This is a genomic window from Streptomyces sp. NPDC059443, from assembly GCF_042750105.1.
GTDB lineage: Bacteria > Actinomycetota > Actinomycetes > Streptomycetales > Streptomycetaceae > Streptomyces.
The window spans coordinates 197,561-253,992 of the sequence record NZ_JBHYVM010000004.1 but is presented as its reverse complement, the minus strand read 5'-3'; the positions used below and the strand labels follow the sequence as shown (position 1 = coordinate 253,992).

Genomic DNA, 56,432 nt, shown 5'->3' with positions numbered 1-56,432 from the left:
TGATCGTGCGGAAGCTCGCGATGGTGCTGGCGGCCGCCGGCGACACCGTCTTCGCCAATCTGCCGCTGCTCTTCGCCGTCGGTGTGGCCATCGGCTTCGCCAAGAAGTCCGACGGCTCCACCGCCCTGTCGGCCGTGGTCGGCTACCTGGTCTTCAAGGCCGTACTCGCCAGCCCCGCCTTCCCGATGGGCGTGGACGGCAAGCCGCTCGACGCCAAGGTCCTCGGCGGCATCGTGATGGGCCTGGTCGCGGCCCTCCTCTACCAGCGCTTCAGCCGCACCAAGCTGCCCGAGTGGCTCGGCTTCTTCGGCGGCCGGCGACTCGTGCCCATCCTGAGCGCCTTCGCGGGCGTCGGCATCGGAGTGGTATTCGGAGTGGTCTGGCCGACGGTCGGCGGCTGGTTCTTCCACTTCGGCGAGTGGCTCGTGGGCACCGGCGCCTGGGGCGCGGGCCTCTTCGGCCTCGTCGTCCGGGCCCTCATCCCGATCGGGATGCACCACTTCTTCTCGGTCTTTCCCTGGTTCGAGGCGGGCAGCTTCGTCAACCCGGCCACGGGCGCCGAGGTGCACGGAGACATCGCCCGATTCCTCGCCGGCGACCCGACCGCGGGCCAGTTCATGACCGGCGGCTTCCCGATCTACATGTTCGCGCTCCCGGCCGCCGCCATGGCCATCGCGCACACCGCCCGCCCCGAGAACCGGACCATGGTCAAGGGCATGATGATCTCCGTCGCCCTGACCTCCTTCGTCACCGGCGTGACCGAGCCCATCGAATTCGCCTTCATGTTCGTGGCCCCGGTCCTCTACGCGATCCACGCCTTCCTCTTCGGCGTCTCGATGGCCGTCTGCTACGCCCTCGGCATCCGCGACGGCTTCGGCTTCTCCTCCGGCGCCATCGACTACATCGTCAACTACGGCATCGCCACCAAGCCCTGGATGCTCATCCCGATCGGCCTGGCCTTCGCCGCCGTCTACTACGTGCTCTTCCGCTGGGCGATCGTGAAGTTCGACCTCCCGACCCCGGGCCGCGAACGCGAAGAAGAGCCCCAGCCGGACGCCAGGGCCGACGCCTCCGCCTGATCCCGCCCGCCCAGCCCGCACAGACTTCCGCAAACCCCTAAGGACCCCCCACCATGTCCGGATCCCGCATCACCTTCCTCGAAGGCCAGGCCTGCCAGGGCGCAGCCCTCGCCCGGATCGCCGACCGCGTCCGCACCCAGCTCGCCTCCCCGGAGCTGGCCGGGCTGGGCGCCGCCGAACGCCCCCTCTTCACCGGCATCGGCGCCTCCTACGCCGCCCTCGCCGTCCCCGTACAGCAGCTGCGCGAGGCCGGGATCGTCACCCAGCGCGTCCTGTCCAGCGAGATCGAGACCGGCACCGCAGGCTTCGACACCGACTGCCTGATCGCCGTCTCCCAGGGCGGCCGAAGCTCCGAGACCATCGCCGCCTTCGAGTGCGCCGCCCCGGACATCACGAAGACCGCGCTGCTCAACGTCGTCCCGTCCCCCCTCGGCGACCTCGCCGACCTGACGGTGGACCTCGGCAACGAGCCCGACTCGTACGCCTCGACCATCGGCTACACCGGTACCGTCGTCGCCCTCGACCTGATCGCGGGCGCCGTGGCGGGACGCGAAGGCGACCCGTGGGGAGACATCGCCGAGCAGACCACCGCGGTCCACCGGCAGGCCACCGAGATCGTGGCCGCGCTCCGGGAGCGCGGCGCCCGCTGCATCGCCTCCGACGGCGTGGCGGCCGGTACCTCCCGGGCCTCCGCCGAAGAGGGCGCGCTGCTGCTGCGCGAGGTGGTGCGGATGACCGCGGCCGCCTCGGCGACCCGCAACTACCTGCACGGCGAGATGGAGTCGGCGGGCAACACCCTCCACCTCGTCTACGGCGACGGCCGCGAGATCGAGCTCGCCCGCTCGCTGGCAGCCGCCGGCCACCTCACCCTGCTGATCACCACGGCCGGGACCGACCCGGCGGACAACCTCTCGGTCGTCCGGCTCCCCGAGGTCGCCGACGCGGTCCGGGTGGTCCTGGAGACGGTGGTCCTCCAGGAGCTGGTCGCCCAGCTCAGCGCCGAGCGGAACGTCCCGATCGAGTCCTTCGTCTTCGCCAACGACGACACCAAGCAGGGCGGCCTGGACATGTCCGACTTCGAGGTCGCGGCCTTCACCCAGGCCTAGGCCGGGCCGTGGCGCGTTCCGCTTCAGTCGATCGGTTTGCCGTCGTACTTGCCGTCAACACAGATCCACGAACCTTTGGCGGACTCGTACTCCACGGTTCCCTTGCCGTCCATACATGTCTGCCCGTCGATGGTAGGCGCGGCAGCGTGTGCAACCGGGGCCACGGCACCAAGAGCCGCCAACATCATGGCGGCGATGAAGCTGAGAAGTCGTGTACGCATCAGAACCTCCGACAAGGATGAGCGACACAGTCGTCACCAGCTTCACCCCGCACTGTGTCGAGTCGCGCACCCTGTTACTCCATTCGGGTGACAGCTGCGCCCCTGTCATTGCACGGGAGACGCCCCCGGGGCGTGCGCTCCAGGGGCGTTCTCCCAAGTGCGGGGGCAGGCTGATGTCATGGAGAACAAGGCCGCCGTAGTCGTGGGGCCGCCGGATGACATCGGCTTGCGGAAAGTCGTGATCGACGGCAAGTCCGAAGGCAAGGTGTGGTGCCCCCACGAACTGCAGAAAGTCCTGCATCGTGCCGGCGTGGCACCCGAGGCCGACATTGAATGGCGCGGCGGAAACGGCACCGTCTGGCCGGCATGCAAGTGGGGGCGACGCATTGTCGGCACCATCATGGCGGTTGGCTTCCTGGTGACCGCGGGCATGTGCACCTGGATAGGTGTGCATGACTCCTTCGACGCCCTCACCTTCGCGGGTCGGGTCACCGGATTCCTTTTCCTGTTCATGGCCATCGTGGAAGTCATCGCCTTCGCGGCCGTTTTCGACTATTGGCGTAAGCGGCGAATAAGTTACTCGGGTCCGGCTCTTCTGCTCGGATCCGTGGTCGAACTCCTCGTCGGGTCGGTACTGCTCCTGATGTACGTCGCCAACAGGGAAAGGCCATCCTACGCATCCTCCTTGCTGCTCTGGATAGCCCTCGTGCTCTGCTCTTCATGGGCCTTGTGGATGCTCCACCGCCGCCAGGTGTGGAAGACGCTCCGCTATCCCGGCCGCATCGCGGTCGGGGCGATAGCCTCCACCCTCCTCGTCATCACCAACCTGGCGTATACGCAGGTCTACCTTCCCTCCATGTCGCGTCCGCTGGTCCAGGGTTCAGCCGAAATCGGAGAGCCGAGCCTGAGCAAGGACGGGACGAAGATGTACCTGCGGGTCCGTCTGCACCTCAAGAACTCCGGCCAGGTTCCGGTCCACATCATCGGCAGTATCTACTGGATCCAGGCCAAGCTCGCGAGTTACCCCAAGGACAAGTTCAAGCTGCTCAAACCTGGTGAACTGGTCCAGCCCCCAGGCCGGGAGTTGGATCCGGAGGAGGAAATTTCGGAGGATGTAGTCGTTGAGATCAAAGACCCCGAGAAGCTTGACTATGAAGCACTCACTGCCCAGGTCGAGGCTTACGCGTTCCGGCAGGACAGGATGTCAATAGATGCTAGTTATGGGAAGTCTGGGGAGTGGCGGGGAAAGCTCAAGAAGGAAGGAAAGGACGACGACCCACCGGGGCCCCCGCCGGCCAACAAGGAGTACTTCAGATATCAGTCCAGAATCTCCCAGAGCAGTGAGCTCCTGAATGTGACCAGAGGCCGGGAGCGTGTGACGGTCTGGTGGCTGTACCGCCGTCTGCCGGTCGTCTATGTGGATGTCTCAAGTCCGCACGAAAAGAAGGTCTTCAACCTCAAGGATCCCGCAGGGCAGAGGCGGGCCGTCGACCGTTACGGTCTGGCATTCGTGCGCGGCTCAATGGCCCAGACCCCGTACGCGCAACTCCTGAAGGAGGCGCAGGGCCTGCGCCCGCACTGACTTCGCCCGCGGCCCGCAACCCCCATCGCTTCGGGCCCCCGTTTCGCCATGGCTCAGACTGTAGGCGGCACGCACGCGCAGGTCTGAGTAGACGGATCGGGGGTCTGAGGTGGACGAGGTACTGCGGCAACTGCGCTCCGTCGGGCCGTTCTTCACCGTGGCGTACGGGAAAGAGTCGCCGGGGCCCGGCTTCCGCCCGCTCACCGAGCTCTACGGGCGCCAGCTCGCGGCCTACGTGGACGAGGTCGGGCGGCGGATCGGGACCGGCCCCGGGCGGGTGGCCGCTTCGACCGCGCAGTTCGGGATCGCCTCCCGGCTCTGGTCGATCGGGCTCGGCTGCGCGGCCCTGTCGGGCCGGGTGCCGGACCTGGGGCCCGACCGCGCGTGGTGGCGGCTCCCCGAAGCGGGGTCGCTGGAACTGTGGCTGCCCGAACCCGCCGAAGCGCCCGGCAAGGCGTTGACGGAGTCGCTGGCGGACACCGTGCTCACGGGCAACCTCGCCGTGCTCGACGCGGAGCTGCGCGCGCGGTTCGGCGTCTCGCCGCAGGTGCTGCGCGGGAACGCCGCCTCCGGGTTGGTGGGCGCGGTGCGGGTGCTGGGCGACCGGCTGCCGGGGGAGACGGCGGCGGACCTCGCGGCCGCGCTGCTCGCCGACGGCGGGCCGCTCGGCGGAACCGGCACCTTCGTCCACGAGCCCGGCCTCGGGGTGGCCTTCGTACGCCGCAGCTGCTGCCTGTACTACAAGGTGCCCGGCGGCGGCCTCTGCGGGGACTGCGTGCTGCGGACCAGGTAGGGCCGCCCACGGGGCCGTTCGGAGCTGTGCAGGGCGTGGCGGACGGGAACTCGCCCGGCGCCGCTCCTACCTTCCCTGCCATGACCCAAGCTCACGCATCGCACGGAGACAGGTCCGGATTTTCCCGCCGGGCCGCCCTGACCGGGCTGGCAGCCGGGGCCGGTACCCTCGCCGTCGGTGCGACGGCCGCGGGGACGGCGGCCGCGGGGACGGCGGCCGCCGCGGCCGGTCCCGGCAGCATCGCTTCCACGGCGGCCCCCGCCCCCGCACCCGGAGCCATGCGGCTCTTCGACGACCCGGGGTTCAACTTCGCCGGTCTCTTCGCCCTCGGCGCCGCCGGCATGCGGGCCTCCGAGGTGGGCGAGGTCCTCACCGCCGTCGACGCGATCAACGCCGCCGGACCGTCCGAGCAGACCTTCACCGACACCTTCCGCGGCTGGGGCGACCGCCTCGCCGCGCCCCCGGCCGCCGGCCGGCACGGCCGCGAAGCCCCCTCGCAGACCCGCCGCTTCCGCGCGCTGCGGGCCGCGCAGTACTACGCGCAGGCACTGTTCTACGTACTGGGCACCGAGCGGCCCGGCGACGAGAAGGAGCTGTACCTCGCCGGGCGCCGCGCCTGGGACACCTTCACCCAGCTCTGCTCCCCGGCGGCGGTCCGCGCGCAGGTCCCGTACGGCGGGACGCACCTGCCGGTGTGGTTCTTCCGCCCCGACGGCGCGGACCCGTCCGAGCCGCGTCCCACCGTCATCCTCACCAACGGCAGCGACGGCCAGAACGTCGACATGTGGACCTACGGGGTGTCCGCCGCCCTCGACCGGGGCTGGAACGCCCTCGCCTACGACGGCCCAGGCCAGGGCCAGTTGCTGTTCGTCGACGAGGTTCCGTTCACCAACCGCTGGGAGAGGGCCGTAGGGCCGCTGATCGACTGGCTGGACGACCGCAAGGACGTGGACAGCGCCCGGATCGCGCTCACCGGCCTCAGCATGGGCGGCAACCTCGTCGCGCGCGCCGCAGCCTTCGAACCCCGGATCGCTGCCGTCGTCTGTCAGCCGGGCTGTCTCAGTCCCTGGCTGGGCTTCCCCAAGGAGCTCCGCGAGGTCGTCACCGCGGACAAGGCGAAGACCAACCGGGTGTGGAACGACGAGGTGGTCCCCGAACTCACCCCGCAACTCGCCTTCACGGTCAAGAAGCGGTTCGAGATCTTCTCCGAGGAGGCCCTGCGGGAGGCGCGCGCGGGCCGGGTCCTCACCGACCTGTGGACCCCCGCCCAGCTGGCCGCCGGCCTCGACGTCACGGCCGTGGTGCCGAAGATCAAGGCCCCCACCCTCGTGCTCGACTACGACTTCGAGCAGTTCTACCCCGGCCAGCCGAAGCAGATGTACGACCTGCTCCGCTCGCGCCGCGAGTACGTGAAACTGACGGAGGCCACCGGGGCGCAGTTGCACTGCTCCCCGATGGCCCCGCGACAGCACTGCGACGTCGTCTTCGACTGGCTGGCCGACGTACTGCACCGCTGAAGGAACGAACCGGCTACTAGAAGGTCAGGTTCCAGGCGTCGATCTTGCCGGTGTCCTGGTTGGCGTTGTCGTTCACACGGAGGATCCAGACGCCGTTGGCGACCTCGGAGGAGGCGTCGACGGTGAAGGTCTGGATGATGTTGTCCGTGCTGCCGCCGGCCCGGTTGCTCAGGGTGTAGACCGAGCCGTCCGGAGCCACGAGGTCGACCTTGAGGTCACCGATGTAGGTGTGCTTGATGTCCACGCCCACCTTGAGGGTGGCCGGCGCGTTGCCGGTCACTCCGCTGACGGTGATCGGGCTGTCGACGGTCGCGTTGTCGTTGATCGCGAAGTCGGTGAGGTTCTCGAAGTACTTCCCGGGCGGCGGGGTGGTACCGACCGCCTTCAGCGCGTCGACCTGGCCCTCGCCGAAGAACGAGTTGTTGGCGGTGGTTCCGGTGCAGCGGTTGTCCGACGGGCAGGCCGTGTCGTTGGCCTGGGCGGCCAGCTTGTCGCGGATCTGCGCCGGGGTGATGCCCGGGTTGGCGCTGGCGATGAGCGCCGCGACGCCCACGACGTGCGGGGTGGCCATCGAGGTGCCGCTCTTGGTGCTGTACCCGCCGCCGGGGGCGGTGGAGTACACGTTGCTGCCCGGGGCCGCGACGTCGATGACGCCCTGGCCGAAGTTGGAGAACGAGGCCTTCGTGGTGCCCGTGCCGTTGGCCGCGACCGTGACCACGCCCGGGAGCTCGGTCGGGATGTCGAGGCAGGCGTTGGTGATGGTGCGGGTGGTCGGCGTGGAGTCGTTGGGGCTCGCCGAGTCGGTGGTCTTGTGGGCGAGGTCGTAGTTCTCGTTGCCAGCCGCGGCGACCTGGAGGGAGCCCTTGCCCTCCGCGTACTCCTGGGCGCGCTTGACGCCCTCGATGATGGCTGCCTGGTCGATGTTGTCCGGGCAGTTGAACTGCCACGGGTCCGTGTAATAGCTGTTGTTGGTGACCTTGAAGCCGTGGTCGCCGGACCAGACGAAGGCGCAGATGGTGTTCTCGGCGAAGAAGAAGGAGTTGCCCGGCTCGGCCACGCGGACCGAAGCGATCTTCACGCCCGGGGCCACGCCGACGACGCCCTTGCCGTTCTTGGCGGCGGCGATGGTGCCCGCGACGTGGGTTCCGTGGGTGTCCACGTCACGCCAGGCGCCGACCCGGGTGTCCGGCTTGCCGTAGGCGCAGGAGGCGGAGTCGGCGGCGTTGAAGTTCGGCGCCAGGTCCTGGTGCTGGTCGTCCACACCGGTGTCCAGGATGCCGACCTTGACCGAGGGGGAGCCGGGGTTCACGGCCCAGGCCTGGTCGGCCTTGATCTGGCTCATGTCGGCCCGTACGGGTTCGCCCGCCGGGGTCGCCGCCTGCGCCGGGTTGGCCGGCAGCGCCGGGTTGTAGGCGTCGGCGGGGACGTCCGAGGTGCGCGTGGCGCCGACCTGCTGGACTCCGCTGACCCCGCGCATGGTGGCGGCGAAGGTCGCGGAGGTCGAGTGGGCGACGATCACGCCGATGGAGTCGAAGGAGGAGAAGACGGTGCCGCCGTTGGCCGCGATGGCGGAGCGGACCGCCGAGCTGTCACCGGGGGCGGTGATCACCAGGTAGGCGCGGGTGCCGGCAACCCAGGTCGCACTCTGGGAAGCCGGCGCCGCGGCCAGGGCCTTGGCGGGTGCGGAGGCGACGGGGGTGCCCGCCGGGGAGACGGGCTGGGTGCCGGCCAGTGCGGCCGGGGTCCCGAAGGCCAGCGCGGCGCCGAGGGCGGCGGCGAGCACGAGGGTACGGCGAGGTCGGCTGGATATGTGGGGTATCAATGCGTCCTCCGAAGACGGCCCGTGGTGCGGGTGGCACCTACCGGTCCGTACGAAACGAGTGGTGGACGCAAGATGTCAGACGTCTGCACCGATATGGAAGTACCTTTTACCGCAGGACGGTTGGTCCGAACTTGGCTGAATATCGATGCCTGGAGAGGTGTCGGAACCGGCCGGGCTGGGCACCGTGGGGGCGAGCCCTGCCCGGCCGGTCCATCGGGGCGCACCCGCTAGGCGGGTACGCCGTCCTTGGCGCCGCCCGGCTGGGCGGGGACGGCGACGGTGGGGCCGTGGCCGTCGTCGGTGAGCGTGGTCTCGTCGAACGGCAGCCGGCCCGCGAGGACTTCGCTGGCGCGGGCCCGGTCGAACTCCTTGGTCCAGGTTCCGATCAGCACGGTCGCGATCGCGTTGCCCGCGAAGTTCGTCAGTGCCCGCGCCTCGCTCATGAACCGGTCGATGCCCACGATCAGGCCGACGCCGTCGACCAGTTCAGGCCGGTGCGACTGGAGTCCGCCGGCGAGGGTGGCGAGACCCGCGCCCGTCACCCCGGCCGCGCCCTTCGAGGCCACGATCATGAACAGCAGGAGCGAGATCTGCTCGCCCAGCGCGAGCGGCTTGTCCATGGCCTCCGCCACGAAGAGCGAGGACATCGTGAGGTAGATCGCGGTCCCGTCCAGGTTGAAGGAGTACCCCGTCGGAACCGTGATGCCGACCACCGACCGCGACACCCCGACGTGCTCCATCTTGGCGATCAGTCGGGGCAGCGCCGACTCGGAGGAGGAGGTGGACAGGATCAGCAGGAACTCCCGGCCCAGATAGCGCAGCAGGGCGAAGACGCTGATCCCCGTACACACCCGCAACAGGGTGCCCAGGACCACGATCACGAAGAGCAGGCAGGTCACGTAGAAGCCGATCATGATGACGGCCAAGGACTTCAGCGCGTCCATCCCGGTGGCTCCGACCACCGCCGCGATCGCGCCGAACGCGCCGACCGGCGCCGCCCACATGATCATCGCGAGCACCCGGAACACCAGCTTCTGCACGTGCCCGATCCCGCGCAGTACCGGTTCGCCCGCCGGGCCCATCGCCTGGAGCGCGAACCCGCACAGCAGCGCCACCAGCAGGGTCTGGAGGACCTGGCCGCCGGTGAAGGCGGACACCAGTGTGGTCGGGATGATCCCCAGCAGGAACTCCGGGGTGCTCTGCGCCCCGCCCGCCTTGGCCTGGGCCTCGCCGGCGTGCCGGACGGCCTCGGTCAGGTGCAGTCCGCTGCCCGGCTCCAGGAGGTTTCCGACCAGCAGGCCGATGGCCAGCGCCACCGTGGACATGACCATGAAATAGCCGAGCGCCAGTCCGCCCACCGCGCCGACCTTGGCGGCCTTGCGCACCGAGCCGATGCCCAGCACGATCGTGCAGAAGATCACCGGCGAGATCATCATCTTGATGAGGTTGACGAAGCCGGTGCCCAGCGGTTTGAGTTCCACGGCCACGCCGGGCGCCGCGAAGCCGACGGCGATGCCGAGCAGTACGGCGCCGATCACCGCGATGTACAGATAATGCGTCTTGTCGCGCCTGGCGGCCACGCTGCCTCCTGGTTGTGCCTTGCCTCCTGGTGGTGAAGGCGTCCCGGGAGACCATCGCCCGCCGCTGTGACCCCGGTCACCCTTGCGTTCATAGAGTTCACGGCCGGGTGCACACTGAGCGCCATGTTCCGCTTCCCCCGGCCGCCGCGCAGCCTCGCCGGCCAGCTCTTCGCCATGCAGGTGGTGCTGGTCGCCGTGGTCGTCGCCGGATGCGCCGTCTTCGCCTACGCGACCGCCCGCGGCCAGGCCGAAGAGGCCGCCCGGCGCCAGGCCGGAGCCGTGGCCCGCGCGGTGGCGGACTCACCGTCGGTGCGCGAAGCGGTACGGAACGCGGCGCGGGCGGCGGCGGGGAGCGCGGTGCGGGAAGGGGTACGGGGGGACGTGCCCGGGAGCGGTTCCGGAGCCGGGCCCTCCGCGGCGCTTCAGCCCTACGCGGAGCAGGTCCGCGCCGACGCGGGCGTGGACTTCGTGACGATCATGGCCCCGGACGGGCGGCGCTGGACCCATCCCGACCCGCGCCGCATCGGCGAGCCCTTCCTCGGCAACACCGCGCCCGCGCTGCGCGGGGAGACCTTCAGCGAGACCTACACCGGCACCCTCGGCCCCTCCATCCGCGTGGTCACCCCGCTCATGGACGGCGGCCGGGTCGTCGGCATGGTCGCCGCCGGGATCACCGTCCGCGCGGTCAGCGCCCGGCTCGCCGCGCAGCTCTCCGCCCTCGCCTGGGTGGCCGGCGGGGCCCTCGCCCTCGGCGGAGCGGGCACGTACGTGGTCAACGCCCGGCTGCGCCGCCACACCCACGGGATGAACGCCGGCGAGCTGAGCCGGATGTACGACTACCACCAGGCCGCCCTGCACGGGGTCCGCGAAGGACTCCTCATGCTCGACGGACAGCGCAGGATCACCCTGGTAAACGACGCCGGGCGCGAACTCCTCGGTCTGCGCGGGGAGGTCAAGGGGACCGCGGTCGCCGACCTCGGGCTGCCCGCCCCGCTCACCGGGGCCCTGCTGGCCGACCGGCCCAGGGTGGACGAGGTGCACCTGACCGCCGACCGGGTGCTGGTGGTCAACAGCGCGCCGGTGGCGGGAGGCGGCCGCCGCGGCACCGTGGTCACTCTGCGCGACCACACCGAACTCCAGTCCCTGACCGGCGAGTTGGACCACGAACGCGGATTCACCCAGGCGCTGCGCTCCCAGGCCCACGAGGCGGCCAACCGGCTCCACACCGTGGTCTCCCTCATCGAACTCGGCCGCGTCGGGGAGGCGGTGGACTTCGCCACCGCCGAACTGACCCTGGCCCAGGCCCTCACGGACGAGGTGATGGCCGCGGTGGGCGAGCCGGTGCTCGTGGCCCTGCTGCTCGGCAAGGCCGCCCAGGCCCACGAGCGGGGCATCGAGCTGGTGGTCACCCCGGACAGCGGGGCCATCGGCTCCGGGCCCGGCGGGCCCTGCGCCCGGGACCTCGTCACCGTCCTCGGCAACCTCGTGGACAATGCCGTCGACGCCCTGACCGGGGTCCCCGGCGGCCGGATAGCCGTCACGGTCCGCCCCGACGGCCCGGGTCAGGGGATCCTGCTCAGCGTGGCCGACAACGGCCCCGGGCTCCCCGAAGGGGCCGACGTGTTCCGGCGCGGCTGGTCCGGCAAGGGGGAGGGGCGCGGCCTCGGCCTCGCGCTGGTCCGCCAAGTGGCACACCGGCACGGCGGCAGCGCCGATGCCGACCAACTGCCCGGGGGAGGCGCGCGGTTCACCGTAAGACTGCCGGCGCGCGCAGAAGTCGGCGCAGGCGTCGGCGGAGAGACGCGCGCAGAAGTGAGCGGAGAGACGCGGGGAGAGACGCGCGGAGAGGTGAGCGGATGAACACGCCCGAGGTGCGGGTCCTGGTCGTCGAGGACGACCCGGTCGCCGCCGCCGCGCACGCGCTGTACGTGGGCCGGGTGCCCGGTTTCACGGCCGTCGCGGCCGTCCACTCGCTGGCCGAGGCCACCCGGGCCCTGGAGCGGACCCGGATCGACCTGCTGCTGCTCGACCTCACCCTGCCCGACGGCCACGGGCTGCGCTTCGCGCGCGGCCTGCGGGCCGCCGGGCACCCCGCCGACGTGATCGTGGTGACCTCGGCGCGGGACCTGGGCGTGGTCCGCGAGAGCGTCGCGCTCGGCGTGGTGCAGTACGTACTGAAGCCCTTCGCCTTCCCGACGCTGCGCGAACGGCTCCTGCGCTACGCCGAGTTCCGCGCGAGTGCGGCCGGCGAGGCGGCCGGCCAGGACGATGTGGACCGGGCCATGGCGGCCCTGCGCGCGCCCCGTCCGGCCGAACTGCCCAAGGGGATCGGCGCGCCGACCCTGGACCGGGTCGCCGCGCTGCTGCGGTCGGCCCCCGAGGGGCTGACCGCGGCGGGGACGGCCGAGGCGGCCGGGATCTCCCGGATCACCGCCCGCCGGTACCTGGAGCACCTGGTGGACACCGGTCGCGCGGACCGCAGCCCCCGGTACGGCCAGGTCGGCCGCCCCGAACTGCACTACCGCTGGCTGGCGGCGGCTCCGGCCGGGACCGGGGCCGGCTCGGTGTCGAAGGTGTAGAACTTCCGGTGGTCGAGCATGTCGGCCGGGGTCACGTCGTTCCACGGCCGCATCGTGTCGTGCAGGTCCACGACGTTCGGCGTGCCGCCGGCGGGCAGGTACGCCGACTGCGGGTGCAGCGCCTGCCATTCGGTCCACAGCTTGTCGACGAAGGCGTGGTGCATCCAGAACACCGGGTCGTTGGGCGAGACGCCGGTGGCCATCTGGCCGCCCACCCACACGTGCACCCGGTTGTGCAGGTTGACCCCGCGCCAGCCCTCCAGGTTGTTGCGGAATCCGTTGGAGGAGCTGTTCCAGGGGGCGGCGTCGTACACCGGCATCGCGAGGACGGAGTCCACCTCGGCCCGGGTCGGGAGCTGCGCCACACCGGTGCCGAGCGCGCGCCGGAGATAGGAGCGCCCGTCCACCCGTACGGCTATCTCCCACTTGCCCGCCGCGTACGCGAACGGTCCGTCGAGCACCTGCCCGTCGCGGGCCCGTCCGGTGCCGCCGAGGAAGTCGGCGGCCCAGAGCGAGGAGCGGGCGGTCCGGTCCGCGGTCCAGTCCCAGTACGGGAGGGCCACCGTCGCGTCCACCGCCTGCAGAGCCGCCTCGAACTCCAGCAGAAACCGGCGGTGCCAGGGCAGGAAGGAGGGGGAGCGGTGGCCCACCCGGTCGCCCGAGTCGGTGTCGCCCATGATGAAGCCGTTGTGGGTGGTGACGAACCGGTCGTAGCGGCCGGTGCGCTTCAGCTCCAGCAGGGCGTTGGTGAAGGCCCGCTTCTCCTCGGCGGTGAGGGAGGCCTGGTTCTTGCGGACGGTCATCACATGCCACCCATCGGGACGAGGGCGGCGCCCTGGAGCTCGCGCACGGCGGCGCGGGCGACGGAGAGGGTGTCGGCGTAGGTCTCGTAGTGGTTGACCACGCTGATCCAGGTGCCGTCGGCGTTCTGCATGACGTGCAGTTCGCGGCCGTCTATGAGGACGGTCGGCAAACCGGGGGAGTGGTGGCCGCCGTGGTGGCCGCCCCCGCCCGCGGCGGGGGTTATTCGGATGCGACGGCCCTGGTAGACCTCGTCGACCGTTCCCGTGGGGGTGGCGGGTGCGGCGGGACGGGAGTCGGTGACGGCCGCGTGCGCGGTGGCGCCGGCGAGGCCGAGGGCGCTGAGCGCGCCGGCGGTGGCGGTTAACGCCTGCCGGCGGGTGATCTTGTTCATGGCCCGAGAGGTATCAGGGCGCGGAGAACCGTAGGCCGTTATCCGGACATGCGCGGATAAGTTGCCTGTCGAACAACTTGGATGATCTTCCCGTCCGGACCGGCTCCAGTGGCCCGAACGGGAAGACCTATGGAAAAAAGCTTAGCTGACGGAAAATCCTGCGGTCGCACCGGGAGGGTATGGAGGGGGTCACACCGTGGACTCGGCCGGAAGGTGTAGTGGGAACCGATCTCCGGGCGACCCTCTTCGCGATGATCTGTCCTTTATAGTCCCGTTATGGCCCTGCATGAGACGAAGGACGCACGTGCCCGCGACGCCGAGACGGACGTGTTCGCGTCCGCCCTCAGCGGCGAGATCCTCCCCAAGTACCGGATGCCTGACGACCACTCACCCTCCGAGGTGGTCTACCAGCTCCTCCACAACGAGCTGCTCCTCGACGGCAACGCCGCCCAGAACCTGGCCACCTTCTGCACCACCTGGTCGGACGACGGGGTCCACCGGCTGATGAACGAGTGCCTCGACAAGAACATGATCGACAAGGACGAGTACCCGCAGACCGCCGAGATCGAGGCCCGCTGCGTCAACATCCTGGCCGACCTGTGGAACGCACCGGCCGGCACCACCGGCACCGGCTGCTCCACCACCGGCTCCAGCGAGGCCGCCATGCTCGGCGGCCTCGCCCTCAAGTGGCGCTGGCGCGAACGCCGCCGTGCAGCCGGACTGCCCGCCGACAGGCCGAACCTGGTGTGCGGGCCGGTGCAGATCTGCTGGGAGAAGTTCGCCCGCTACTTCGACGTCGAGCTCCGCCAGGTCCCGCTGGAACCCGGCGCGACGGGCCTGCGCGCGGAGCAGCTCGCCGCCCATGTGGACGAGAACACCATCGGCGTCGTCGCCATCCTCGGCGTCACCTACACCTGCGTCTACGAGCCCGTCGCCGAGATCGCCGCCGAACTCGACCGGATCCAGGCCGAGCACGGCTGGGACGTACCGATCCACGTGGACGCGGCCAGCGGCGGTTTCGTCGCCCCCTTCCTCCACCCCGACGTGGTCTGGGACTTCCGCCTGCCGCGCGTGGCCTCCGTCAACACCTCCGGGCACAAGTACGGCCTCGCCCCGCTCGGCGTCGGCTGGATCGTCTGGCGCACCGCCGAACTACTCCCGGCCGACCTGGTCTTCTCCGTGGACTACCTCGGCGGGGACATGCCGACCTTCGCGCTCAACTTCTCCCGCCCCGGCGGCGAGATCATCGCCCAGTACTACCTCTTCCTGCGCCTGGGCAGGGGCGGCTACCGCCGGGTCCAGCAGGCCTGCGCCGACACCGCCCGGTACCTGGCCCGCGAGATCGAGACGATGGGCCCCTTCACCCTCCTCTACGACGGCCAGGGCGCGCTCCCCGCCGTCTCCTACCGGCTCACCGACCCGCAGGCCGCGGGCTTCAGCCTCTACGACCTCTCCGACCGGCTGCGGATGCGGGGCTGGCAGGTGCCCTCGTACCCCTTGCCGGCCGACCGCGAGGACACCGTCATCCAGCGCGTCCTGATCCGCCACGGGGTGACCCGGGACCAGGTCGCCCTGCTCGTCTCCGACCTGCGCCGGTCCGTTGAACACCTGGCAGCGACCCCCCAGCCGGTGCGGTCGACCGCCCCCCGGTCGGGCTTCCACCACTGACGGGCCGGGGGGCTCCCAGCAGTACTAGGAGCCCGCCCAGCGCATGTCCAGGGCCGTGAGGGCGGCCGTGCGTTCCGGGGTGAGGGCGGCGGCGCGGGAGCGCTGGTTGGCGATCCAGGCGCCGAGGCGGAGCTCCCGTTCGCCGACGCGCTCCACGTGCGTGCGGGGCACCCGCAGGTGCCGCTCGCGCTCGTGGAACTGCCGGGCCGCCTCCAGATGAGCCGCCCACGCCTGGGCGTGGGGGACCCGGGCCCGCGGCCGGTCCGCCCCCACGGCCGGGGTCACGCCGAGGGTGTGCTCCAGGAGCCAGCGCTGGGCCCAGGACAGCCGCTCCCAGGAGTTGCGCTGCCCCCGCAGCCACACCCCGAGGTCCTCGCCCTGTACGACGGCCTCGCCGGGCCCCGCCGGGAGCCGGCCGCCCGCGTCCAGATGGACCCGGGTCAGGTGGAAGGCCCGTTGCCAGGAGATCTCCCAGGCCGGACACCAGGAGGCGTCGATGGCCTCCAGGGCCTCCCGGCGCTCCTCCGTCAGCGCGCCGCTCCCCTCGCGGCGCGCCGCCGCCCGCTGGTTCTTGACCCACACCCCGACCGGGGCGCCGCGCCAGCTCGCGTCCGCCGGAGGCAGCAGGTGCCCGTGCTCCTGTGCCCAGCCCCGGGCCGCCGCGAGCCCCTCCTCGAAAGCCACGTCGAAGTGGCTCCACACCATGCCCAGTTCATCGAGCTGCGCCACCCGTTCCCGGCCCAGCGCGCCACGGCGGTGGGCGCGGCGCGCGTCCGCGATCCACTGGCCGAGCGGGAACCGGGCGAGCCCCGGCGGCCACTCCGAGCTCGCCGCAACCGTTCCGGGTGCTCCGGTTTCCGCGCCCTCCGCGGTTTCTCCGGCCTCCGTGGCTGCTCCGGCCGTGCCGGTCGCGAAGGGGGTTCCCGTCTTGCCGTCCCCCGGCACCTTGAACGCGAACGGGACCTTCAGGTCCCCGGCCGCCACGGCGTACAGCCGGGCCGCCTCCACGCCCCGCCGCCAGTGCTCGTGCTCCGGGTGCAGCACGCGCAGCCGGATGAAGGCCGCCAGCAGGGCCGGGTCGCGCGGGGTGGAGAAGCTCAGCAGGGCCTCCGCGCCGCTGCGCAGGCCGGAGGTGCCCAGGTTCGACGTGGCGCTGCCGGGCTCGGGGGCACGGCGGCTCGGAGCCTGGGGCTGGGCCAGGGACTCGACGAGCCGGGTGTCGTGCGCCCGCAGCGCCTCCAGCAGCCGCGCGAGGTCCCCGTACGCCCGTGAGGACAGCATCGTCTCGGGGGACTCGCCCGGTCCCAGGAGCACCGGAACCACCAGGGAGGCGACCTTGCCCTCCCCGGGCCGGATGCGCAGCGCGCGGCCGACCGCCTGGACCAGGTCGGGCATGGAACCCCGTACGTCCGCCCAGAAGACCGAGTCGCACTCCTTGGTGTCCACGCCCTCGCCCAGCACCCGGACGCTGCCGAGGAACGCCTTGTCGGCGCGCCGGTCGTCCGCGAAGGCGCCCAGGACCCGGCGCCGCTGCGCCGCCGTGTGCTGCCCGCACAGCCAGTCCGCCCAGACGGTACGCGGGTACACCGGCCGGGGGGCCCAGCTCGCGGCCCGCAGCCGCGCGGCCACCGCGGGGAGCCCGGCCGCGAAGGCCTCGGCCTCCTTGGTCAGGTGGTGGAAGACCAGGGTGCGCCGGAACCCCTGTTCCACGGCGGCCTTCACCAGCGCCGTCTGGAGCGCCGCGAGGCGGACCCCGCGCACCGCGTCGGAGCGCCCGTCCGGTCCGAGCAGGACGGCCGCCTGGAACTCCGGATCGCTGACGTCCACGCAGACCACCCGGTACGGGGCGCAGATGCCCCGGTCGATGGCCTCGGACAGGGTGAGGGTGTGGCAGCGCGCGCCGAACGGGCCGTCCGGATCGTCCTCCATGGAGGCCACCAGGTCACCCCGGCCGCGCAACCTGCCCTCGGCGCCGCCCGTGCCTTCGGTGTCCGTGCCTTCGCCGCCCGGGCCTTCGGTGTCGGCGTCGGCGTTCTCGCCGTCCTGCCAGACCCGGGGCGTGGCCGTCATGTAGAGCCTGCGGACGGCCGGGATCCGGGTGTTGTCGTGCACCACGGCCCACGGTTTGCCGATCCGCCCGGAGGTCCGGTGCGCCTCGTCGACCACGATCAGGTCCCAGCCCGGCAGCCCCTCCAGGTGCGCGCGCTCGATGGTGCCGAGGCCCAGCGAGGCGTACGTGGCGAACACGGTCACCCGGTCCACCGGGAGGCCCGCCCAGTCGGCCAGTTCCGCCGGGTCGGTGGTGGTGGGCACCCCGGCGTCCTCGCCGCGCAGCGAGCACACGGCGAAGGCCCGCCCGGTCCGGCCGCCCGCGCGCCAGGCCGCCGCCGTCTGGACCAGCAGATCGAGGGAGGGCACCAGCACCAGTACCCGCCCGGCCCGCAGCTCCTCGGCGGCGTGCACCGCGACCAGCGTCTTGCCGGAACCGGTCGCCATGATGACCTGGGTCCGGAGCCCCGCCTGGGGGACCCGGCGGCCGGCGGGCAGCTCCAGCGCCCGCACCACGGCGTCGACGGCCTCACGCTGGTGCGGACGGAGCTTCTTCCTGGCCATGCGGGTCACCTCCCCCGTGATCTGCCCGTTCGCTTCCAGCCCCTATCTTGCCCCCCATTTTGAATCAGCGTGGGGGGATCCGGTGCGTGGCGTACGGGCGGATGTGCCAGGGCTACATGCGGGCCCCGAAGTTCTGCGTCCACCAGGGTCCGCCGGCGCCCTGGTGGACGCCCACGCCGATGTCCTTGAAGGAGCAGTTGAGGATGTTCGCGCGGTGTCCCGGGCTCTTCATCCAGGCGTCCATGACCTGCGCCGGGGTCTGCTGCCCCATCGCGATGTTCTCCCCGTACGTGGACCAGCGGTACCCGGCGGCCGTCGTCCGCTGCCCCGGGTCGCCGCCGTCGGGATCGGTGTGCGAGAAGTAGTCCCGCTGCGCCATGTCGTCGGAGTGCCCCTGCGCGGCCGTACGCAGCTGCGCGTCATCCTTGAGCGGACCGCAGCCGGCCGCCGCGCGCTCGGAGTTGACCAGCGCGATCACCTGGGCCGCGGGACCGCCGCCCGCCGGGGCGGGAGCGGGGGGCTTCGCCGGGGAGGACTTCGGGCTCGGCTTGGCACTGGGAGTGGGGGTCGGCGTGGGGGACGGGCTCGGGCTCTCGCTCGCGCTCGGGCTCGGGCTCGGCGAAGCGGAGTCCGACGGGCTCGGCGCGGGCGACGGGGACTGCGGGGGCACCGCGACACCGGACTCGGGAGCCAGCATCGAGGCGGCCGGGCTCTCGGGGGCGGCGGTACCGGGCCGCGTGGTGAGGTAGGTCAGCCCGCCGCCCACGACGCAGGCGGCGAGCACCGCACCGCCGACCACCCGGCGGCGGCTGCGGGTACGGCGGCGCTTGCGCAGCGAGGCGCGGCCCGCGCCCGCGTCGGCGGTGTCAGCGGCGAGGGTGGCGGTGTGGGCGCCGGTGTGGGCGCCCCCGTCGGTGTGGAACGGCGCGAGGGGGTCGCCCGCCAGGCCCGCGGCGTCCGCCGGACCCGGGGCTCCGGTCGCCAGGCCCACGGGGACGATGCCGGACGCGGCGGCCGACCGGACGCCCGCGAGCAGCGCCACCGAGACCGGTACCAGCGCCAGCCCGGCCAGCAGCCCTTCGGCCGGCACCAGGCCGTTCCACAGCCCGGAGCACCGTAGGCACTCACGGGCGTGCCGGGCTATTCGCTTGCGCCACAGCACCGAGGGCAACCCGTCCCAGCCCGCCGCCACCGTCCGCAGCCCCTCGCAGGGCGGCTGCGCGCCGAGCGCCCGCTCCACCACCCGGGCCGACTCCAGCTGCGCCTTCATCCGCTGCACCCGTACCGCGGTGTGCTGCGGGGACAGCTCCAGCGCCGCGGCCATCTCCGTGCGCGTCAGCTCCCCGGCGCACTCCAGCCACCACAGCGACAGCAGCGCCCGGTCGTCGGGCTCCAGCCAGCGCGTGGCGCGGGCCGTCTCGCGCCGCTGACCGTCCAGCTGGAGCCTCAGGACGGTCAGGTCCACGAAGTCGGCGCCCGGATCGGCCAGTTCCCAGGCGGCCTCCAGGCCGCTCTCGCCGGGGGCGCTGCGGCGGGCCTGCCAGTGGGCGCGCACGCGGTTCATGGCGATCGCCACCAGCCAGGAGCGGAAGCTGTCGTCGTCGCGCAGGCCGCCCAGGCCGTCGAGTGCGCGCAGCATGGTGTCCTGGACCACGTCGTCCACGTCGACGGACCCGTTCAGGGCCCGCCCGACGATGTTGTAGACGAGCGGCAGATAGGCGCTGACCAGGTCGTCCTGGGCGCGCGGATCGCCCGCGCGGGCCGCGGCGACCAGTGCTGCCGTGTGCTGAGTGCTCATGATGCGAATCCCTGTCCGTACCGACGGTCGATGATGCCCAATACCTGGGAGACCGTCGAGGTGGGCCCGGATAACACTTATCCGGAGTACGAATCCGGAGCCAGTCGGGCGGCCAGGGCGTCGAGGTCGGGCAGGAACCAGATGTGGCGCCCCTGGTTCGATTCGCGGACGAGGTCGGTCAGGGCGGAGCTGGCCCGCAGGTGGTGCGAGATGTCTCCGAGGACCACCAGCCGGAGATGGTAGTTCACGAACTTCTGCATGATCGCCCCGGCGAGGCCGCCGCTCAGGTCGAAGAACCCTTCGTCGAGCCGCCGGGCCGGGACGGCGACCACCTCGGCCCGGTAGAAGGCCGCGCCGATCAACTGGTCGAGGGCGTCCTGCTCGGAGGCGACGGGCGGGCCGTCCGCGGCGCAGACGAGCACCGGAACGCCGTGGTGCTCCACGACGTGGTCGGTCCCGGCGTGGTCGGTTCCGAGGCCGTCGGTCCCGAGGCCGTCGATCCCGAGGTGATCAGTCACGGTGGGTCACCCCCATGCCGTTGCCCGGTCCGAGTGCCCCGTCGAGCAGGTGCAGCAGATCGGCGGTGGTGGCCGGATCGCCGAGGATCACGATCTTCATGCGGGCCCGCTCCTTGTCGTAGACCGTCTGGACGCGCAACGGGTCCGGGGTGTCCCGGGGGGACTGCGCGGTCGCGGTGAGGAGGGTGGCGAGCCGGCTCGCGGCGTCCGGGCCGATCGCGTCGATCTGCACGATGCTCGACACCTCCACGTGCCCGCGCGGCCGGTCCGGTTCCGCCGGAGGGACGTCCGCGTCCCCGGCCGGGGCCGGCAGGCTGGTCAGCGCCTCGAAGTCCTCGCGGCTGATCCGGTACTGCTTGCCGATCCGCACCGCCTTCAGCCGCCCGTCGCGCACGTAGTTCCGTACGGTCCGCACGTGCAGCCCCAGCCGCTCGGCGACCTCGCCGACCGAGTACAGCTCGCGCTCCTCATTCTCCATAGTGCCGAACCTTACCGTAAGGAGTGCAGAATGCGGAGTGATAGGGAAGGTTAGGGAATCTCCGCCGGGGATAAATCTCTTCGGTGGTGGTCCCCCGTCTCCTAGGCTCCTGGCATGACCGCTCCCCGCTACCCCGTCAAGCCCCGCCCCGGAGACCAGGTCGCGGTGCTCTCCGCTTCGTCCGGTCTGCCCGGACTCTTCCCGCAGCCCTACGAGCTCGGACTGCGCAGGCTCCGGGAGGATTTCGGGCTGAAGCCGGTGGAGTACCCGACGACCCGGAAGATGGGCGCGAGCGCCGAGGAGCGGGCGGCGGACATCCACGCGGCCTTCGCGGATCCCGCGATCAAGGCCGTGATCGCCAGCATCGGCGGCGACGACCAGATCACCGTCCTGCCTCACCTCGACGCCGAGCTGCTCCGGGCCAACCCCAAGCCGTTCTTCGGCTACAGCGACAACACCAACCTGCTGCTGTTCCTGCGGGACCTGGGGATCGTCGGCTATCACGGCGGCTCGGTGATGGTCGAGCTCGGGCGGCCCGGAGCGATGCATCCGCTGACCGAGGGCTCCCTCCGCGCGGCGCTGTTCGCCCCGGGCGAGTACGAGCTCACCCCGGCCGCCGCCAGCGGGGACGTCAACGGCCCCTGGGACGACCCGCACACCTTCGACTCCGAACCCGAACTGGAGCCCGCCGCCGGCTGGTTCTGGCACCACGGCGACCGGGTGGTCGAAGGGACCGGCTGGGGCGGCTGCCTGGAGGTCCTGTTCCGGCTGCTGACGGCCGACCGGGTGGGGCGACCCGTCGACTCCCACGCCGGCCAGGTGCTCTTCCTGGAGACCTCGGAGGGGATGCCGCGAGCCCAGGAGGTCTACGGAATCCTCCGGAACATGGGCGAGCGCGGACTGCTGAGGCAGTTCCCGGCGCTGCTGATGGGCCGGGCGAAGAGCTGGTCGTTCGAGAACCGGCTCGGCCCCGAGGCGCGGGAGCGCTTCCGCCGGGAACAGCGCGAGGCCGTCCTGCGGGCGCTGCACGAGTACGCTCCCGACACCATGGCCGTCTTCGACGTCGACCTCGGCCACACCGACCCGCAGCTCGTGATCCCCGTAGGGGGCCGCATCCGGGTGGACGGCCCTGCCCGCCGGATCCTCGTCACCTACTGAGGCCTAGGGCGGCGGGGATGCGCCAACTCCTCGTACGAGTCCGGCCGCAGGGGTTTGCCCGAGCCCCCACCGGGTGACAATGAGGGCTCCCACGGGACGTGTTGGGGGCGGCATGTCGGCGTTGCTCTTACGGGGATCCGGCCGGGCGCGGGCCTGGGCCGGGTACCTCGGTGCGGTCGGGCCAAGCGGTCTCGGGGAAGTGAGGCACGCCTCCGCGCCGCCCGGCACGGCGCCTCGCCGCACTGCCGCATCACCCGAGTACGTCCAGTACGCGGGAGATGCGGCAGCACGCCGAGACACCGCACCGGACGACGCGGAAACGCACCCCACTTCCCCGAGACCGCTTGCGGGGGCGCGGTCGCCCTGGCGGCGGTCTGGACCTCGGGACCCTGGGCCGCCGGGATCGGCGCGGCCGTCACCACGCTGGCCGGGCTGGCGGCCGAGCTGATGCGGCCCGAGGAGACGGCCGCCCCCGTCGGCGCCGCAGGAGAAGTGCTGCGCACCCCTGGCGGCCGAATTCCGCTGCTGCGCCAGGTGGACCGGCCCGAGCTGGCCGGAGCCCACCCGGCGGAGGCGCCGGGCGCCGCACCCGCGTACATCGAGCGCGACGCCGAGCCGGGGCTCCGCGCCGCCCTGGAGCGGGCCCGCTTCGTGCTCGTGGTGGGGGAGTCCACGGCCGGCAAGACCCGGCTCGCCTACGAAGTGGCCCGCACCCGCTACCCCCGGCACGCCTTCGTCCGCCCGCTCTCCCGCGCCGCGCTGCCCGAGGCCGTACGGATCGCCGCGCGCCGCCGGCGCGCCGTGCTGTGGCTGGACGATCTGGAGGACCACCTCGGCGCGGGCGGCCTCACCGCGGCCCAACTGGCCTCCCTGGGCACGGCGGTGGTGATCGCCACCATGCGGGTCCAGGAGTACCGGCGCTACGACGCCCGCGAGGAGAGCCGGCTCACCGGCTCCGACCGGGACGCCTGGCGGGCCCAGCGCGACCTCCTCCAGCAGGCTGCCGTCCTACGGCTGCCACGGCACTGGTCGGAGTCGGAGCGCCGCAGGGCCGCCGCCCACCAGGGCGATCCCCGGATCGGGGCCGCGCTGCGCGCGGGGGAGCGGTTCGGGGTCGCCGAGGTGCTGGCGGCCGGTCCGGAGCTGCTGGCCTCCTGGGAGAACGGCTGGGCTCCGGGCGCCAATCCGCGCGGCGCCGCCGTCGTCGCGGCGGCGGTGGACTGCCGCCGGGCCGGGCTCCGCCGCCCGGTGAGCCGGGAGTGGCTGCGCGAACTCCACGCCCCCTACCTGGCGGCCCGGGGCGGCGGAGACCTCCAGCCGGAGCCCTTCGCCGAGGCGATGGACTGGGCCTGCGCGGCCGCCTACGCCACCAGCGGGCTGCTGATCGGCAACTACGGCGCCGGATTCACCGCGTTCGACTACCTGTTGAACGCGCCGGGCCACGCCGGCGTTCCCGTTCCCGACCACCTGTGGAGCGGGCTGCTGGCCCGGGTGGGCCCAGCCGACGCCTACGACATGGGCCTCGTCGCCCACCAGGACGGCCGGCTCGCGCGCGCCGTCGAGGCACTCGACCTCGCCCGGCGCGGCGGAGTCCCCGGCGCCGAACTGCCGCTGGCCATCGCCATCGGGGACTCCGGGAAGCCGCGCCGGGCCGCCGCCGACCTCGCCGGAATCGCCCGGCGGCGCACGGACCGGCTGGGGCCCCGGCACCCGGAGACCCTGACCTCCCGGCACCAACTGGCCTTCTTCATAGGGGAGTCCGGAGCGCACAGGGCGGCGGCCACCAGGTTCGCGGCGCTGGTGTCCGATGCGGGGGAGGTACTCGGACCCGATCATCCGGACACCCTGGCGGCCCGCCACCAGCTGGCCTATTTCACGGGCGCGGCCGGCGATACCGGTGCGGCGGCCCGGCAGTTGGAGGCGCTGCTCGCCGACCGGCTGCGCGTCCACGGCCCGGGCCACCCGCTGGTCCTGGCCGCCCGGCGCAGCCTGATCTGGTTCCGCTCGTTCGCCTCGGACGATCCGGCCGCCGCGGACCGGGAGTTGGCGGAGCTGCTGGCCGAGGCCGAGGAGCGGATCGGCCCCGATGACCCGCACACCCTCGCCATCCGGGGGAGCCGGGCGGCGCTGGCCGCCCGAGCGGGGCGCGCCGCCGAAGCGGCCGGCGCCTGGGCGGAGCTCACCGCGGACCGGACCCGGGTGCTCGGAGCGGACCATCCGCACGTGATCTACGCCCGGCTGGAGTGGGCCCGCGCCCTGATTGCACGGGGCCGGACCTCCGAAGCCGGTGCGCTCCTGAACGGTGTGCTGGCACAGGCGCAGTCCGTCCTGGAACCCGGGCACCTGCATCTGCGCACCGCCCGCGAGCTGCTGGCCGAGGCCTGCGACCGGGCCGGGCACGAAGACCCGTAGGCCGGGCGTGGCCGCTCTCCCAGGCGCGGGCGCCCGCCCGCACTCGGTTGCTCAGAGCAGTGGGGCCAGTGCCTCCGCGGCCGCGCGCAGCGCGGGAACGTAGGCCTCGATCTCCTCGCGGGAGACCAGGAACGTGACCGTGGTGACGCTGACCCCGCCGACGGGGCGGCCCGTCGGGCCCAGGATCGCGGCGCCGAGGCAGCGGATGGTGGGCTCGTTCTCCTCGTCGTCCAGTGCGAACCCTTGGCCTCGGACCGTCGCCAGCTCGGCGTCCAGCGCCTGCGGCGTGGTGAGCGTGTTCGGCGTGCGGCGCGGCAGCCCGGCGGCGGAGACCAGCTCGCGCACCTCGGCCCGCGGCAGGTGGGCCAGGATGCTCTTGCCGATCGCGGTCGTGTGCAGCGGCATCCGCATGCCGACGCGCGAGGCGGTCCGGAAGGGCTGGTCGCTCTCCAGTTTCCGGATGTAGGTGATGGTCTCCCCGCTGTGCAGTGCGAGGTGGACCGCCTGCCCGGTGGCCTGCTGGAGATCGCGCAGGATCTGTTCGATGCCGGCCGGCTCCCCGCCGCTGACCTGCGCGGACAGGGCGCGCAGCCGGGGGCCGGCGGCGTAGCGGCTCTCGCCCTCGGAGCGTACGAAGCCCTGCTCGATCAGTGCGGCCAGGATGCGGAAGGTGCTCGACTTGGGGACCGCGGCCGCCGCCGTCACGTCGGTGAGCCGGTGCGGGCCGCCGGGCGCGGCGACGGCCTCCAGGATCCGCATCGACTTCTCCAGCGCCGTGCCCGCCGCCGAAGTCCGGCCGCCGCGCGCGGTGTTTTCGGCCTCCGCGTCCTCAGGTCTTCCGTCCGTGGACACGTGATCTCCAGAGATGGGTATGGTCTGCATCAGAGATGTTCCGTTACACAATACCAAGTTCCATTACGTGGAACAAATGGGGGGCTGTCCCGTGTCCTGTCACCCGTACGCGGTCATCACCGCACAGCGCCTGCTGCCGGTCCTGCGCAACGCCGACGCCGACGAGGCCGTCCACCACACCACCGCCCTGCTGGCCGCGGGCTGCCGCGCGGTCGAGCTCACCACCTCCACGCCCGGCTGGGCCGAGGCCGTCGCCCGCACCGTGTCCCGCGCCGACGCCCACGGCCGCCCCGCCCTCATCGGCGTCGGCACCGTCACCACCGCCGAGGACGCGAAGACCGCCCTCGACGCGGGCGCCGCCTTCCTCATCTCGCCCTACCCGGCCCCCGAGGTCCGTGCGGTCGCCGTGGAGCGCGCGGCCGTCTTCATCGAAGGCGGCTTCACCCCGGGCGAGATCGCTTCCGCGGTCCGGGCGGCCGGAGCCGCGAAGGTGTTCCCCGCCCATGTCGGCGGTCCCCGGTTCGTCCGCTCCCTCAAGGCCGTCCTCCCGGACGCCCTGATCATCCCGACCGGCGGCATCAGGCCGGGTGAGGTCCGGGAGTGGCTCGCCGCCGGGGCCGCGGCCGTGGGCATAGGCAACGGGCTGCCCGCCGACCCGGGCGAGCTGGCCGCCGTCTTCGCCGACCTCGCCAGGCCCTGCTGCGGCGAATGTGCGGGTGCGGGTGCGGAGCTCCGGCCGTGACCGGGCCGGAGGAGTACGACGTCCTCGTGCTCGGCGAGGTGCTCGCCGAGATCCACGTCGACTCCGCCCTGCGCGACGCCGCCGACGGCACCCCCGCCCGTATCTCCTACTCCGGGGACGCCCTCAACGCCGCGGCCGCGGCCGTCGCCGCCGGAGCCCGCACCGCCCTGCTCGCCGTCGTCGGCGGGGACGAGCTGAGCGTCCCGCTGCTGGCCCGCGCCGCCGCGCTCGGCGTGGACGTCACCCACGTACGCCGCTCCCCGCGCCCCAACGGCGCCTATCTGCTCTCCGCCGACACGGAGGGCGACCGCGAGTTCGTGTACTGGCGCACCGGCAGCGCCGGATCCACCCTCTCGGTGGAACACGTGGAATCCTGGCGGGAGCTGCTGACCGGCTCCAAGGCCCTCATCACCAGCGGGATCACCGGCGCCCTGTCGCCGAGCAGCCGCGATGCCGTGCTGGCCGCGGCCGAGGCCGTGTACGAGGCCGGCGGGCACCTCTCGTACGACCCCAACTTCCGCTCCCGGCTCACCAGTCGGAGCGAGGCCCGCGATCTGCTGGCCCGCATCGCCCCGCTGACCGGGCTGTTGAAGACCTCCTGCCCGGCCGACGCGCTGGCCCTGGTCGCCACCGACGACCCGGCCGAGGCGGCCGCCCGCTACCGGGCACTGGGGGCCCGTGCCGTCGTCGTCACCGCGGGTGCCGGCCGGCTGCTCCTGGACGAAGGCACGGGCAGCGGCCCGGGTGGCCGCACGGGGGCGAGGTACCTCCCCGTCCCCGTCAACCCCGACCCGGTCGACGCGACCGGCGCCGGCGACTGTTTCACCGGCACCGCCACCGCCCGGCTCGCGCTTGGCGACACCCTCGACGACGCCGTCGCGTACGCCATGGCGGCCGCCTCGCTCTCCGTGTCCGGCCGCGGCGGCACCGGACGCGTACCCGGTTTCACCGAGACGGCCGCCCTGGCCGCCGCCCACCGCCTCAGCACTGCCGGTTGACGGCCTAGCCCTCCTCGTCCCAATCCTCGTCCTCGCCCCACTCCGCCTTGTTCTCCTCGTAAGGGAGCGGATCCGCGACCCAGCCCGTGGCGAGGACGAGGCGGGAGGTCCGGTGGACGGCAAGGAAGCCGAAGGGACGGTGGAAGGAGACCTGGGCGCGACGGACGCGGTACCTCGGCCGGGGCGCGGCGCAACCGATGGCCGCGACGATCGCCGTCACGGCCGCCGCCTCGAAGCCCTCGGCATGGAAACGCGCCACGGCCGACTGACGGGCCGAGTCGATGGTCAACGGGTCGGTGCTGATCCCCGGGAAGTGGCCTTGGCGGTCGTCCGAGGCGCTCTCCAGCCCGAACAGCCGCGGATGATGAAGGAGATCGTGCTCCGCCTTCACCTCGAATGCCACCGTCGAGATGTCCAGCCGGTGTTGGGAGTCCTCCGAGAGCACCCGTGTGATGCGCAGCCCCGGCCCAGGGTCCCCTTCGGGGAGCTCGCTCGCGCCCATGGTGGGAATGGTCCGGGTGACGGCCGCGATGCCTGCCTGGAGGGTCTGGCCCGGCGGGGCCTGCGGCTCGCCGAGGACGAGGTGGACGTCCAAACCGCCGTCGCCCACCACCTCCAGCAGGGTCACCGGCCCCGTCGGCGCGTGGGCCACGCGGACCCGGTCCAGGAGGGCCGTGGTGCGGAACAGTCCGAGTACCGGGCCCTCGGCCCAGGGGCCTTGGCCGATCCGAGTCATCCAGGGCGTGAACGGCTGGATCCACCGCAGGCCGAGCGTCAGCGCCGAGGCGAGGACGAAGCGGCTGTCTTCGTCGAGGGCGACCGGTATCTTCTCGATGAGGTCGCCGGTGCGGTCGGCGGCCCAGGCGTCGAGCGCCTTGCGGTCGGTGTCCTCGTCGCCGCTCAGGGTGCCCCGCGCGCCGTCCGGGAGCCCGGCCAGCCACCGCTCCTCCAGCGGGAGATCCCGCCGGGTCCACAGTCCGGTCGCCGCGCGCAGGCCCCGTACGCCGTCCAGCGCGGCCAGCAGCTCCCGCGCGGCCTCGGCGGCCGTGTCGGCGGGTATGCCGAGGGTCGCGGCCAGCTCGGTGCGGGCCGGGCCGTCGGCGCCGTCGGCGAGGAGGGCCAGCAGCGGCCAGACCCCGGCCGCCGTGAACACCGTGCCCGCGCCCTGCGTCGCCGCGTGCTCCGCCCAGCGCGAGGTCAGCGCGTTGACCGCCCGTACCGTCTTGATCCTCATGCGCGGGAGCGTACGGGTTGGGGCGCCGCCGGGACGGGCATTTTTCCACCGCCCGGCGGCGCTGTTCAGGGTGTCGGCCGGCGGCGGGGCCGGCCCGTCAGTGGCCGCGCAGGCCCTGGTCGACGGCGGTCATCAGCTCGCCGTCGGCGGTGTCGGCGTCCAGGGACCAGAACATCGCACCGCCCAGGCCCTCTTCGCGGATGTACCGGGTCTTGGCGCGCAGCACCTGCGGGTCGTCGTACGTCCAGAGGGTGGAGCCGTCGAAGAGCCAGGCGCTCCCGTTGCGCCGGTCGCGGTGGACCTTGTAACTGCCGGAATCGGCAAGCTTCTTGAGGGCCTTGTAGTCCTCGTACCCGGCCGACCAGGTGGCCGGCGCCGGACCCGTCGCGGGCTGTCCCATGCCGTCCCCGCCGCCGCTGACGCCCGTCCAGCCCTGACCGTAGAACGGCATGCCCATCACCAGCTTGTGCGCGGGTGCGCCGCGCTGCTCCCAGGCGTCCACGGTGCCGTCGACGCTGAAGTCGTCGCGGGCGTACAGCGCGGACTGCTGGGCGGTGGTCTTCTCGCCCGAGACGTGGAAGTCGTAGCCCTGGAGGGTCACGAAGTCGAGGTCGCGCATGATCCGCCGGACGTCGAACCCCGCGTCGATCTTGGCGGGAGCGGTCGGGACGAAGGCCGTCAGCTGGTACTTCGACTTCCGCTTCTGGGCGCGGGAGTACGCGTCGAGCTGGGTGCGGAACTCGGCGACCAGCGCGGCGAAGTTCTTCTTGTCCTCGGGGCGGTAGGTGGTGTCGGAGTCGCCGGGCGAACCGGGCCACTCCCAGTCGATGTCGAACCCGTCGAAGATTCCGGCGGCCGCGCCCGCGCCGCCGCGGCTGCCGTCCTGCGGGAGGTTGCCCTTGATGTACAGGTCGATGCAGGACGCGACGAGCGCCTTGCGGGAGGCCGGGGTCAGTGCGGCGTCCGAGAAGTGCGTGGACCAGCTCCAACCACCCAGCGAGAGCAGGACCTTGAGCCCGGGGTGCTTGGCCTTCAGCTCGCGCAACTGGTTGAAGTTGCCGGCGAGCGGCTGGCTCCAGTCGTCGGCGACCCCGTCGACGGAGTTCTCGGCGTCCAGCGGACGCACGTAGTCGGCCCAGGCGTCGGCCTCCCCGGGGACGTTTCCGGTGAAGCACTTGCCGTCCGCGCTGATGTTGCCGAAGGCGTAGTTGATGTGCGTGAGCTTGCCCGCGCTGCCGTTCTTCTCAAGGTCCTGGACCTGGAAGTCCCGCCCGTAGACGCCCCATTGGGTGAAGTAGCCGACCTTCTTGTACGAGGTCTCGTGCCCGGAGCCGTCGTGGGCGGGAGCGAAGGCGGTCAGCAGGGAGAGGGAGCAGACGGCGACGGCCAGCCTGCCGAGCGTGCTGCGGCGCATGGGCTTCCTTTGCGGATGCGGGGAGTGGTGCCGGGGCGCGTGCGCTGTGCATGCGGAAACTATTGGTCTGGACCAGAGCCGGTCAAGGGGGCGGCACGATCCGGCTGGATCCGCGGCGGGTCCCCCAATTGATTGGATCTTCAGTCCGTCCCGTGGCATGGTTGGTCCTGCCGAAGGGGTGTAGCTCAGTTGGTCAGAGCGTCGGTCTCCAAAACCGAATGTCGCAGGTTCGACTCCTGTCACCCCTGCCATGCGTGAGCAGGCAGTACTGCGAAAACGGACTCCAGGGAACCTCCCCGGAGTCCGTTTTGCCGTGTTCCGGGGTCGGCGATCACTGGCCATGGCCATGGCAACAAGTCTGGCCCCCGGGCCCGTCTCGGCCGGAAGGCCGAAACGAGATTTCCCGGGGCCCCTCCCGCATGGCCGGCGCGGTGCGCCGGGACCGCCGGCGATCACCCGTCTGGCAGACTGGGCCGGGTTACCCAGGCGGTGCAGGACAGGAAACCGGTGCGAATCCGGTGCGGTCCCGCCACTGTGACCGGAGCCCCCACGGGAACCGGGAGTCAGACACTGACGCACCGCCTCTTCACATCGACCAGGGGACGCGGATCCCCCGGAGAGGCTTCGCCATGTCGTCGTACCCCCGCGCCCTGCTGCGCGCGCTCGCCCCCGTCCCGCTCCTGATATCGCTGGCCGCCTGTGGGGGCTCACCCGGAGCGCAGGACGCGGCCGCGGGACCGGGCGCCGCGCCCGGGTACCCGTACACCGTCACCAACTGCGGTGTCAGCAGCACCTATCAGGCGCCTCCGCAGCGGGCGGTCAGCATGAACCAGCACGCCACCGAGCTGCTCCTCGCCCTCGGGCTGGAGGAGAGGATGGCCGGCACGGCCTACCTCGACGATGCCGTACTGTCCGCCTACCGGCCCGCGTACGACAAGATCAAGGTGCTGGCCAAGGAGTACCCGTCCAAGGAGGTCCTGCTCGGCGCCAACCCCGATTTCGTCTACGGGGGTTACTCCAGCGCCTTCGACAAGGCGCAGGGCCGCGACCGTGAGGGGCTCGCCAAGTCCGGTATCAACTCCCGGCTCAGCATGGAGTACTGCACCGAGGGGCCGGTGGGCCTGGGGCAGCTCAAGACCGAGATCACCGAAGTGGCGCGGACCTTCGGAGTACCCGAGCGCGGCGAGAAGCTCATCGCCGACGAGCAGCGCCGCATCGACGCCGTCACGGGGCGCGTGAAGGACAAGGCCAAGCCGACGGTCTTCGCCTACGACTCCGGCGACTCCTCCGCCTTCACCTCGGGAGGCAACGGCATCGGCAACGAGATCGTCTCCCTGGCGGGCGGGACGAACGTGTTCGCCGACCTCAAGGACACCTTCGGTGACGTGTCGTGGGAGAAGGTCATCGAGCGTAAGCCCGAGGTCGTCCTCATCTACGACTACGGCGGCACCACCGTCGAAGCCAAGAAGCAGCGCCTGTTGAACGACCCGGCGCTGGCACAGGTTCCCGCGATCAAGAACCAGCGGTTCGTCGTGCTGCCGCTCTCCTCCGCCGTGCTCGGCGTGCGCGTGGCCGACGCGGTCGAATCGCTGGGCGCCCAGCTCCACCCCGACGCCGCGTGAGGCGCCGGCTCGCCCGCGCGTTCACCCGTACGCCCGTCGTCCTGGCCGTGCTCGCCGCCGCGCTGGCGCTATCGGCCGTGGCGGGGCTGGCCCTGGGGCCCGTACGGATCCCCCCGGGCCAGGTGCTCGACCTCCTGCTCGGCGGACCCGGAACGGGGGCCGGTCCGGGCGGCGGAGGCGGAGCCTTCCGGGCGATCGTGTGGGACGTCCGGATGCCGCGCGTGCTGCTCGGGGCGGTCGTCGGCGCCGGGCTCGCCGTCGCCGGCACCGTGCTCCAGGCCCTCGTGCGCAACCCGCTCGCCGACCCCTTCCTCCTCGGGGCCTCCTCGGGAGCCTCGGCGGGGGCGGTGCTGGTGATCGTCTTCGGCGCCGGGATCCTCGGGTTCGCGGGCGGGGCCGCCGTACCCCTCGCCGCCTTCGCGGGGTCGATGGGCGCACTCGTCGCCGTCTACGCGATGGCCCGGCGCGGCGGCGCCATGACCACCGGCAGGCTGATCCTGGCCGGAGTCGCCGTCCAGTACGTCCTGTCCGCCCTGACCAGCCTGGTCCTGGTCCTCGCCGCGCACCCCGACCAGATGCGCAGCGTGCTGTTCTGGACGCTGGGCGGCCTCGGCGGGGCCCGCTGGGGCGAACTGGCGCTGCCCGCCGCCGCCCTGCTCGTCGGCACCGGCCTGCTGATCGCCCTGGCCCGTCCGCTCGACCTGCTGCTCGCGGGGGAGGAGGGAGCGCACACCCTCGGCCTGGACACGGGCCGGTTCCGGGCCGCCGTCTTCGTCCTCACCTCGCTCGTCATCGGGGTGCTGGTGGCCTACAGCGGGGCGATCGGTTTCGTCGGGCTGATGGTTCCGCACGCCGCCCGCATGGTCGTCGGCGCCGGACACCGGGCGCTGCTGCCGGTGGCCGCGCTCGGCGGGGCGGTGTTCCTGACCCTGGCCGACCTGGCCGCCCGTACCGTCGCCGCGCCGGAGGAGATCCCGGTGGGCGTGGTCACCGCGCTCGTCGGCGGGCCGTTCTTCCTGTGGATGCTGCGCCGGTCCACCCGTACCGAAGGGGTCGTGGGATGAAGGGTCCGACATCGGGACCGGTGGAACTCGTGGTCGAGGCCGTGCGTTACGAGACCGACGGGCAGCCGCTGCTGCACGGGATCGACCTCATCGCCCGCCCCGGCGAGACGGTCGGCGTGGTCGGACCCAACGGCAGCGGAAAGACGACGCTGCTGCGCTGCGTCTACGGCACCCTGCGCCCGAGCGGCGGGCGCGTGGTGCTGGACGGCGCGGACGCCGCCTCGCTGGGCGTGAAGGACCGCGCCCGGCGGGTCGCGGTCGTGCCCCAGGACGCGGCCGGCACCTTCGGGCTGACCGTGCGCGAGGTGGTGGCCATGGGGCGCAGCCCGCACAAGCGGTTCTGGGAGCAGGACGGCCCCGACGACCTGCGCAAGGTCGCCGGGGCCCTGGAGACCGTGGGCGCGGCCGCCCTCGCGGACCGCCGCTTCGACGGGCTCTCGGGCGGCGAGCGTCAGCGTGCCCTGGTGGCCCGCGCCCTGGTCCAGGATCCCGGCCTGCTGGCCCTGGACGAACCGACCAACCACCTGGACATCCGCTACCAGCTGGAGATCCTCGGCCTGGTCCGCTCCCTGCCGGCCACCGCCCTGCTGGTGCTGCACGACCTCAACCTGGCGGCGATGTACTGCGACCGCCTGTACGTCCTGGCGGCCGGCCGGGTGGCGGCCTCGGGCACCCCCGCGGAGGTCCTGACGGAGCCCCTGCTCGCCGAGGTCTACGGGGTCCGGACCCGCGTCGGAACCCACCCGACGACGGGCGCGCCGGACATCGTCTACCTGCCGGAGGACCGGAGTCAGGCTATGACTGGGCCTGTTCCTGGTAACCGTAGGGGCGGGTGATCAGTTCCATCCCGTGCCCCGAGGGGTCCTGGAAGTACACGCCCCGGCCGCCGTCGTTGTGGTTGATCTCGCCGGGCAGCCGGCCGTGCGGGTCGGCGTAGTAGGTGATCTTCGCCCGCTTGATCTTCTCGAAGGCCTCGTCGAACTCGGCCTCGGAGACGAGGAACGCGTAGTGCTGCGCCGTGATGGACTCGGCCGGGACGGTCGCGAAGTCCAGGGTGACGCCGTTGGCGGTGTCTACGGGGATGAACGGGCCCCACGGGGTCCCGACCTCCAGGCCGAGGAAGTACGCCAGGAACTCTGCGGATTCCCGGTTGTCACGGGAGTGGATGATCGTGTGGTTGAGCTGAATCGCCATGAGTGAATGCCTCCGAAAGGCACGTCTCGGCACCTCCATGTCTCACCCGGCCGGTGACCGACACGCGATGCCGCGACATGATCCTAAACACCCCTTACGGGTGGAGTCCAGCGCATTCGGGCTACCCGGCTGCCCGGCGGCGGGGCCGCCGGGCCTCAGGACTGCCGGGCCTCGGGGCAGCTAACCCCCGTACACCGCCTTCACGTTGTCCTGCGCCGGGTGGGTCTTGCCGGCCGGGCCGGCGGCGAAGGCCCGTAGCAGGTTCTCCGTCACCCGCGTGGTCAGCGCACCCGAGCGCGCGTCCAGGCCGTGGTTGGCTCCGCCGCGCCCGTCGCCCTTCGCGTCCAGGGCCTCCACCCAGCGCATGGTGCCGGTCGCGAAGACCCCGGCGCCGCTCGGCACGGTGTAGTACGCCGTGTCCTGGTGGCTGGGCCGGCCCTCGCAGACCACGGGGGAGTGGGCCAGGATCTCGATCGGGCGGGGGGTGGAGAAACCGGTGTTGACCTTGTCGTACTCCACGCCGACCAGGTGCGCGAACTTGTCGCCCGCCTTCGCGCCCGTGCCCTCGAAGAGCCAGTGGCCCGGGTTGGTCACGACGTACGGGGCGTCCACCGGGTAGCCGTCGTAGATCACGCCGAGCAGCGCACTCTCCGGGTCGGCCCCGGGCGCGGAACGGAAATCGACGGTGGCAGGGTGGCCGCGCTTGAAGCCGGGATCCTGCTCGTAGGAGGACTTGTAGCAGGCCAGCGTGCGGTCCGGTCCGAGATCGGACGCCTCCAGCCGGATCCGGCGGAAGCAGCAGTTCGCCCCGAGGATCGCGATGTTGGTGCCGGCGTCCCGGGCGGCCGTGAAATGCGCGCGCTGCTCCGGCGACCAGTACTCGTCGTGCCCGAGCGAGAGCACGGCCGAAGCCCCCTCCAACAGCCGCTTCTCCCGGGCCACGTCGGTGGTCGTCGTGTACGCCAGGGGTATGCCGAGCCGCTCGGCGAGTGCGAGCAGCGGAGCCTCGTAGACGAGGAACAGGCCCGCGCCGTCGTCGTAGTCGTACGGCCGGTCGAAGGACACCGCCAGCGAGCGCGAGGCGAAACCGCCGGAGGGGCCGTCGTAGCTGCTGTAGCCGCCCCAGCTGTTGTACGCCTGCCAGGTCGCCACCGCGTTGACCACGACGCTGCGTCCGGTCGTGGCGGCCGACCGCACGGTGACGGGGACGAAGCGCTGGCCCTCGCCGCCCTGCGCGTCTAGGCGCAGCAAGTAGCATCCCTCGGGCCAGTCCTTGGTCTCGACGGTGGTGCTACGGGTCCACCGGGTGCGGACCGTACGGGTCGCCGGATCCACCGTGTGGTCGGGCTGGCGCGCACCGGGCAGGGCCTCGGACCGCCAGACCAGGCGGGCGCGGGCCCCGCCGTACCAGCCCATCCGGTAGGCGGAGACGGTGAACCGGGGTGCGGTGGTGGAGACGTGCAGCCCGAAGGACTCGCCGGGCAGGACGCTCACCTTGTCGGCGAAGCCCTCGATGGCCCGCGCCGGGCCGGCCTTGGTCACCTGCCAGTCGGCGTTCCCAGGACGGGCGTTCTCGGCCTTCACGTCGAAGCCGTGCGGCCCCTCTTTAGCCGGGGAACCGGACGGCTTCGGGCTCTTGCCGGTGCCCGCTCCGTCCGTCCCTCCGGTGTTCGCGGCGTCTCCGTTCCCGCAGCCGGCCACGGCGGCCAGCCCGGCGGCGGTGGCCGCCGCTCCCGTCGCCATGACGAGGAAACGCCGCCTGCCGCCGCCGGTTCCTTCGCCGCCTTCGCGGCGTTCGCCGTCCCCGGGTATGTGCTCCTGATCCATACAGGGCACGTTATGTCACCCCATGGCCCAAGCTTTTACCACCCCGCGCGGGTCCGGGCTCACCCCAGCCGCACCACCACCTCCTGGGAGGCTCCCTCCAGCGAGGTCAGGCTCCCGAAGCCGAGGCGCAGCGCGGTCCCGCCGCTCGCCGAGACCACGCTCGCCGCCTGGGACAGCACCTCGGCGACGGGCCGGTTCCACACCAGGGCCAGGGCCGTCAGCGTCCGCGACGGGTCCGAGACGCACACCACGGCCGTGCCGTCGCCCCGCTCCCGCACCGTCACCGAACAGGGCGCGCTCGCCTGCAGCGGGCCCACCGCCCCGGCCTGCCAGAAGTTGACCCCGGTGAAGCCGAGCGAGCCGACCACCACACCCTGGGCGGCCGGGCCGTTGGCGAGCACCGTCAGCCATCCCGCCGCGGCGGCCCGCGCCGAAGTCTGGGCGGCGGAGGCTCCGGGCATCAGCTGGTAGACGTAGCCGCCGTCCGTCGGATCCGTCCCGTGGTCGTACCAGAGGGTCAGATAGCGCCGGGTCAGGGCCGTGGTGGAAGCGCTCCGGTTGATGTCGCTCCACTTGCCCGTCCGGGCCTCCCGCAGTGCTCTGAAGGTCCCGGAGCCCGACATCACATACCCGCCGAAGCCCGCCAGGTGGGCCCAGCCGGGGCCGGGGAAGGACGCGGTCCACCCCAGGGTGGCCGGCTGGACCGTACCGCCGACGGTCAGGGCATGGGCGCCGGCCGCGCCCAGATTCCGGTTGTCGATGACCGAGTCGACGGCGGTGCCGTCGGAGGCGCTGATCCCGGCGCCCAGACAGACCACCGTGTCGTCGAGGAAGAACCACGACTTGCGCGCCGTGAGCGTGCTCCCCAGCCCCTTCACGTGCTGGCCCACCGAAGCGAACTCCCCGTCGGTGGTGCCGCCCACCCATGTGACGTCCGGCCGGGAGGCCCCCCAGTCGCCGCCCGCGCCGTCGGCCAGCGCCTTGCGCGAGGCGGTGATCCCCGGCAGCCGGTACGGATCCACCGTGGGCCAGAACGCGTCCGCGTACTGCCCGTTGCCGTAGGTGGATCCCCACCAGCAGAGCATGCCGCTGCCGGTGTGCCAGCCGCGCAGGTTCTCGCCGTTGCCCGTCTCGTAGTGGGTGATCCGCTTGGATGCCATGGACAGCGAGGCCGCCCAGCCGGGCCGCCGGTGCGTGGCCCGGTCCATCGACGGGAACAGCCGGTGCCCCACCGGCTCGGCCGCCGCCGTGACCGATGCGTCCGCCGAGACCTCGGAGATCCGGGCCAGGGCCGACAGGGTCTGGGTGGTGTCCGACAGCGGGGCGCTGTAGTAGTCCCGCGCCACCCAGCCCTTCACCAGGGCCCGCCAGCGGGCCCGTTCGGCACTGCTCGCACCCTCGGAGAGCAGCAGGATCGCGGCGAGTACGGCGTGCCCGCGCGTGTGGTCGTCCATCTGCACCTGAAGGGGATCGGCCACCTGGACGCCCCGGCTGGGGGCCCGTCCCGACACCGCGTCCATCACCAGCCCGTTGAACAGGAACGGCGCCCACGCGTTCTCGACCGCGTCGAAGACGATCTGCGCGCCGGGATCGGTGACCTCCCACGCCGTCCCCTTCAACAGGCCGAACAGCATGCCCAGTCCGCCGAGCATGACCGATCCGTACGAGCCGGTGTACGCGACGTAGGAATGCTGGATGAAGGAGCCGTCCCGGTACAGCCCGTCGCCGGTGGTGACGAACGGGAAGACCGGGGAGAGGGCGTCCCGGGCCAGCGCGATCTTCGCGTCGTCCCCGGCGACCACCCCGCGCAGCGCCAGCACCCGGCACAGGTCCACCCGGTTCGCGCCCGTGCTGGTCCCGGAGTACGCGGCGACCGCCGAGTCCGGCACGAAATGGTCCACCGCGGCGCAGTAGTCGGCGAGCCGGGCCGCAGGCAGCTCGTCGTAGAGCAGGACGCAGATGTCGAGCAGAGCCTGGGGGGCTCCGATCTGCCAGCACCACCAGTTTCCGTACCGCACCCGGGAGGCGTTGTAGACCTGTGCGTGCATGTGGTCGAGCCCGCCCAGCAGGGCTGCCAGCAGTCCGGAGTCCCCGGTGAGCCCGGTCCCGGGACGGACATAGGCCTCCGCCATCGTCCGCAGCCGGTAGTAGCTCTGCGCCATCCACTCGGGGTTGGTGGTGAAGACCTGGTCGGGCCAGAGCGAACCGGTGGCAGGAGCCATGGAGGCCTGCCACTGGCCGGCCTGCGTGCCCAGGGCCGCCAACCGGGTACGGAACGGCTCCGCGGTGGCGGAGAACCGTGAACCCAGGATCAGGCCCCGCCAGACCGTGCGCATCGCCTCGTGGACCGATGTCACCGTCCCCGCGAACGCCTGGAAGGCGGGCGTACCGACCAGCACCACGCCTCCGCCCACCGCCGTGAGGAAGGCACGGCGGCTCCACACATCTGTCATCGCAGTCTCCTTTGACTGAAACGCTTCCGGCCACACAACCCCGCTGACTCACCCGTACCGCACGGCTCACGCGACGTGCTCGCGGTAGCGCTCGATCACCTCCCGCAGGACCTCCGTACCCTCCCGGGCCCACAGGCCCGGATGGAAGATCTCGACCTCCACCGGACCCCGGTACCCGGCCGCGTCGGTCAGCTTCCGGAAGGCCCGCAGGTCGATCGAGCCGTCACCCAGCTGTCCCCGGCCGAGCAGCACGCCCTTCGGCAACGGGGTCACCCAGTCGGCGACCTGGACGGACACGATCCGCCCGCCCCCGCCGGCCCGCCGTACCTCGGCGGGGAGCCGCTCGTCCCACCAGAGGTGGTAGGAGTCGATCACCACCCCCACCTGCTCCGCCGGGAACTGCTCGGCGATGTCCAGGGCCTGACCGAGCGTGGAGACCACACAGCGGTCCGCCGCGTACATGGGATGCAGCGGCTCGATCCCCAGACGTACCCCGTGCGCGGCGGCGTACGGGGCCAGCTCGCCGAGGATGCCGGCGATTCGCCGCCGGGCCCCCGCCAGGTCCCGGTCCCCCTCCGGCAGCCCGCCCGACACCAGCACCAGCGTGTCGGCCCCCAGCTCGGCAGCTTCCTCCACGGCCCGGCGGTTGTCCTCCAGCGCGGCCGCGCGCCCGGCCGGGTCGGCTGCGGTGAAGAAGCCGCCCCGGCACAGGGAGCTGACCCGCAGCCCGGCCCCGGCCACCAGCCTCGCCGTCTCCCGCACCCCGAACCGCCGTACCGGATCGCGCCACAGCCCGACCGCGGCGACCCCCGCCGCCGTGCACCCGGCGACCAGTTCGGGCAGCGACCACTGGCGGATCGTCTCCTGGTTCAGGCTGAACCGGGCCGGAGCCGGCCCCCGGCTCACGGGGCCACCCCGTGCAGGGAGAGCAACCGCCCCATCCGGGCCTCGGCGAGCTCCGGATCCGGGAACAGGCCCAGACCGTCCGCCAGTTCATACGCGCTCGCGAGGTGCAGGAGCGACCGGGCCGATTGCAGCCCGCCCACCATCGCGAAGTGCTCCTGATGTCCCGCCAGCCAGGCCAGGAACACGACCCCCGTCTTGTAGTACCGGGTGGGCGGAGCGAACAGGTGCCGGGACAGCGCCACCGTCGGATCCAGCAGTTCACGGAACCCCGCCACATCGTCCCGGTCGAGGACGTGCGCCGCCCGCGCCGCGATCGGGGCGATCGGATCGAAGATCCCCAGCAGGGCGTCGCTGGCCAGTTCCCCGTCTCCGGCGATCAGCTCCGGATAGTGGTAGTCATCGCCCGTGTAGCAGCGCACGCCCGGCGGCAGCCGACGCCGGATGTCCACCTCACGTCTCGCGTCGAGCAGCGAGACCTTGATCCCGTCGACCTTCTCCGGGTACTCCGAGACGATCTTCAGGAAGACGTCCGTGGCCCCGTCGAGATCGGTGTCTCCCCAGTACCCCTCCAAGGCCGGGTCGAACATCGGCCCCAGCCAGTGCAGGACGACCGGCCGGGCGCTCTGGCGCAGCAGCGCACCGTAGACCTCCAGATAATCCTCGGGGCCCCGCGCCGCGGCGGCCAGGGCCCGCGAGGCCATCAGCACCGCCCCCGACCCGCACTCCTCCACGTGCGCGAGCTGCTCCCCGTACGCCGCGGTGACGGCGGCCAGGGAATGCCCCGTGTCCGGGGCCAGCTGGTCGGTGCCCGCACCGCACACGATCCGGCCGTCCACCGAGCGGGCCTCGGCGGCCGACCGGCGGATCAGCTCGGCCGCGGCCGGCCAGTCCAGGCCCATCCCGCGCTGCGCGGTGTCCATGGCCTCGGCGACCCCGAGCCCCTGTGCCCAAAGCCGGTGCCGGAAGGCGAGCGTGGTCTCCCAGTCGATCACCGGCGGTGCGTCGGCTGAGGCGGAGAGCGGATCGGCGACCACGTGCGCGGCCGCATAGAAGGTGCGGCTGCGGGCCGGTCCGCAGGTCAGCGGAGCCAACGGAGTGGTGAGGGGGGTGTGCAGGCGGAACCCGCCGTCCCCGGAAGGGAGCCGGATGCTCACAGCGCCACCTCCGGCACCGCGAGTCGCCTGCCCTCGGCGGAGGAGCGCAGCCCGAGGTCGGCGAGCTGCACCCCGCGGGCCCCGGCCAGCAGGTCCCACCGCCAGGGCTCGTCCAGGACGACATGACGCAGGAACAGCTCCCACTGGGCCTTGAAACCGTTCTCGGCGGGGCTGTTGTCCGGTACCTCCTGCCATTGGTCACGGAACCGTTCGGTCAGCGGCAGGTCCGGATTCCACACCGGCTTCGGCGTCGCCCCGCGGTGCTGGATCCGGCAGCCGCGCAGCCCCGCCACGGCCGAGCCGTGGGTCCCGTCGACCTGGAACTCCACCAGCTCGTCGCGGTTGACCCGGACTGCCCAGGAGGAGTTGATCTGCGCGACCGCCCCGCCCTCCAGCTCGAAGATCCCGTACGCCGCGTCCTCGGCCGTGGCCTCGTACGGCTTGCCCTCCTCGTCCCAGCGGCGGCCGATGTGGGTGCGTGTCAGCGCCTGCACGGTGCGGACCCGGCCGAACAGCTCGTGCAACAGGTACTCCCAGTGCGGGAACATGTCGGCGACGATCCCGCCGCCGTCCTGCGTCCGGTAGTTCCACGACGGCCGCTGGGCGGGCTGCCAGTCGCCCTCGAAGACCCAGTAGCCGAACTCCCCGCGCACGGAGAGGATCTCGCCGAAGAAGCCGCCTTCGACGAGCCGTTTGAGCTTCAGCAGGCCCGGCAGGAACAGCTTGTCCTGGACCACCCCGTGTTTGATCCCGGCCGAGTCGGCCAGTCTGGCGAGCTCCAGCGAGGACTCGAAGGTCAGAGCGGTGGGTTTCTCGCAGTACACGTGTTTGCCCGCCGCCACGGCCCGGCGGACCGCCGCCTCGCGGGCCCCGGTGACCTGCGCGTCGAAGTAGACCTCGACCTCGGGATCGGCCAGCACGGCCGTCAGGTCCGTGGACACGTGCTCCAGACCGTGCCGCTCGGCGATGGCCCGCAGGGCCGGCTCGCGGCGGCCGACCAGCACCGGCTCCGGCCAGAGCACCGTGCCGTCGCCGAGGTCGAGCCCGCCCTGCTCGCGCAGCGCGAGCAGCGAACGGACCAGGTGCTGGCGGTAACCCATCCGCCCGGTGACGCCGTTCATTGCGATCTTGATGGTCCTGCGCTTCACGGTGTCCCCTCCTTGTGTGCGATAGAAAGCGCTTTCACTCACATCAGGCTAGGGCCGTGGAACGCGGCCGTGCAAGACTCGAACGGGTGATAGAAAGCGCTTTCTTCATCGGCGAGAATGGAGATCCGCACACCGGATGAGACGATGAGCCGGGACGGACCGGAGAGCCGGTCGGAAGAGATCGGGAGGAGGGGCCTGATGGCGGTGACACTCGCCGAAGTCGCGGCGCAGGCGGGCGTATCGCCCGCCACGGTCTCGCGCGTACTGAACGGTGGATATCCGGTGGCCGGCGCCACCAGGACCCGGGTGGAGCAGGCGGTCGAGGACCTCGGCTACATCGCCAACGGCCCCGCGCGGGCCCTCGCCGCCGCCACCTCCGACCTCGTCGGCGTCCTCGTCCACGACGTCGCCGACAGCTTCTTCGGCATCCTCGCCGGGGCGGTCCAGCGCGCCTTGGCCCCCGGCGGCCAAGGCGAGGCCCGCCGCCTCGCCGTCGTCTGCAACACCGAGGGAGCGCCGGCCGCCGAGCTCGCCTACCTCGCCCTCCTGGAGGGACAGCGGGCCGGCGGGGTCGTCCTGACCGGCGGAGCCGTCGAGGAACCGGAGCACACCCGGGCCCTCGCCGCCCGCCTCGCCCGGATGGCCGCCACCGGCGCCCCGGTGGTCCTGTGCGGACGCCCCCCGCTGCCCGTGCCCGCCGGACTCCCCGTCGCCACCGTCATGTTCGACGACCGGGGCGGCGCCTTCCGGCTCACCGAGCACCTGCTGACCCTCGGCCACCGCCACATCGCCTACGTCGCGGGCCCGCCCGGACTGAGTACCACCCGGGAGCGGCTCGCGGGACACCAGGACGCCCTGCGCCACCACGACCCCGGGCTGCCCGGGCGCTGCGCGGACCTCACCGTGCACGCCGGATTCGAGCGCTCCGCCGGGTACGACGCCACCCGCGAACTGCTCCGCCGGGGTGCCCCCTTCACCGCTGTCGCCGCGGCCAATGACACCGTCGCCACCGGGGTCGCCGCCGCCCTGCGCGAAGCCGGGCTGCGGATACCCGAGGACGTCTCCATCGCGGGCTTCGACGACCTGCCCGTCTGCGTGGACACGGCGCCCGCCCTCACCACGGTCCGGGTGCCCCTGCGCGAGGCGGGGGTACTCGCCGCCCAGCTCATGACCGGCCGCAGAGCACTGCCTCCCGGCGGCATCACCACGCTCCCGACAGAGCTGATGGTGCGCGGCTCCACAGCGCCGCCCTCCACCGCGCCGCCGCCCGCCGCCACCCCGGGGAGCCGCCCGTGAAGTACGCCTTCTCCACGCTCGGCCTGCCGGGCGCCACCCTGGAGCGGAGCGCAGGTCTCGCCGCGGCCCACGGGTACGAAGGCCTCGAACTGCGCGCCCACCCCGAGGAGCCCCTGCACCCCGCCAGCTCCGCCGCCGACCGCGCGGAGGGCCTGCGGACCCTGACCGCCGCGGGCGTCACCGTCCTCGGGGTCGCCGGCTACGCCAGGGTGGCCGCCCCCGGCCCCGACGAGCCGGTCCTCGCCGAGATCCACGCCCTGGTCCGGCTCGCCGCCGACCTCGAAGCCCCCTGCGTACGGGTCTTCCCCGGCGGCGGTGAACTGCCCCCGGCGCAAGCCGATGCCCACGCCGTCCGCCGCCTCCGGGCCGCCGCACCCTTCGCCGAGCGGCACGGGGTGCGGATCCTTCTGGAGACCCACGACTCGCACCGCACCGCGAACGCGACGGCCCGGGTGCTCGACCAGGTCGCGCATCCGGCCGCCGGAGCGCTCTGGGACGTCCTCCACACCTGGCTCGGTGGCGAATCGCCCGCCGAGTCGCACCGTGCCCTGGCCGCGCACCTGGGCTACGTACAGGTCAAGGACGTGGCATCGGCGCACGAGCCGACCCCGCTCGGACTCGGCGCGGGGGCACTGCCGCTCGCCGAGGCGGTGGCCCTCGTACCGCCGGACGGGTGGCTCTGCTGGGAGTACGAGAAGCGCTGGCATCCCGACGCCGCCGAACTGCCGGGTCAGCTCGCGCGGGGCCGGGCGTACCTGGAGGGACTGGCCGGCCGGGGCCCGTCGTGAAGCCGAGGCCGGTCCGGGCCGTCAGGCCGCTACGCAGTCACACCGTCAGGCCGAGTGGCCTAGGCGGGACGGGTCGACGGGGTGACGGAAGCCGAGGCCCAGGGCGTAGCGCTCCAGCTCCTCCACCGCCGTTGCCGCCAGGCGGTCCAGTTCGCCGCCGAGCGACCCCGCCACGTGCGGGGTCAGCAGCACGTTCGGCAGGTTGTACAGGGGGGAGACGGCGGGGAGGACCTCCGGCTCGGTGTGGTCCAGTACGGCGTGCAGCCGGCCCGAGACCAGTTCCTCGGTCAGTGCCGCGGTGTCGACGAGCGAGCCGCGCGCGGTGTTCACCAGGGTCGCGCCGTCCGGCATCAGGGCCAGCCGGGGCGCGTTCAGCAGGTGGCGGGTCTCCGGCAGCTCGGGAGCGTGCAGGCTCACCACGTCGCTGTGGCACAGCAGTTCGTCGAGAGGGACGGCCTCGGCACCCAGGGCCGCGAGCTCGGCCGGGTCGGCGTACGGATCGTGCATGAGCACCCGCAGGTCGAAGGGGCGCAGCAGTTCCAGTACGCGCCGGCCGATGAGCGAGGCTCCGACCAGGCCGACCGTGCGCCGGTAGTTGCCGACGGCCGGATAGCGGCGCAGCAGGTCGACGGGGCCGCGGGCGGCGCGGTAGGCGTGCGCTGATTCCAGGACGCGCTTGTTGGCGAAGAGGATGGCGGCGAGCGTGTACTCGGCGACCGGCAGGGCGTTCGCGGCGGCGGCGCTGGAGACGAGCAGACCGCGTTCCCAGCAGGCCGGGGTGACATGGCCCTTGACGCTTCCGGCGGCATGCACGACGGCCCGCAGCCCCGGCATCCGATCCAGCGCGTCCGCGTCCAGCGGAGGGCACCCCCAGCCGGTGAACAGCACCTCGGCCGTGGCCAGCCGCCGGGCGAAGGCGTCCTCGGCGAAGGCGGACCCGAAGTCGGTGAGGAGCAGATCGGGGTCCACGTCGGCGACCCGGACCAGCTCCGGCAGGACCCGGCCGCTGAGAACGGCGGCCCGGGTGCCGGGGCTCATGGCGAGCACGGTGGCGGGCCGGTACGGCGAGACGGCGGCCGATCCGGCCGAGGAGACGGGGTGGGTCACTTGACGGCTCCTGCGGTGAGATCCGACGAGAGGCCCATCCTTCGCACGGACGACCATGCCGTCAAGAGCGAACGCGCAAGTCGATCAAAACAATCAATTCAAATAGCCCGCCCTGCCCTTCACGGGCGAATGGTCAGCCGGGGGAGCAGTTCCAGATGCTGCCGCGGGCTCTCCTCGGCGCCCCCGCCGCCACCCCCGGCGAGCCGGTCCAGCAGCAGCTCCGCGGCCCGCGCCCCCACCTCGCGCTTGGCCGGCGCCACCGCCGACAGCGGTACGTCGGCCAGCCCGGCCACCTCGTCGTCGTACGTGATCACCGCAAGGTCATCCGGCACCCGCACCCCCCGTGTCTGGAGCCGCGGAATCAGCATGATCGCGTCCGTGTCGCTGTGGACCAGCGCGGCCGTCACGCCGCCCGAGGTCACCGCCGCGCACAGGTAGTCCAGCGTTCGCGCGAACACTTCCGCCTCCGTGTGCGGCCCCGGTCCGGCGGCCGGCCAGGCCGGTGCGGGCTCCAGCCCCAGCGCGGCCACGGCCGCCTCGAACCCGGCCCGCAGCCGAGTAGAGGTGGGCGTCTCCCGGCTGGCCAGCGCGATCCGCCGGTGACCCAGCCCCGCCAGGTGCCGTACCGCCCGCGCCGCGCCGTACGCGTGGTCGGAGGCCACCCGGTCCAGCGCCGCGGCCGGGTGCCCGGGCGGAGCCCACCGCTCCACCAGGACCGTGGGAACCGGCAGTTCCGCGGTCCAGGCCCCCTCGCCGGGGCCGGGCGAACCGGTGTCCCAGTTCGGGGTCAGCAGCAGCCCGTCCGCTCCCGTGGACAGCAGCCGGTCCGCCTGCGTCCGGTCCTCGCCCGGCAGGTACCGGGTCAGTCCTACGGTGAGCCGCGCGCCCATGGCTTCGACCACCTCGCGGGCCCCGCGCACGACGTCGGCGTAGTAGTACTCGGTGGTCGGCACCACCATCCCGATCACCAGCCCACCGCCGCCTCCGGAGGCGGCTCCGCCACCGCCTCCGTCACTGCCGACGGCGGGGCCGCCGCGCGCATCGGAGGCGCCGCCCGCGTCCACGCGGCTGATCACCCCGTGCATCCGCTGGATCTCGCCCCGCGCCGCCATCGCCTCGATGTCCCGCCGCAGGGTCACCGGGGAGACGCCGAGCTCCCGGGCGAGGTCCGCCACGCGCACGCTGCCGCGCACCTGGACGAGTTCGCGCACCCGGGCCTGACGGTGGTCTACATGCGGTCTCAAGGGTCCCCCTGCTGTCGGCGGGCGCTGCGCGGCGCAGCGTGAGGTGCTCGGCGTGCTCGGCGTGCTCGGTTTCATCATAGGGAATCGAAACGATCGAATTGATCGTTTCTGATCAACCGGTCATTGACGGCGCGGACCGCGCGTTCATATATTCGGCCGCGTCCCCGTACCTCACGGCAGCATCTCGACCTCTCCCGGGAGTCAGCGCATGCTCACGCACGACCAGGACGGCTTCCGGCGCGCAGACCGCCCCCACCGCATCGTTTCGGGGGCCCTGCACTACTTCCGGGTCCATCCCGACCTGTGGGAGGACCGCCTCACCCGGCTGCGCGCCCTGGGTGTCAACACCGTGGACACCTACGTCCCCTGGAATTTCCACGAGACCGCCCCGGGCAAGGCCGACTTCACCGGCTGGCGCGACCTCGGCCGTTTCCTGGGGATCGCCCAGGACCTCGGCCTCGACGCCATCGTCCGGCCGGGCCCGTACATCTGCGCCGAATGGGACTTCGGCGGCCTGCCCGCCCGCCTGCTCGCCATCGACGGTCTGCGCCTGCGCTGTTCTGACCCCCGCTTCGAGGCCGAGGTGGACGGCTGGTTCGACCTGGTCGTCCCCGAGCTGCTGCCCCACCTCGCGAGCCGCGGCGGGCCCGTCGTCGCCGTCCAGATCGAGAACGAGTACGGCTCGTACGGCAACGACGTCCGCTACCGCGCCCACGTCGAGCGCGGGCTCGTCGAACGCGGCGTCGACTGCCTGCTGTTCACCGCGGACGGTCCCGAAGACGCCATGCTGCAAGGCGGCATGCTCCCGGGCAGGCTCGCCACCGCCACCTTCGGTGCCAAGCCCGACGAACGCCTCGCGTACCTGCGCCGCTACCAGCGGACCGGCCCGCTCACGGCGATGGAGTTCTGGATCGGCTGGTTCGACCACTGGGGCGAGGAACACCACGTACGCCCGGCCGAGGAGGCAGCGGAGTCGCTCGACGAACTCCTGGCCTCCGGCGCCTCCGTCAACCTCTACATGGCCCACGGCGGCACCAACTTCGGCTACTGGGCCGGCGCCAACCACTCCGGTTCCCGCCCCGGCGACCCCGGCTACCAGCCCACCGTCACCAGCTACGACTACGATGCCCCCATCGGCGAGGCGGGCGAACTGACGGCGAAGTTCCACGCGTTCCGCGAGGTCATCGGCAAGTACCTGCCCCTGCCCGAAGGCCCGCTGCCCCAGCCGCTGCCCCGGATGGCACCATCCTTCGCCGTCCCCGGGGGCGTCGCGCCGTTCCTCGCCCACCTGGACGTCCTCGCCGGGGACCCGGTCCTGCGTCCGGCTCCCGAGCCCATGGAGAAGCTCGGCCAGGACCACGGCCTGATCCACTACCGCACCACGATCACCGGGCCGCGCCCCGCGATGCCCGTCAGGATCGACGGGCTCGGCGACCGCGCGTACGTCTTCGCGGACGGAGCGCCCCTCGGCATCCTGGACCGCAACGCCCCCGACGAGGGCCTCGACCTGCCCGTCGGCGAGGCCGGAGTCGTCCTCGACGTCCTCGTCAGGGCCCAGGGCCGGGTCAACTACGGCCCGCTGCTCGACGACCGCAAGGGCATCACGCGCGCGGTGCGCCACGGTCACCAGCACCTCTTCGAGTGGGAGATACGGCCGCTGCCGCTCGCCGACACGGCAGGTCCGGGGGCCCTGGAGTGGTCGGCGGAGGGAGCCGGGCCGGGCTTGCCCGCCTTCCACCGGTTCACCCATTCCCTCGCGGAGCCGCCCGCGGACGGCTTCCTCGACCTGTCCGGCTGGGGCACCGGCCTGGTCTGGCTCAACGGCTTCCTCCTGGGCCACTACGACACTCCGCGCGGCCCCCAGCGCGCGCTGTACGCCCCCGCTCCGCTGTGGCGGGCCGGCGCCAACGAGATCGTCGTACTCGAACTGGAGCACCCCGGAGCCGAGCTTCCGCTACGCGACCAGCCCGACCTCGGCAACCCCACGGTCGTGGACATCGACTACTGAGCGGCGCCGGCTGTTGAGCGGCGCCGGCCACTCAGCGGCGCCGGCTCCGTTGGTTGTCCACAGGCGGATGCCCGGCGCCAACCCGGCGGCCTAGACTGGCGACTTGGTTGATCATCTGCCGGACGAGCGTGGAGGAACGAAGAGCATGCGCTATCTCCCCCTGGGCAATTCAGGTCTTCAGGTGTCCGCGATCGGGCTCGGCTGCAACAACTTCGGCGGCCGCCTCGACCTGCGGGCCACCCGCGGGGTCGTGGACGCCGCGCTCGACGCCGGCATCACCTTCCTCGACACCGCCGACATCTACGGAGGCCTCGGCGGCTCCGAGACCCAGCTCGGCGAGGTCCTCAAGGGCCGCCGCGACCAGGTGGTCCTCGCCACCAAGTTCGGCTACCACGCCATGGACATGGGATACGGACCCGCCGCGGGCTCCCGCGGCGGCCGCGCCTACATCCGGCGCGCCGTGGAGGAATCCCTGCGCCGGCTACAGACCGACCACATCGACCTCTACCAGTTGCACAGCCCCGACCCGGCCGTCGCCATCGGCGAGACCCTCGCCGCGCTCACCGAACTCGTCGCCGAAGGCAAGATCCGCTACATCGGGCACTCCAACCTCACCGGCTGGCAGCTGGCCGAAGCCGCCCACGTCGCCCGCGAAACCGGCGCGGTGCCCTTCGTGTCCGCCCAGAACGAATGGTCGCTGCTCCAGCGGTCGGCGGAGCGCGAGCTCGTCCCGGCCGCCCTGCACTACGGCGTCGGCGTCCTCCCGTACTTCCCGCTCGCCAACGGCCTGCTGACGGGCAAGATCCGCCGGGACGCGCCCGTACCGGCCGGCTCCCGCCTCGAAGGCCGCGACGCGTACCTCACCGACGCGCGCCTCGACATCGTGGAGGCACTGGCCGCGCTCGCCGAGAAGCACGGACGCACCGTCCTGGAACTCGCCATCGGCTGGCTCTCCGCCCAGCCCGGCTGCTCCTCCGTCATCGCCGGCGCCACCTCCGCCGAGCAGGTGCGGGCCAACGCGGCCGTCGCCGACCGCCCGCTCGATCCCGAACTGCTGGCCGAGGTCGACGCCATAGCGGGGGCCGCCGGATGACGGGTCTCGGGGAAGGGACGGCGAAGTGCTGCCGTCCCTTCCCCGAGACCTCAGGACACCGGAGGCCTCAGGACACGATGTCCTTGCGCGCGAACCCGCGGAACGCGAGCGCGAACAGCACCAGCGCGTAGGACACCGACACCGCCACGCCCTTGATCATGCCGCCCCACTCCAGCTGCGGCTGGAGGGCGTCGGCCCAAGCGAACTGCCAGTGCGCCGGCAGGAACTCCCGCCACGACCCCAGCGCCGTCACCGCGTCCAGCACGTTGCCGACGATCGTCAGACCGACCGCCCCGCCCACCGCGCCCAGCGGTGCGTCCGTCCGCGTGGACAGCCAGAACGCCAGCCCGGCCGTGACCAGCTGCGACACGAAGATGAACGCGACGGCGATCGCCAGCCGGCCCACGGTGTCCCCGGCCGCCAGGGCGCCGCCCGTCGGGAGCTTCAGCGGCCCCCACCCGTACGCCGCCGTGCCCGCCGCCAGCGCCACCACCGGCAGCAGCACCATCGCCGCCAGGCTGAACGCCAGCGCCACCACCAGCTTGCTCCACAGCAGCCGGGCCCGGGGCACGGGCGAGGCCAGCAGGTAGCGCAGCGAGGACCAGCTGGCCTCGGAGGCCACCGTGTCCCCGCAGAACAGGGCCACCGGCACCACCAGCAGGAACCCGGCCGAGACGAACAGACAGGTGGCCGCGAAGTTCGCGCCCGAGGCCGTGGCCGTGTCGATGAGGGTGATCCGGCCGTTGCCGCCGCCCCGGCCGTCCGGCCCGCCGCCGACCGCGAAGGCGATCATCAGGACGAACGGCAGCGCGGCGAGGATCCCCGCCATCACCAGCGTCCGCCGCCGTCGCCACTGCCGCAGCGCCTCCACGCGCAGCGGCAGCGTCCGGCCTGCCCGGTAGCCGGGGGCCACCTCGGTCACCGCCACACCGTCGACCAGGTCCGGGGCATCCGTCACGGCGCTCATGCCGCACCTCCGATGAGGGTGAGGAACGCGTCCTCAAGCCGTCGGTGCGGTCCCACTCCGGACACCGGCACCTCCAGCCGTACGAGTTCGGTGATCAGCTCGGCGGCGCTCGCGCCGTCCAGCCGTACGAGCAGCCCGTCGTCGGTGCGGTCCACGGACTCCACTCCCTCCAGCGCGGCCAGCTTGCCGACCTTCGCCTCGTCCACCGGCCCGGCCAGGGTCACGAGCAGGGTGTCCCCGCCGCCGGTGATCTCGGCGACCTCGCCCGCCTGTACGAGGCGGCCGCGGTCCATGACCACCAGGTGCGTGCAGGACTGCTCCACCTCCGACAGCAGGTGGCTGGAGACGATGACCGTCCGCCCGGCCGCCGCGTAGCGGATCATCACATCGCGCATCTCGCGGATCTGCGGCGGGTCCAGACCGTTCGTCGGCTCGTCGAGGATCAGCAGGTCCGGCATCCCGAGCATGGCCTGCGCGATCGCGAGGCGCTGGCGCATGCCCTGCGAGTACGTGCGTACCGCGCGCTCCAGGGCGTCGCCGAGCCCGGCGATCTCCAGGGCCTCCTCCATGTGCGAATCCCCGGCGGGGCGGCCCGTGGCCTGCCAGTACAGCTCCAGGTTGGCGCGTCCGGTCAGGTGCGGCAGGAACCCGGCGCCCTCCACGAAGGCCCCGACCCGCGACAGCACGGGCGCGCCGGCCCGTACCGCGTGCCCGAACACCCGGATCTCCCCGGCGTCCGGGGTGATCAGGCCCATCAGCATCCGCAGGGTCGTGGTCTTGCCCGCTCCGTTGGGCCCGAGCAGGCCGAGCACCTGGCCCTTCTCCACCCGGAAGGACAGGTCCCGTACGGCGTAGCGGTCCTGCGCCTTGGCATAGCGCTTGGTCAGCCCGGTGATCTCCAGTGGTACGTCGGCCAGCGCCGGCTCGGGCTGCGGTGCGCCCGCCCGCATCCCGCCCCGCCCCCGGCCGGTCCTCCGGATCCCCACCAGCCCGGCGGCCAGCAGCACCGCCCCGAGCGGCATCCCCCAGGTCCACGCGGGCAGACCCGAAGACGCCGTGCGCACCCCTTCCGCGACGGGCACGGCCAGCGGCCCCTGCGCCGAGACGGTGTACGTGGCGGGCGCGGCGGGGGACGCGTAGCCCAGGTCGGTGGCGGCGACGACGAGCCGCAGCCGGTGCCCCGCCGCGACGGCGTGGTCGATCGCGGGGAGCCGGAGCTCGACGGTCCGGTCCTGCTGCGCGTTCTCCACCCGGACCGGGGCCACGAGCTGACTCGGCAGCACCTGCTGGCGTCCGTCGGGCCCGACGTCGTAGACCTTGCCGAACAGCACGGCCGAACCGTCCGCAGCCGTCGACCTCACCTTTAGGGTGACAGTCGGGGTTCCGGTGATCCGCACCTCACCGGTCAGCGGCTCCGATTCGAACCGGGCGTTCTGCCCGGGGAAGTCGAGCGAGAGGCCGCCTCCGAGGGCGGCGAGCTGCCCGCCGATGCCCGGGAGCGCGGACAGCGCGGGCGGGGCTCCGCCCGCCGGATTGCCGAAGCTCTGCTCGCGGCCGGCCAGCGCGAACTCGCGCGGGCCGGACAGCAGCCCGGGATAGGTGGAGCCGCTGGCTCCGCGGAGTTTGACCTCGCCGTCGGTGGAGTCGATGCCGCCGGAGCGCGAGACCCGGAAGGCGGGGCCGGTGTCCACGGACGGGTCGTCCTTGAGGTAGCGGTCGAACCAGGTCTTCACCCGGCCCTCGACGCGGTCCGCCTCGCGCATGCCGCCGTCGTGGCCGCCCGCCGCCCAGTCCACGGAGACGGGCGCCCCGTTGGCGGCGATGGCCTTGGCCATGGCATCGGCCTGGTCCAGGGGGAAGAGGGAATCGTCCTGGCCCTGTGTGATCAGGGTCGGGACCTTGATCGCGGAGCCGACGGCGGACGGGCTCCGCCGCTCCAGGAGCGCGCGGGCCTCCGGGTCGGGCTTGCCGGCCACCGCGACCCGCTCGTACATGGCGCACAGCTCGGGCTGGAAGCGTCCGCACCCGGGGGCGGACGCGGGGGCGCCGTTTCCGGCGGGGGTCCCGGTTGCGGCGGGGGCTCCGGGCTGGAGTCCGCCCGCGGAACCGGTGGTGAAGAAGAGGCCCGCCCACAGCTTCTTGAAGACGTCGTTCGGGAAGAGGGAGTCCGCGAGGTTCCAGTAGGTGATGGAGGGGGCGATGGCGTCCACGCGCGGGTCGTGACCGGCCGCGAGGAGGGAGACGGCCCCGCCGTAGGAGCCGCCCGCGATGCCCACGCGCGGGTCGCCCGCCGCGTCGAGCCGGACCTCGGGGCGGGCCGCGAGCCAGTCGATCAGCCGGGAGACGTCCTTGACCTCGTAGTCGGGGTCGTTCAGCCCGATCTTGCCGCCGGAGCGGCCGAAGCCGCGCGCCGACCAGGTCAGTACCGCGTAGCCGTCGCGGGCGAGCCGCTCGGCCTGCGGCCGGAGGTCTTCCTTGCTGCCGCCGAAGCCGTGCGCGAGGAGCACGGCGGGACGTTTCGCCCCGCCGTCCGGGCCCTCCCCGCCCCGGTCGCCGGAGGTGAAGTAGGAGATGTCGATTCCGGCACCGGGCATGTCGAGCACCCGGTCCTCACGGCGGACGGCCTGGTCTTCGCCGGCCGCGGCCGTGGCGGTCAGCGTGCCCGCCCCCGCGACGACGGCGAGCGCGGCGGCGCCCGCGAGCAGGCGGCTTCGGCGGCGCCGGGGCAGTCGGAGCTTCATACGGGAACCCTAATCGCCGGGCCGGCGTCGCCCGCGCTCCCGAAGGCTGAACTGCCGACGTTCTCAAGGACTACTCCACCCGTCGTCCATACCGCGTCTGCTGTATGCGGGGGCGCCCGCGGTACGCGCCGACCTGCGCGGTGCGCCGACCGGCGGGAGGATGGCCGCATGCTGCTGGCCGAGGTCGCGCACGTGTCCCGGGAGGTCGCCGAGACCTCCGCCCGGTCCCGGAAGACCGCCCTGCTCGCCGGGGTGTTCGCCGCCGCGCCCCCCGACGAGGCCGAGCTCGTGGTCTCGTACCTCGCCGGACGGCTTCCGCAGGGGCGTCCGGGGATCGGCTGGAGTGCGCTCGCCCGCGAGACGGAGCCCGCCACCGAGCCCACCCTGACCGTGTCCGCCGTGGACGTCGCGGTGACCCGGCTCGCCGCCGTCGCCGGGACCGGCGCGCAGGCCGAGCGCCGCCGGATCTTGGACGGCCTGCTCGGCGCCGCCACCGGACCCGAGCAGCGGTTCCTGCGGAGCCTGCTCTCCGGTGAGGTCCGCCAGGGCGCACTGGACGCGGTGGCGCTGGAGGGCGTGGCCGCCGCGGCCGGGGTGCCGGCCGCCGAGCTGCGCCGGGCCGCGATGCTCGACGGCTCCCTGCCCCGGGTCGCGGCGGCGGTCCTGGCCGACGGGGCGGCGGCCCTGCGAGGGGTGACCCTGCGCGTGGGGCACCCCGTACAGCCGATGCTGGCGAACACCGCCAAGTCGGTGGCCGAGGCGCTGGCCGCGCTCGGGCCGTGCGCCGTGGAGGAGAAGCTCGACGGGATCCGGGTACAGGTCCACCGCGAGGGGGACGAGGTACGGGTGTACACGCGTTCCCTCGACGAGATCACCGACCGGTTGCCGGAGGTGGCCGAGCTGGCCCGGTCGCTGCCGGGCGAGCGGTTCATCCTCGACGGGGAGGTCATCGGTCGGCCGGGGGCCGACGGGCGGCCCGTGCCGTTCCAGGAGGTGGCGAGCCGGGTCGGCTCGCGGGTCGACGTCGAGGCCGCCCGGCGGACCCTCCCGGTCGCCGCCTTCTTCTTCGACGTCCTGGCGGCGGGCGCGGACGTACTCCTCGACCGGCCGGTGCGCGAGCGTTACGAGATCCTGGCCGCCCTGGTGCCCGAGGAATCCCGGGTACGCCGCCTCGTGGCCGAGGACCCGGCGGCCGGGCTCGCCGACGCGGAGGAGTTCTGGGCCGAAACCCTGCGCCGGGGCCACGAGGGAGTGATGGTCAAGGGACTCGACTCCGCCTACGCGGCCGGACGGCGCGGCAAACACTGGCTCAAGGTGAAACCGGTGCACACCCTGGACCTGGTGGTGCTCGCCGTCGAACGGGGACACGGCCGGCGCACCGGGCTGCTGTCCAACCTGCACCTGGGCGCACGGGCGGCCGACGGGAGCTACGCCATGCTCGGCAAGACCTTCAAGGGACTCACCGACGAGATGCTGCGCTGGCAGACCGAGCGGCTCGGCGAGCTCGCCGTCGAGGACGACGGGTACACCGTCCGGGTCCGCCCCGAACTGGTCGTGGAGATCGCCTACGACGGGCTGCAGCGCTCCCCGCGCTATCCGGCCGGGGTGGCCCTGCGCTTCGCGCGGGTCCTGCGCCACCGCCCCGACAAGCTCGCGCGGGACGCGGACACGGTGGAAACGGTGCTCGGCGGGCGCGGGGAGGAGGAGGACCCGCCCGCCTAGGACGCAGCCGTTTTGCCTCAGAGGCAAGAGAGATTGCCAGGGGGGTAAGAATCTGGCTCAATCGGGGCATGACAACCGGTCCTGCCCCCGGCCCCGAAGACGCGGCCGACCCCGACGGCGACAGCGGCGAGAACGCCGACAGCGGCCTGGAGCTGCCCACCGTGGCCCCGCAGCTGCGCGAGCTCCGCCGCCGCGCCGGGCTCACCCTGGAGGCCGCCGCCTCACGGGCCCGGCTCTCGCCCGCCCACCTGTCACGACTGGAGACCGGCCGGCGCCAGCCCTCGCTGCCGCTGCTGCTCGGCCTCGCCCGCACCTACGGCACGACGGTCTCGGAGCTGCTGGGGGAGACCCCGGCCGTGGCCGATCCCATCGTACGGGCCGGCGGCCCCGGCGCCCGCGAAGCCGACGGCTGGACGTATTGGCAGGCCGGCGGCTCCGGCCGCGGAATGCAGGCGCTGCGGGTGCACGTCCCCTACGGCCGCAGCCAGGGCGAGCTGGTCCGCGCACATCCCGGGGAGGAGTGGCTGTACGTACTGAAGGGGCGGCTGCGGCTGCACCTCGGGGAGAGAGAGCACCTGCTGGAGCCGGGGGACAGCGCGCACTTCGACTCGCTCACCGCGCACCGGATCGGCGCGGCCTCGTCCACAGGGGCCGACCTGCTGTTCGTCCACACCCTGCTCCAGAGCAGCCTCGCCGGGCTGTGCCTCGGCACCTCCCACTCCACCACCACCGCGCGCCACCCGTAGCCGACCGACAACCGAAGGAGTCGTTCCCATGTCCCGGACAGAACAGCAGCAGCCCGAGGCGACGCAGGCGGCACAGGCGACGCACGCGCCGACCGTGTTGCGACGCATCGAGTCGAAGTTCCCGCGCGGTCTGGTCATCCGGCTCATTGCCTACTTGTTCGTAGGCCATCTCTTCGCCTTCTTCGTCTACTTGCTCTTCGTCCTGGGCGCCAAGAGCCAGTGAGGGCGGGCGCGAAGTTTCCGCTCATGGCTCTAGGAACCTGCAAGTCTTGAAGTTACCCTCCGCGCATGATTTCCACGGTTGTCTGGGGTACCGGCAACGTCGGCCGTTTGGCCATCCGTGCCGTAGAGGCCCATCCGGCGCTGAAACTGGCCGCCGTCATCGTCCACAATCCCGAGAAGGTCGGCCGGGACGCCGGTGAACTCGGCGAACTCGACTACCAAGTCGGGGTCGCGGCCACCGACGACATCGAGGCGGTACTCGCCGCCCGCCCGCAGGCCGTCTTCTACGCGGCGTCCGGCGACATCCGCCCCGACGACGCCCTCGCCGACATCACCCGGGCGATCGGCTCCGGTGCCGTCGTCGTCAGCCCCGCCCTCTACCCGCTCTACGACTACCGCAACGCACCACCGGAGTTCCTCGATCCGGTGACCGCCGCGGTCGCGGAGGGCGGCGGCTCGCTCTTCGCCTCCGGCGTCGACCCCGGCTGGGGCAACGACGTGCTCCCGCTCCTGCTCAGCGGACTCGGCACCCGGGTCGACGTCATCCGCTGCCAGGAGATATTCGACTACTCCACCTACGACCAGCCGGACTCGGTCCGCCTCCTCGTCGGCATGGGCCAGCCCATGGACTTCGAACCGATGATGCTGATGCCGTCCATCCCGACCATGGTGTGGGGCGGTCAGATACGGATGATGGCCCGCGCCCTCGGCGTCGAACTCGACGACATCCGCGAGACGGTGGACCGCCGCGCCCTCGACACCACCGTCACCACCCGGACGATGGGCGAGTTCGAGGCCGGCACCCAGGGCGCCATCCGCTTCGAAGTGCAGGGCATCGTCGAGGGCGAACCCCGCATCGTCATCGAGCACGTCACCCGCATCCACGCCTCCTGCGCCCCCGACTGGCCCTCCCCGCCCGACGGCGGGGACGGAGCCCACCGGGTCGTCATCGAGGGCCGCCCGCACATCGAGGTCACCATCGAGGCCACGGACGAGGGCGAGAACCGCTCCGCCGGCGGCAACGCCACCGCCGTCGGACGCCTCGTCGGCGCCATCGACTGGCTGGTGGAGGCCGAACCGGGGCTCTACGACGCCCTGGACATCCCGCTGCGCCCCGCCATCGGCAAACTCGGAAGGAAACACCCATGAGGATCGACGTACCCGAAGGCCAGCACCCCATCGAGTACGTGTGGGGCGACCTGGTACCCGGCATCGGGATGGCCGCGGCCAACTTCTCGCTGTCGGTGTACGCCCACACCACCCTGGGGCTGCGCGAGTTCGAGGCGGCCCGGCTGCGCGTGGCGCAGATCAACGGGTGCATCTTCTGCCTGGACTGGCGCACGGACCGGGACGGGGAGAAGGTCGAGGAGGAGTTCCCCGAGGCCGTCACGGAGTGGCGCACCACCGACCGCTTCGACGAGCGCACCCGGCTGGCGGCGGAGTACGCGGAGCGGTACTGCCTCGACCACCACGGCCTGGACGAGGAGTTCTGGGAGCGGATGACGGCGCTCTACAGCCAGGTCGAGATCGTGGAACTGACGATGAGCATCGGGTCCTGGCTGGCCTTCGGCCGGCTCAACCACGTGCTCGGCCTCGACAGCGTGTGCATGCTGCCGGGCCACTGACCCGCAGAGCGGGAGCGAGAACGAGACGCACACGGGCCCGGGGGCCGGGGGGGGTGCCTCGGGCCCGGGGCGGGGGGGGGGCGGCGACGGCCAGGCGGCGACCGAGGTGTGGGTGGGGGTGTTCTTTTCGCTGTTTGGCGGGGGGA

Annotated in this window: 46 protein-coding genes, 1 tRNA gene and 1 riboswitch (1 of these 48 cut by a window edge); of the genes, 25 read left to right on the top strand and 22 right to left on the bottom strand. The window is 72.6% G+C overall.

The window, feature by feature from the left end; translation table 11 throughout:
* Together ACFXDJ_RS05675 and ACFXDJ_RS05670 are read left to right on the top strand one after the other, a co-directional pair.
* Nucleotides 1-1,079: the 3' portion of a PTS transporter subunit EIIC gene (locus tag ACFXDJ_RS05675; protein WP_384652311.1), read on the top strand. 169 nt of this gene lie to the left of the window's left edge; only the last 1,079 of its 1,248 coding nucleotides appear in the window; its start codon lies off the left edge, out of view; the stop codon is at nt 1,077-1,079.
* Between the two features lie 53 nt (nt 1,080-1,132).
* Nucleotides 1,133-2,185, top strand: coding sequence for an SIS domain-containing protein (locus ACFXDJ_RS05670; protein ID WP_384652313.1), 1,053 nt, complete (start codon nt 1,133-1,135; stop codon nt 2,183-2,185).
* A 23-nt stretch (nt 2,186-2,208) separates the two neighbouring features.
* Here the strand turns inward: ACFXDJ_RS05670 and ACFXDJ_RS05665 are convergent, their stop codons facing one another.
* Entirely contained in the window at nt 2,209-2,406 is a 198-nt protein-coding gene (locus ACFXDJ_RS05665; RefSeq protein WP_384652315.1) for a hypothetical protein, read from the bottom strand.
* A 178-nt stretch (nt 2,407-2,584) separates the two neighbouring features.
* On the opposite strand from ACFXDJ_RS05665, the gene ACFXDJ_RS05660 reads away from it, so the two are divergent.
* The 3 genes from ACFXDJ_RS05660 to ACFXDJ_RS05650 all read left to right on the top strand — a co-directional run bounded on the left by ACFXDJ_RS05660 (nt 2,585) and on the right by ACFXDJ_RS05650 (nt 6,298).
* A complete protein-coding gene (locus tag ACFXDJ_RS05660; protein WP_384652317.1) occupies nt 2,585-3,988 on the top strand; it encodes a hypothetical protein in 1,404 nt (467 codons plus the stop codon).
* 109 nt (nt 3,989-4,097) lie between these two features.
* Entirely contained in the window at nt 4,098-4,781 is a 684-nt protein-coding gene (locus ACFXDJ_RS05655; RefSeq protein ID WP_384652319.1) for a (2Fe-2S)-binding protein, read from the top strand.
* Nucleotides 4,782-4,861: 80 nt separating this feature from the next.
* Nucleotides 4,862-6,298: an alpha/beta hydrolase family protein gene (locus tag ACFXDJ_RS05650; protein ID WP_384652321.1), complete on the top strand. Its 1,437-nt coding sequence runs from the start codon at nt 4,862-4,864 to the stop codon at nt 6,296-6,298.
* Nucleotides 6,299-6,314: 16 nt separating this feature from the next.
* Here ACFXDJ_RS05650 and ACFXDJ_RS05645 read toward each other — a convergent pair whose 3' ends face one another.
* Both ACFXDJ_RS05645 and ACFXDJ_RS05640 read right to left on the bottom strand, forming a co-directional pair.
* Entirely contained in the window at nt 6,315-8,081 is a 1,767-nt protein-coding gene (locus ACFXDJ_RS05645; protein WP_384652323.1) for a S8 family serine peptidase, read from the bottom strand.
* A gap of 266 nt (nt 8,082-8,347) precedes the next feature.
* Nucleotides 8,348-9,700 carry a cation:dicarboxylate symporter family transporter gene (locus tag ACFXDJ_RS05640; RefSeq protein ID WP_384652325.1) on the bottom strand — a complete coding sequence of 451 codons (1,353 nt, stop codon included), beginning with the start codon at nt 9,698-9,700 and terminating at the stop codon, nt 8,348-8,350.
* A gap of 123 nt (nt 9,701-9,823) precedes the next feature.
* On the opposite strand from ACFXDJ_RS05640, the gene ACFXDJ_RS05635 reads away from it, so the two are divergent.
* A complete protein-coding gene (locus tag ACFXDJ_RS05635) occupies nt 9,824-11,560 on the top strand; it encodes an ATP-binding protein (protein WP_384652327.1) in 1,737 nt (578 codons plus the stop codon).
* Entirely contained in the window at nt 11,557-12,279 is a 723-nt protein-coding gene (locus ACFXDJ_RS05630; protein WP_384847890.1) for a response regulator, read from the top strand. The genes ACFXDJ_RS05635 and ACFXDJ_RS05630 overlap by 4 nt, the downstream gene beginning before the upstream one ends.
* On the opposite strand, the gene ACFXDJ_RS05625 is transcribed toward ACFXDJ_RS05630, so the two are convergent.
* On the bottom strand, nt 12,219-13,082 hold the full coding sequence (locus tag ACFXDJ_RS05625) for a tyrosinase family protein (protein WP_384652330.1): 864 nt from the start codon (nt 13,080-13,082) through the stop codon (nt 12,219-12,221). The two genes, ACFXDJ_RS05630 and ACFXDJ_RS05625, sit on opposite strands and share 61 nt — an antisense overlap.
* The gene (locus tag ACFXDJ_RS05620; RefSeq protein WP_384652332.1) at nt 13,082-13,474 is read right to left on the bottom strand and encodes a tyrosinase cofactor; all 393 of its coding nucleotides are present in this window, start codon (nt 13,472-13,474) and stop codon (nt 13,082-13,084) included. Before ACFXDJ_RS05620 ends, ACFXDJ_RS05625 begins: the two co-directional genes overlap by 1 nt.
* 276 nt (nt 13,475-13,750) lie before the next feature.
* On the opposite strand from ACFXDJ_RS05620, the gene ACFXDJ_RS05615 reads away from it, so the two are divergent.
* Nucleotides 13,751-15,142, top strand: coding sequence for a glutamate decarboxylase (locus ACFXDJ_RS05615; RefSeq protein WP_384652334.1), 1,392 nt, complete (start codon nt 13,751-13,753; stop codon nt 15,140-15,142).
* 24 nt (nt 15,143-15,166) lie between these two features.
* Here ACFXDJ_RS05615 and ACFXDJ_RS05610 read toward each other — a convergent pair whose 3' ends face one another.
* The 4 genes from ACFXDJ_RS05610 to ACFXDJ_RS05595 all read right to left on the bottom strand — a co-directional run bounded on the left by ACFXDJ_RS05610 (nt 15,167) and on the right by ACFXDJ_RS05595 (nt 20,549).
* Complete coding sequence (locus tag ACFXDJ_RS05610) at nt 15,167-17,755, bottom strand: Helicase associated domain protein (protein WP_384847887.1); 2,589 nt, start codon at nt 17,753-17,755, stop codon at nt 15,167-15,169.
* 112 nt (nt 17,756-17,867) lie between these two features.
* On the bottom strand, nt 17,868-19,553 hold the full coding sequence (locus ACFXDJ_RS05605) for a sigma-70 family RNA polymerase sigma factor (RefSeq protein WP_384652340.1): 1,686 nt from the start codon (nt 19,551-19,553) through the stop codon (nt 17,868-17,870).
* Between the two features lie 77 nt (nt 19,554-19,630).
* Nucleotides 19,631-19,996, bottom strand: a complete 366-nt coding sequence (locus ACFXDJ_RS05600; protein ID WP_384652346.1) for a DUF4180 domain-containing protein — start codon at nt 19,994-19,996, stop codon at nt 19,631-19,633.
* Nucleotides 19,997-20,063: 67 nt separating this feature from the next.
* On the bottom strand, nt 20,064-20,549 hold the full coding sequence (locus ACFXDJ_RS05595; RefSeq protein WP_384652342.1) for a helix-turn-helix domain-containing protein: 486 nt from the start codon (nt 20,547-20,549) through the stop codon (nt 20,064-20,066).
* 114 nt (nt 20,550-20,663) lie between these two features.
* Between ACFXDJ_RS05595 and ACFXDJ_RS05590 the strand changes: the two genes are divergently transcribed.
* Complete coding sequence (locus ACFXDJ_RS05590) at nt 20,664-21,707, top strand: S66 peptidase family protein (protein WP_384652344.1); 1,044 nt, start codon at nt 20,664-20,666, stop codon at nt 21,705-21,707.
* Nucleotides 21,708-22,199: 492 nt separating this feature from the next.
* Nucleotides 22,200-24,119: a tetratricopeptide repeat protein gene (locus ACFXDJ_RS05585; protein WP_384847884.1), complete on the top strand. Its 1,920-nt coding sequence runs from the start codon at nt 22,200-22,202 to the stop codon at nt 24,117-24,119.
* A gap of 51 nt (nt 24,120-24,170) precedes the next feature.
* On the opposite strand, the gene ACFXDJ_RS05580 is transcribed toward ACFXDJ_RS05585, so the two are convergent.
* Nucleotides 24,171-24,971 (bottom strand): IclR family transcriptional regulator, encoded by an 801-nt coding sequence (locus ACFXDJ_RS05580; protein ID WP_384847881.1) that lies wholly within the window; start codon nt 24,969-24,971, stop codon nt 24,171-24,173.
* Nucleotides 24,972-25,062: 91 nt separating this feature from the next.
* Between ACFXDJ_RS05580 and ACFXDJ_RS05575 the strand changes: the two genes are divergently transcribed.
* Both ACFXDJ_RS05575 and ACFXDJ_RS05570 read left to right on the top strand, forming a co-directional pair.
* A complete protein-coding gene (locus ACFXDJ_RS05575) occupies nt 25,063-25,713 on the top strand; it encodes a bifunctional 4-hydroxy-2-oxoglutarate aldolase/2-dehydro-3-deoxy-phosphogluconate aldolase (RefSeq protein ID WP_384652226.1) in 651 nt (216 codons plus the stop codon).
* Nucleotides 25,710-26,711, top strand: coding sequence for a PfkB family carbohydrate kinase (locus ACFXDJ_RS05570; RefSeq protein ID WP_384652224.1), 1,002 nt, complete (start codon nt 25,710-25,712; stop codon nt 26,709-26,711). The genes ACFXDJ_RS05575 and ACFXDJ_RS05570 overlap by 4 nt, the downstream gene beginning before the upstream one ends.
* Before the next feature lie 4 nt (nt 26,712-26,715).
* On the opposite strand, the gene ACFXDJ_RS05565 is transcribed toward ACFXDJ_RS05570, so the two are convergent.
* Together ACFXDJ_RS05565 and ACFXDJ_RS05560 are read right to left on the bottom strand one after the other, a co-directional pair.
* A complete protein-coding gene (locus ACFXDJ_RS05565; RefSeq protein ID WP_384652222.1) occupies nt 26,716-27,945 on the bottom strand; it encodes a serpin family protein in 1,230 nt (409 codons plus the stop codon).
* A gap of 97 nt (nt 27,946-28,042) precedes the next feature.
* Nucleotides 28,043-29,359, bottom strand: a complete 1,317-nt coding sequence (locus tag ACFXDJ_RS05560) for a glycoside hydrolase family 18 protein (RefSeq protein WP_384652220.1) — start codon at nt 29,357-29,359, stop codon at nt 28,043-28,045.
* Between the two features lie 174 nt (nt 29,360-29,533).
* Between ACFXDJ_RS05560 and ACFXDJ_RS05555 the strand changes: the two genes are divergently transcribed.
* From ACFXDJ_RS05555 to ACFXDJ_RS05540, 4 genes are all read left to right on the top strand, one after another.
* Nucleotides 29,534-29,610 (top strand) — tRNA-Trp (locus tag ACFXDJ_RS05555).
* A 208-nt stretch (nt 29,611-29,818) separates the two neighbouring features.
* Nucleotides 29,819-29,952, top strand: a riboswitch (cobalamin riboswitch).
* Between the two features lie 36 nt (nt 29,953-29,988).
* Nucleotides 29,989-30,981: an ABC transporter substrate-binding protein gene (locus tag ACFXDJ_RS05550; RefSeq protein WP_384847878.1), complete on the top strand. Its 993-nt coding sequence runs from the start codon at nt 29,989-29,991 to the stop codon at nt 30,979-30,981.
* A complete protein-coding gene (locus ACFXDJ_RS05545) occupies nt 30,978-32,045 on the top strand; it encodes a FecCD family ABC transporter permease (RefSeq protein ID WP_384652216.1) in 1,068 nt (355 codons plus the stop codon). Before ACFXDJ_RS05550 ends, ACFXDJ_RS05545 begins: the two co-directional genes overlap by 4 nt.
* Nucleotides 32,042-32,881, top strand: coding sequence for an ABC transporter ATP-binding protein (locus ACFXDJ_RS05540; protein ID WP_384652214.1), 840 nt, complete (start codon nt 32,042-32,044; stop codon nt 32,879-32,881). The genes ACFXDJ_RS05545 and ACFXDJ_RS05540 overlap by 4 nt, the downstream gene beginning before the upstream one ends.
* Here the strand turns inward: ACFXDJ_RS05540 and ACFXDJ_RS05535 are convergent.
* The 6 genes from ACFXDJ_RS05535 to ACFXDJ_RS05510 all read right to left on the bottom strand — a co-directional run bounded on the left by ACFXDJ_RS05535 (nt 32,841) and on the right by ACFXDJ_RS05510 (nt 40,700).
* Entirely contained in the window at nt 32,841-33,239 is a 399-nt protein-coding gene (locus tag ACFXDJ_RS05535; protein ID WP_384652212.1) for a VOC family protein, read from the bottom strand. The genes ACFXDJ_RS05540 and ACFXDJ_RS05535 overlap by 41 nt on opposite strands.
* Before the next feature lie 180 nt (nt 33,240-33,419).
* Nucleotides 33,420-35,066, bottom strand: coding sequence for a N,N-dimethylformamidase beta subunit family domain-containing protein (locus ACFXDJ_RS05530; RefSeq protein ID WP_384652210.1), 1,647 nt, complete (start codon nt 35,064-35,066; stop codon nt 33,420-33,422).
* A 59-nt stretch (nt 35,067-35,125) separates the two neighbouring features.
* A complete protein-coding gene (locus ACFXDJ_RS05525; protein WP_384652208.1) occupies nt 35,126-37,519 on the bottom strand; it encodes a polysaccharide lyase 8 family protein in 2,394 nt (797 codons plus the stop codon).
* A gap of 66 nt (nt 37,520-37,585) precedes the next feature.
* The gene (locus ACFXDJ_RS05520; protein WP_384847875.1) at nt 37,586-38,425 is read right to left on the bottom strand and encodes a sugar phosphate isomerase/epimerase family protein; all 840 of its coding nucleotides are present in this window, start codon (nt 38,423-38,425) and stop codon (nt 37,586-37,588) included.
* Nucleotides 38,422-39,579, bottom strand: coding sequence for a dihydrodipicolinate synthase family protein (locus tag ACFXDJ_RS05515; protein ID WP_384652204.1), 1,158 nt, complete (start codon nt 39,577-39,579; stop codon nt 38,422-38,424). The genes ACFXDJ_RS05520 and ACFXDJ_RS05515 overlap by 4 nt, the downstream gene beginning before the upstream one ends.
* The gene (locus tag ACFXDJ_RS05510) at nt 39,576-40,700 is read right to left on the bottom strand and encodes a Gfo/Idh/MocA family protein (protein WP_384652234.1); all 1,125 of its coding nucleotides are present in this window, start codon (nt 40,698-40,700) and stop codon (nt 39,576-39,578) included. Before ACFXDJ_RS05510 ends, ACFXDJ_RS05515 begins: the two co-directional genes overlap by 4 nt.
* 225 nt (nt 40,701-40,925) lie before the next feature.
* Here ACFXDJ_RS05510 and ACFXDJ_RS05505 point away from each other — a divergent pair, with 225 nt between their 5' ends.
* Together ACFXDJ_RS05505 and ACFXDJ_RS05500 are read left to right on the top strand one after the other, a co-directional pair.
* Complete coding sequence (locus tag ACFXDJ_RS05505; RefSeq protein WP_384652202.1) at nt 40,926-42,023, top strand: LacI family DNA-binding transcriptional regulator; 1,098 nt, start codon at nt 40,926-40,928, stop codon at nt 42,021-42,023.
* The gene (locus ACFXDJ_RS05500; RefSeq protein ID WP_384652200.1) at nt 42,020-42,811 is read left to right on the top strand and encodes a sugar phosphate isomerase/epimerase family protein; all 792 of its coding nucleotides are present in this window, start codon (nt 42,020-42,022) and stop codon (nt 42,809-42,811) included. The genes ACFXDJ_RS05505 and ACFXDJ_RS05500 overlap by 4 nt, the downstream gene beginning before the upstream one ends.
* A 45-nt stretch (nt 42,812-42,856) precedes the next feature.
* Here the strand turns inward: ACFXDJ_RS05500 and ACFXDJ_RS05495 are convergent, their stop codons facing one another.
* Complete coding sequence (locus ACFXDJ_RS05495; protein ID WP_384652232.1) at nt 42,857-43,849, bottom strand: hydroxyacid dehydrogenase; 993 nt, start codon at nt 43,847-43,849, stop codon at nt 42,857-42,859.
* Nucleotides 43,850-44,037: 188 nt separating this feature from the next.
* Nucleotides 44,038-45,162 (bottom strand): substrate-binding domain-containing protein, encoded by a 1,125-nt coding sequence (locus ACFXDJ_RS05490; RefSeq protein ID WP_384652198.1) that lies wholly within the window; start codon nt 45,160-45,162, stop codon nt 44,038-44,040.
* Between the two features lie 208 nt (nt 45,163-45,370).
* On the opposite strand from ACFXDJ_RS05490, the gene ACFXDJ_RS05485 reads away from it, so the two are divergent.
* Complete coding sequence (locus tag ACFXDJ_RS05485; RefSeq protein WP_384652196.1) at nt 45,371-47,170, top strand: beta-galactosidase family protein; 1,800 nt, start codon at nt 45,371-45,373, stop codon at nt 47,168-47,170.
* 145 nt (nt 47,171-47,315) lie between these two features.
* Nucleotides 47,316-48,263, top strand: a complete 948-nt coding sequence (locus tag ACFXDJ_RS05480; protein WP_384652194.1) for an aldo/keto reductase — start codon at nt 47,316-47,318, stop codon at nt 48,261-48,263.
* 67 nt (nt 48,264-48,330) lie between these two features.
* On the opposite strand, the gene ACFXDJ_RS05475 is transcribed toward ACFXDJ_RS05480, so the two are convergent.
* Together ACFXDJ_RS05475 and ACFXDJ_RS05470 are read right to left on the bottom strand one after the other, a co-directional pair.
* Entirely contained in the window at nt 48,331-49,230 is a 900-nt protein-coding gene (locus ACFXDJ_RS05475) for an ABC transporter permease (protein ID WP_384652192.1), read from the bottom strand.
* Nucleotides 49,227-51,971, bottom strand: coding sequence for an alpha/beta fold hydrolase (locus ACFXDJ_RS05470; RefSeq protein WP_384847872.1), 2,745 nt, complete (start codon nt 51,969-51,971; stop codon nt 49,227-49,229). The genes ACFXDJ_RS05475 and ACFXDJ_RS05470 overlap by 4 nt, the downstream gene beginning before the upstream one ends.
* Before the next feature lie 168 nt (nt 51,972-52,139).
* On the opposite strand from ACFXDJ_RS05470, the gene ACFXDJ_RS05465 reads away from it, so the two are divergent.
* From ACFXDJ_RS05465 to ACFXDJ_RS05445, 5 genes are all read left to right on the top strand, one after another.
* Nucleotides 52,140-53,693: an ATP-dependent DNA ligase gene (locus tag ACFXDJ_RS05465; protein ID WP_384652186.1), complete on the top strand. Its 1,554-nt coding sequence runs from the start codon at nt 52,140-52,142 to the stop codon at nt 53,691-53,693.
* 68 nt (nt 53,694-53,761) lie between these two features.
* Complete coding sequence (locus tag ACFXDJ_RS05460) at nt 53,762-54,439, top strand: helix-turn-helix domain-containing protein (RefSeq protein WP_384652184.1); 678 nt, start codon at nt 53,762-53,764, stop codon at nt 54,437-54,439.
* A 28-nt stretch (nt 54,440-54,467) separates the two neighbouring features.
* On the top strand, nt 54,468-54,662 hold the full coding sequence (locus ACFXDJ_RS05455; protein WP_384652181.1) for a DUF6126 family protein: 195 nt from the start codon (nt 54,468-54,470) through the stop codon (nt 54,660-54,662).
* A gap of 65 nt (nt 54,663-54,727) precedes the next feature.
* A complete protein-coding gene (locus ACFXDJ_RS05450; protein WP_384652179.1) occupies nt 54,728-55,810 on the top strand; it encodes a dihydrodipicolinate reductase in 1,083 nt (360 codons plus the stop codon).
* Nucleotides 55,807-56,286 (top strand): carboxymuconolactone decarboxylase family protein, encoded by a 480-nt coding sequence (locus tag ACFXDJ_RS05445; RefSeq protein ID WP_384652177.1) that lies wholly within the window; start codon nt 55,807-55,809, stop codon nt 56,284-56,286. The genes ACFXDJ_RS05450 and ACFXDJ_RS05445 overlap by 4 nt, the downstream gene beginning before the upstream one ends.
* Nucleotides 56,287-56,432: the final 146 nt, after the last annotated feature.

Bases quoted from the DNA above. Each gene is read 5' to 3' on its own strand.
- ACFXDJ_RS05670 (WP_384652313.1), top strand. From the start codon at position 1,133: ATGTCCGGATCCCGCATCACCTTCCTCGAAGGCCAGGCCTGCCAGGGC.
- ACFXDJ_RS05665 (WP_384652315.1), bottom strand. From the start codon at position 2,406: ATGCGTACACGACTTCTCAGCTTCATCGCCGCCATGATGTTGGCGGCT.
- ACFXDJ_RS05660 (WP_384652317.1), top strand. From the start codon at position 2,585: ATGGAGAACAAGGCCGCCGTAGTCGTGGGGCCGCCGGATGACATCGGC.
- ACFXDJ_RS05650 (WP_384652321.1), top strand. From the start codon at position 4,862: ATGACCCAAGCTCACGCATCGCACGGAGACAGGTCCGGATTTTCCCGC.
- ACFXDJ_RS05635 (WP_384652327.1), top strand. From the start codon at position 9,824: ATGTTCCGCTTCCCCCGGCCGCCGCGCAGCCTCGCCGGCCAGCTCTTC.
- ACFXDJ_RS05630 (WP_384847890.1), top strand. From the start codon at position 11,557: ATGAACACGCCCGAGGTGCGGGTCCTGGTCGTCGAGGACGACCCGGTC.
- ACFXDJ_RS05625 (WP_384652330.1), bottom strand. From the start codon at position 13,082: ATGACCGTCCGCAAGAACCAGGCCTCCCTCACCGCCGAGGAGAAGCGG.
- ACFXDJ_RS05620 (WP_384652332.1), bottom strand. From the start codon at position 13,474: ATGAACAAGATCACCCGCCGGCAGGCGTTAACCGCCACCGCCGGCGCG.
- ACFXDJ_RS05615 (WP_384652334.1), top strand. From the start codon at position 13,751: ATGGCCCTGCATGAGACGAAGGACGCACGTGCCCGCGACGCCGAGACG.
- ACFXDJ_RS05610 (WP_384847887.1), bottom strand. From the start codon at position 17,755: ATGGCCAGGAAGAAGCTCCGTCCGCACCAGCGTGAGGCCGTCGACGCC.
- ACFXDJ_RS05605 (WP_384652340.1), bottom strand. From the start codon at position 19,553: ATGAGCACTCAGCACACGGCAGCACTGGTCGCCGCGGCCCGCGCGGGC.
- ACFXDJ_RS05595 (WP_384652342.1), bottom strand. From the start codon at position 20,549: ATGGAGAATGAGGAGCGCGAGCTGTACTCGGTCGGCGAGGTCGCCGAG.
- ACFXDJ_RS05590 (WP_384652344.1), top strand. From the start codon at position 20,664: ATGACCGCTCCCCGCTACCCCGTCAAGCCCCGCCCCGGAGACCAGGTC.
- ACFXDJ_RS05565 (WP_384652222.1), bottom strand. From the start codon at position 27,945: ATGAGGATCAAGACGGTACGGGCGGTCAACGCGCTGACCTCGCGCTGG.
- ACFXDJ_RS05560 (WP_384652220.1), bottom strand. From the start codon at position 29,359: ATGCGCCGCAGCACGCTCGGCAGGCTGGCCGTCGCCGTCTGCTCCCTC.
- ACFXDJ_RS05550 (WP_384847878.1), top strand. From the start codon at position 29,989: ATGTCGTCGTACCCCCGCGCCCTGCTGCGCGCGCTCGCCCCCGTCCCG.
- ACFXDJ_RS05540 (WP_384652214.1), top strand. From the start codon at position 32,042: ATGAAGGGTCCGACATCGGGACCGGTGGAACTCGTGGTCGAGGCCGTG.
- ACFXDJ_RS05535 (WP_384652212.1), bottom strand. From the start codon at position 33,239: ATGGCGATTCAGCTCAACCACACGATCATCCACTCCCGTGACAACCGG.
- ACFXDJ_RS05530 (WP_384652210.1), bottom strand. From the start codon at position 35,066: ATGGATCAGGAGCACATACCCGGGGACGGCGAACGCCGCGAAGGCGGC.
- ACFXDJ_RS05525 (WP_384652208.1), bottom strand. From the start codon at position 37,519: ATGACAGATGTGTGGAGCCGCCGTGCCTTCCTCACGGCGGTGGGCGGA.
- ACFXDJ_RS05510 (WP_384652234.1), bottom strand. From the start codon at position 40,700: ATGAACGGCGTCACCGGGCGGATGGGTTACCGCCAGCACCTGGTCCGT.
- ACFXDJ_RS05505 (WP_384652202.1), top strand. From the start codon at position 40,926: ATGGCGGTGACACTCGCCGAAGTCGCGGCGCAGGCGGGCGTATCGCCC.
- ACFXDJ_RS05495 (WP_384652232.1), bottom strand. From the start codon at position 43,849: ATGAGCCCCGGCACCCGGGCCGCCGTTCTCAGCGGCCGGGTCCTGCCG.
- ACFXDJ_RS05485 (WP_384652196.1), top strand. From the start codon at position 45,371: ATGCTCACGCACGACCAGGACGGCTTCCGGCGCGCAGACCGCCCCCAC.
- ACFXDJ_RS05480 (WP_384652194.1), top strand. From the start codon at position 47,316: ATGCGCTATCTCCCCCTGGGCAATTCAGGTCTTCAGGTGTCCGCGATC.
- ACFXDJ_RS05475 (WP_384652192.1), bottom strand. From the start codon at position 49,230: ATGAGCGCCGTGACGGATGCCCCGGACCTGGTCGACGGTGTGGCGGTG.
- ACFXDJ_RS05470 (WP_384847872.1), bottom strand. From the start codon at position 51,971: ATGAAGCTCCGACTGCCCCGGCGCCGCCGAAGCCGCCTGCTCGCGGGC.
- ACFXDJ_RS05465 (WP_384652186.1), top strand. From the start codon at position 52,140: ATGCTGCTGGCCGAGGTCGCGCACGTGTCCCGGGAGGTCGCCGAGACC.
- ACFXDJ_RS05460 (WP_384652184.1), top strand. From the start codon at position 53,762: ATGACAACCGGTCCTGCCCCCGGCCCCGAAGACGCGGCCGACCCCGAC.
- ACFXDJ_RS05455 (WP_384652181.1), top strand. From the start codon at position 54,468: ATGTCCCGGACAGAACAGCAGCAGCCCGAGGCGACGCAGGCGGCACAG.
- ACFXDJ_RS05450 (WP_384652179.1), top strand. From the start codon at position 54,728: ATGATTTCCACGGTTGTCTGGGGTACCGGCAACGTCGGCCGTTTGGCC.
- ACFXDJ_RS05445 (WP_384652177.1), top strand. From the start codon at position 55,807: ATGAGGATCGACGTACCCGAAGGCCAGCACCCCATCGAGTACGTGTGG.